Source organism: Paenibacillus sp. DCT19 (genome assembly GCF_003268635.1).
GTDB lineage: Bacteria > Bacillota > Bacilli > Paenibacillales > Paenibacillaceae > Paenibacillus.
Window position 1 is genome coordinate 6,617,399 of record NZ_CP029639.1, and the last position, 49,665, is coordinate 6,667,063.

Consider the following 49,665-nt stretch of genomic DNA (forward strand, 5'->3'; position numbering starts at 1 on the left):
CCACCGCCTGGTAGACGGTAGATTAGAAAGTAGCTCTGTACTAGGCTGGCAACAACGAGTGTGGTAAGCACCAGTGATTTAATCCGTTCCTTCACGGTGCTCACCTCCTTCATCACGCATCGGCAATGTGAATGTTACGGTCGTGCCAACGTCCAGCTCCGATTCAAGCGTAATACTGCCGTCATGGGCTTTTACAATTTCCCGGGCAATGGATAACCCGAGTCCTGTTCCACCCATACTACGCGAACGAGCCTTATCTACACGGTAAAACCGTTCAAATATACGATCCAAATCCCGCTGTGGGATGCCCATGCCTGTATCCGTTACCGAGATGGCGAGCGTCTGATCATTCGTTTTGCGTGCTGCAATCGTGATCGTACCACCCTCAAGCGTGTACTTCAGCGCATTGGAAACGACATTATCGAGCACCTGATCGATCTGATCCCGATCCAGCGGTACCGCAGGAAGGTCACGTTCCACCGATAACACAGGCTGAATATCCTTTTGATGCATCTGGAATGAGAATCGATCTGTCACTTCCTCCAGCATCTCCAAAATGTCGGTAGGTTGTTTCCGCAGAAGAGCCTCTTTGGAATCCAGTCTGGACAGGTGCAGCAGATCCGTAACAAGGCGGATCATACGCTCCGTCTCATTCTGGATAACGCCAACGAAGCGCCCCGCGAGCTGGGGATCTTCGAGTGCACCATCATCAAGCGCCTCGGCATAACTTTTAATGGTGGTCAACGGCGTACGCAGTTCATGGGATACATTCGCCACGAATTCACGCCGGGACGCTTCCAGCTCTTCTTGTTCGGTGACATCCTGGAGTACTGCAATCGTTCCCGTAATTCCTAACTCACGTCTATGAACAGGAGTAAACGTCATACGAATCACGACAGGCTCCTCCTGACCCGCAGGAGCGATCTGCAACAGGGTCGAACCTGTGAAGCCACTCGCCAGTGCTTCCGCGTCCTCAGGATCGATACCGAGCAACACTGCGAAGTGCCTGCCCTCAATATCTGCCGGACGCATTCCCAGAATGCTACTTGCACGGCGATTGACCAGAATGACTTTGCCATACTCGTCTGTCGCAACTACACCGTCACTCATGTTAGTCAGAATGGAGGTCAGCTTCTCTTTCTCCTCTTCGTTCTGAGAGAGTGCGTCACGCAGGCGGCTGGTCATATAGTTAAATGCGCGGCTGAGCTGGCCGATCTCATCTGTGCCGAATACAGGGGTCTGTTGGTCGAAGTTCCCTTCAGCCACCGCCGTTGCCCGCCTCGTCACTTCCTTAATCGGTTGTGTAATCGTATGAGATAGAATGACGCCAAGCACCGCTGTTAACACAAGGGCAATGAGAATGCCCGAAATAAAAATCTTGTTAATGCCCTCCATAGTGGCATATAACTCATTCATCGATGCGGCAATATATACCGCACCAATGATCTTGCCGCCGGACAATACCGGCTTGGCAACCACCTTTTTGCGGACATTGTCCTCATCAACGATATATTCCTCATTATCTCGAATGCCCTGCAACGCACGGCTGACAACGGTCTGTGTATTTTTGCGTCCAACATAGTCCGAATGGGAGCTTAGCGAGGTGGTGAGCACCTTACCACTGGCATCCAGCACTTGAATCTCTGCCCCGTTAATGTTGAACAGATTGTTCACCAGCACGCGCAGATTTTCCGTTTTGTCCTCGCCAGCCTCCACTTCGCCACCAGCCATCGTCTCTCCCACTAGCACCGACAGCATCTCCGCTCTCGCCTGTAGATCCTCGGTGAAGTTACTTGTAAGAGAATTCTTCATCGCACTGACAAAGTAAACGCCAATCAATTGCATCGCAATTAGAATCAGCAGCACATATATGATAATTAGCTTCGCCTGAATCGTTCGGAAGAACGAAAATCGCGAGAATCGCCCCATTATATCCCCACGCTTTTGGGATTACGCACCAGATAACCTAATCCACGGCGCGTCAGAATCGTCTCCGGTTTGCTCGGATTCTCCTCAATCTTCTCACGCAGACGACGGATCGTTACATCCACAGTACGCACATCCCCGAAATATTCATATCCCCATACGGCCTGTAACAGATGTTCCCGTGTCATCACCTTGCCCGAATGCTTCGCCATGTAATAGAGAAGTTCATATTCACGGTGGGTCAGATCCAGCGGCTCTCCGCCTTTGTACGCTGTATACATGTCCATATCAAACGCCAAGTCGAACAGCCGCATAATCTGCTTCTCATCCTCTTGCGCTTCCGTCGTAGTAGCAGGCTTCTGTCTTCTACGCATCTGTGCCTTCACCCGTGCAAGCAGCTCTCTCGTGCTGAAAGGCTTCGTTACATAATCATCCGCACCCAGCTCCAAGCCAAGTACCTTATCAATCTCGCCATCCTTCGCGGTCAGCATAATGATCGGCATTTCCAGATGTGCACGCACCTCACGGCATACATCCATTCCATCCTTGCCTGGTAACATCAGATCGAGTAGCATGAGATCCGGTTTCTCGGCTAACGCCAGTTCGACAGCGCGAATTCCATCGAAAGCGCAGATGACCTCATATCCCTCTTTTTCTAAATTAAACTTCAGAATGTCTGCAATAGGCTGTTCATCGTCCACCACCAAAATCTTCCCCTGCATCGACTGTATTCACCCCTGTATCCTGCTTGATCCGCATATGCGGTCTATCTCTGTATATAAGTTGTTCTGTCATCATTGGTAGTTATAATCTTAGTTGTCCATCTTAGCTGTCTATCTATTAGGTTGAACATATATAGTTTATCATACCTGAACCAGCGTCACATCCCGATTGGCAATCGATTGGCGGGAAAATGAAATTTTTTTACAGTTCTGAAGTGCTCCATAGAAAAAAGGCCAGCCTAAGCTGACCTTTGTGACAAGGAAAATCCACATTTTGATACAAGCGTATCGCGGAATTTTCCTTGTATAACGACTAATTCAAGTATGTCATCGGATTCTCTGCTGTACCATTCTTAATAATCTCGAAGTGCAGATGTGTCCCTGTTGAACGTCCAGTATTGCCCATTACACCGATGCTTTCGCCTTTTTCGACGATTTGTCCAACCTTAACACCAATGCTGTTCAGATGACCGTATAATGTTTCGTACCCGTTACGATGGTTAATGATAATAACATTGCCATAACCGCTCTTCTGTCCTGCAAACGTTACTACACCTTCATCCGAGGATTTTACATCCCGGTTCCCTACGAGGTCTACACCTTTGTGCTGACGGCCCCAACGTTCACCGAAGCTGCTGCTCATCGTTGCGCTGGAGACAGGCCATGCGAACTCACCTGTACCTTCACCGACTACTTTCGTACCACTAAGAACAACTTCGGTCACTGCTGACTTAACAACTTCCTGACCTAACCACTCTTCTTGAACGACTTCGCCATTTTCTTTGGTGATCCGGTATTGCATGTTTTTCAGTCCGCTTTGACCTGGACGCACCACTTTAGTTGTCCCTGCTTTTAGCTCAGCACTTTTACGTACCTCAACCTGGGGTTTAATCTCGATCTGCTCAACAACTTGCTCGACCGATTTCACAGTAACCGCCGGTTTTGGAACCGTCAGTGTAAGCTCGTCTCCGATTTGCATAGACGTTTCTTTAATGCCAGGGTTATTTTTACGGATTTCGCTTTGAGTAAGCTCGTATTTGGCAGCAATAGAAGAGATGGTGTCTCCCTCTCGTACCACATAGGTTACAGGCGCGTCTTTACCGACCGTTAATGCTTTAACCGCCTCAGAGACATCCCATATTTTGTTTGGATCTGCTTTAACTGCATCCGTCTGCACATCTTCTTTGATATCAACGGATTTCAGGGTTGTACTCGGCCCTTCGGCTTTCTTCGAAGAGTTTGCCGATACCGACTTCGTTTTGAGCGAGCTACGCACAGCCGATGCCGATATGTATTTGCTCTGCACTTGTTCAAGAATCGCATCTGCTGTTGCTTGATCCTTCACAATGCCGATGACTTCACCGTTGACCTTCAGCTCCACGCCTTTAGCGTAAGCAGTAAGCATATCATCGAGTTTATTCAGCGTTTCATCACTGTTTATGTCCGGTTTGTATGCTTTTACCGTTTCAGTGGTAATGCCGTCCGTATTAAGAACCATTTCCGCTTGTGGATATTTATTTTGGTATTCTTCTGTTTTGTCTGCAAATAGTTGTTGTAACTGCGCTTCATCTGTAATGCTGCCAATAGCCTGTCCTTTGACGATCACGTTGTAATACGGAACCGTGTTGGCTGCAACATACTGTTTCCCTGCAAATCCGATCGATGCAGCAATAAACAATCCACATGCTGTGGTAATGATCCATTTGCGCGAGGCTTGAACGCGCTTCTGTTTAACACTGAAGTTGGACATGCTCATGTTGTTTTTGTCTTCGGCCGTCCGGTGTTCCCCGGATTGTTCGTGTTCCCGGTTTTTGCCCGGTTGGCGTATGCCTCTGAAACCTTTCATGATTCTCTCCTTTTCAGCACTTCTAGGCTCGCATTTCTGTCAAGACATCACCCATCGTGTATGCCTCATGTTTGTTGAACTATCTATCTGGGTGTCCGCAAATCAGGACTTTAGCAGCGCTCGTAAAAGTGTCAAAATTTTAACCTTTTGTCGCACCCGTATACTTTAACACAGGTTTTACACACATTTCAACTGTAGCCATCACAGCGCAAAGCCGCGTCCCGTCTGGTTTTCCTGTATTATCCATATGGTGGCAGGTCTTTCTGCCTTCATCTTTTGCCTTTACATTAAGAAAACTATGTACTTCCAACCAACTTTTATGACTAGGTTCTAAGACCCACCGAAATATGACTTCTCTTTCATAAAAACACAACCTGAAAATCCCTCGCCAGATGAACTCTGATAAGGGATTTTGTATAGTAACCTGCTATAGGATGCCTTAACTTCACGGCTATTTATGCCAAGTAATTTCTTCCACTATTCCATAAAATAGCGTCTTAATATGAAACACTACATTCGATTATATGACTAGAGCACTTACCTTGTTACATTTCTTATATATGCCAGCTCATATTCGCAGAATTGCCGCGAAAATCTCAGATTAAACGAGGAACATCCCCGTTCTATCTTACTGATCACTCTGCTTGCAGCACTTCCATCAAATTATCATATTCTTCGCTGGTCAGATACTTCGAGATTACCTGCTCTATATCACGTAATTCCTGCTCGGTTAGTCCACCCTCCATAGCACCGGAGATCTGTTGCATTTCCTTCTGAGGTAACTTAGCCATCAGCAAGCTGAAAATTTTCTCCTTCTCCTCTAGCGGCAACTTATCCTTCACACCTGTAATGTCATCTGGAGATACAACAATTGAATCATTACCTGTTGGGGCAGTTCCATTAGAGCTTCCACCTGTTCCATTGCCGGAAGCGACACCATCTCCTGTACTACCTACAGAACCGCCTGTCGTCCCACCTACGCCTGCACTTTCATCTGAATTAGACTCATTTCCACTACTCTCACCAGAACCGGAACCAGTTGATGCATTGGGTTGGTCGCCACCTAGAGACACCTCAGTATCACGCTCTGTGCTCGCTGAATCGTCATCCGTGCCATTCCCCATCACCGAGGTGGCATTTTCCGGCACTTGTTCTTCTTCTGCCCCTGCTGGCTGATCTGGTGGTTCTGTCTCCGTCTTCTTGTCCTCTCCAGACTTGCCACCAAGCATACCTTGAAACATAGCTGCCATCCCTAGCGGCTGACCCTCCCACTGAATATTAAAACTTGCAAGCAGCGATTTAGCGTAAGACTGTACGATTAGTCCGGTCGTTAATAGGGTCAGTGAACTGACCAACACAACGGTAAGTACCATTTTTACAAACCATTGAAGCAGCTTCATTTCCGATCTCTCCCTCCAATTTCCCACCCGTTCATCTGGCTTCACTCCGGGTCTGTCACTCTACTGTTAATCAGTATTGACGGAAATCTGGGGAATATAATCGGATGTGACCATTATAGCTAGTTGAGTATACGAAAAAAAACCTCGGTGATCGCTAAATTAGCGACCACTGAGGCTTCAACAATGCTTATTCGTAAATTGGAAGTACTTGATTCGTTTGTTCACGGTTACGACCAACAGAGAAGATCGCAATTGGAATACCCGTGAGCTCAGATACACGTTTTACATAGTTCTGTGTGTTTACAGGCAGATCTTCAAGCTTCTTCGCTCCAGTGATATCCTCACTCCAGCCTGGCATTTCTTCATATACCGCTTCACATTCTGCCAGCATTTTGAGGCTTGCAGGGTAGTGGGTGATAACCTCACCGCGATATTTGTAACCTGTGCAAATTTTAACCGTGTCCAGACCTGTCATAACGTCCAGTGAGTTCAAGGACAACCCTGTAATACCGCTGACACGACGAGCGTGGCGAACAACAACGCTGTCGAACCAACCTACACGGCGCGGACGTCCAGTTACCGTACCGTACTCGTGTCCAGTTTCGCGAATTTGGTCACCAATCGCATCATGCAGCTCTGTTGGGAATGGGCCATCGCCTACACGCGTTGTGTATGCCTTAGCTACCCCAATAACTTGCTGAATGCGGGCTGGACCTACACCAGAACCGATACATACGCCGCCTGCAGATGGATTGGATGAAGTTACGAACGGATATGTTCCTTGATCCAGATCAAGCATCACGCCTTGTGCGCCTTCAAACAATACTTTTTTGTCCTCATCGATATATTCATTGAGCACAACAGAAGTATCACGTACGTAAGGACGCAGGATCTCTGCATATCCCAGATAATCTTTCAGAATCTCTTCCACATCAACAGGTTGACCGTTGTATACCTGCTCGATGATGCGGTTTTTCTCTTTAACCAGATGACGCAGCTTCAGTTCGAAATCTTCCGCATCAAGCAGATCGACCATCCGAATGCCGATTCGAGCTGATTTGTCCATGTAAGCTGGGCCAATACCTTTACCGGTTGTACCGATTTTGTTTGGACCTTTGCTCTCTTCCTCTAGTGCATCCAATACCATGTGGTATGGCAGGATAATATGTGCGCGTTCACTGATGGACAGGTTCTTCGTTGTGAAGTCATTATCATGAATGTAATTAATTTCTTCAATAAGTGCCTTCGGATTGATTACCATACCGTTACCGATTACACATGCCTTATCCGTGTAGAAAATACCCGATGGAATCATCGTTAGTTTATATTTTTTGTTGTCGATCAGAATCGTGTGCCCTGCATTGTTACCACCTTGGTAACGTGCAACTACGTCTGCCGTTTCTGCTAAATAGTCCGTAATCTTACCTTTTCCTTCGTCTCCCCATTGCGTTCCCACTACAACTACCGTTGACATAGTACATACCTCCGTGGGTGCCTTGCGCACCTTTGTATTGGTCTGTCCGTCCTCTATCTCGGCAGGAATTTAAGTGACAAACACCGGCGGAGAAGCGTGCTAACGGACAGTGAAAATTTCCTTCAATTTACATCCGAAGGAAGGTTTTCGCTGCTTTAACGCAGCAGTATTAGTGTACCAGTACCCTTTTTCAAAGTCAAATCAAATAGCGAACAATTAGATATAGTAAAACCATAATGTTCGGAATTTACGCTATATTTCGACGCAAAAAACCGGCGAAGCCAGTCAAATCATGTCTGACGGCTAACCCCGGTTCCTTATCGTGCGTGTTCAAGCACTACATGGCGAAGGCGTCATTGTGTGCCCTCTCGTAGTTTACGAATTTATTAAAGTTCTTCAGGAACACTAATTCCACCGTACCAACCGGACCATTACGCTGTTTAGCAATAATAATCTCGATAATATTTTTCTTCTCGGTTTCCTGATTATAGTAGTCATCCCGGTACAGGAAAGCTACGATGTCAGCATCTTGCTCGATCGATCCTGATTCCCGCAAGTCACTCATCATCGGACGTTTATCCTGACGTTGCTCTACGCCCCGGCTTAGCTGAGACAAGGCAATAACCGGAACTTCAAGTTCACGGCCAATCTGTTTCAATGTACGTGAAATCTCGGATACCTCTTGTTGACGGTTCTCCCCTGCTTTACCACGTCCACTAATGAGTTGCAAATAGTCGATCAGAATCATGCCAAGGCCTTTTTCCTTTTTGAGACGACGGCATTTGGCACGAATATCGGCCACCGTAATCCCTGGCGTATCATCGATATAGATATCTGCTTCGTTTAACGCAGCGATGCCCATCGTGAGCTTCTGCCAGTCCTCATCACCTTTGAATTCACCCGTACGCAGAACTCCCGCATCCAGGTTGGCTTCCGCACAGATCATCCGTTGTACGAGCTGTGCGGCTGACATCTCCAGACTGAAGATGGCTACCGTCTCTTGCGCCCGAATGCCTACATTCTGAGCGATATTCAAGGCAAAGGCTGTCTTACCTACCGAAGGACGCGCGGCTACAATAATCAAGTCACTACGCTGGAATCCGGCGGTCATTTTGTCGAGATCGATAAATCCGGACGGAATTCCCGTCGTGGTTCCACGGTTTTGATGCAGCGTCTCGACTTTGTCGAATACCTCCATCAGTACATCCTGAATGGCGATAAAACCGCTACTGGAACGGCGGTTAGAGATCTCCAAAATGCGTCGCTCTGCTTCACCAAGCATCGCAGCAACATCTTCACCGCCAGTATAGCCTTCGCTAACAATTTGCGTAGCTGTACGAATCAAGCGTCGCAGCATCGATTTCTCTTCGATAATCTGCGCATAATAGTCTACGTTCGCGGCTGTAGGTACACCATGAGCCAGCTTCGCTAGATAACTGACGCCGCCGATGTCCTCCAGCTCGCCTTTGTCCTTCAGAAGCGAAGTCAGTGTCACGAGGTCAATCGGTTGATTTCCCTCACCCAGCTGAATCATCGCTTCAAAAATTAGTTGATGGGGCTTGTCATAGAAATCCTCGGTTTGCACCCGTTCCATCGCTGTAATCAGAGCTTCGCCCTGCAACAGGATTGCACCCAGCACAGCCTGTTCGGCTTCCAGGTTCTGTGGGGGAATCCGGTCGAATAACATTTCGCCGCCCATCTTATTCCTCCGTTACTTGTACCTTCAAGGTTGCCTTCACTTCAGGGTGAATCTTGACAGATACTTGCGTTACACCAAGAGTACGAATAGGCTCGTCCAACTCAATTTTACGCTTATCGATTTTCAGACCTTTAGCTGCAAGAGCTTCTGCGATCTGTTTAGATGTAATTGCACCGAACAGACGGCCACCTTCGCCGGACTTCGCTTTAAGCTCCGTCACTTCTGATTCGAGTTTTTTGCCTAACGCTTCTGCTTCTGCCTTCTCTTCCTGTTTGCGTCTCTCTTCAGCCGCATTTTGGTTGTCCAGCGTCTTCATGTTTCCGTCTGTTGCTAGACGAGCAATTCCCCGTGGTAACAAGAAGTTCTGAGCATAACCTTCAGATACTTCCTTCACTTGCCCTTTCTTGCCTTGACCCTTCATATCTTTTATAAAAATGACCTTCATTCGAACAGCCCCTCTTCCTTTTCGATTTCAGCAAGTACGTTCATCAGCCGTTTTTCTGCCTCTCCCAACGTACCTTCCAGCTGTACAGCAGCATTCGTTAAATGTCCGCCACCGCCAAGTTTCTCCATTACGACCTGTACATTCATTCGTCCCAGCGATCTAGCACTGATGCCAATTAACCCATCCGGCCGCTCACTGATCACAAACGATGCAACAACGTCGGTCATATTAAGCAATGTGTCCGCCACTTGGGCGATCATCATCTGTGAGATCTTGCTGCCAGGGTCGGTGACCGCCAGCGCAATGTTCCCGTATACCATTTTAGCATGCTTTATGATTTCTGCCTTAGCAATATATTCTGACAGATCCTCTTTCATCAAACGTTGGATCATGATGGTGTCTGCACCACTTCGACGTAAAAAGCCTGCTGCCTCGAATGTACGTGAACCTGTATGCAATGCAAAATGCTTTGTGTCCACAGTAATTCCAGCTAACAGTGCTGTTGCTTCAAGTGGCGTGAATTGTACCTTGTCATGAATATATTGTAACAGCTCAGTCACTAGTTCCGCAGCCGATGAAGCATATGGCTCCAAATAGATGAGTACCGCATCATTAATAAATTCTTCTCCGCGGCGATGATGATCTACAACCACCACACGCGTAGCTGCTTGCACTAGTTTCGGCTCCATCGTCATCGAAGCTTTGTGCGTATCCACAACGACAAGCAACGTATGCTCGGTCATCATCTGTGTTGCTTGTTCAGGCGATACAAATGCTTTGGACAGCTTCTCATCCTTGTTCACTTGCTCCATCATGCGTTCAATGGATGGATTCGGTCCGTCCAGGACAATCCGTGCTTCCACATTATATAAACTAGCTGCCTTCCATACACCAATGGATGCACCGATTGCATCCATATCCGGCATTTTATGCCCCATAACAAGCACACGGTCACTCTCTTGCATCAGATCACGCAGTGCATGAGCAATGACCCTAGCCCTTACTCGTGTGCGTTTCTCAACAGCATTCGATTTACCACCATAGAAGGACAAGCGCTGTCCGGACTTCACAGCGGCCTGATCACCACCGCGACCAAGTGCCATATCAAGACTCGATTGAGCAAGCTCTCCCATTTCTCCAATGCTATCCGATCCAAACGCAAGACCGATACTAAGCGTCATGGGAACTTTGAGGTCAGCAGTCATTTCACGGACTTCATCCAAAATAACAAACCGGCTTTGCTCCAATTCTTGCAACGACTTATAGTTTAGCATCATAAGATACCGATCCGAGGACAAGCGCCGCAAATATACTTCATAACGCTTAGCCCAGGATGTGATCTCGCTTGTTACACGAGCGATTAACGCAGTGCGCTGCTGATCATCCATGCCTTGCGCTGCTTCATCAAGATTATCGAGCACCAGGATACCCAGTGCCATACGTTCATTTTCATATTTATCACGAAGAATAGCGAGCTCTGTTATTTCGTAGACATACACATACCGCTCCTGCGGATTATGAATTACGCCGTAATACCGATCATCCAACTGGAATTCGTCATGGAGTTCCCTCGTTAGTTCCTTGCTTCCATCCTTCTTCTCTTTTGGCTGAGGAAGATTGGGAAACAAGTTTGGGAGGGGATTACCTACCATCGTTTTCTCATGGAACATATCTGCAATGAAGCGATTATGCCACTCTACCGTACGATCCTCACTGTACAACACAATGCCGAATGGAAGCATACCTACGGCTTCGCCTTCCATTCGTTTGATCCGAATAGACAGTCCATTAATGTAGTCATTCAATTCTCGGCGGAACGCTAGCTCCGCCTTAATCATGACGATCCCCAGCGCCGAAGCCAGAAGTAGACTAACCAAACCAAGCGTCCAGTTATAAATGGTCACCAACATAACTAGCAGTAGCAGCATTATGAACGCCCATACGGTATAGTAGCCGTGCCAGCGTTTCTTCAGAAATTTAGGCAAGACTCATCACCCTAACGTTTTGGTTTCGTTATTGCTTCGCGAAGCGGGAACACCAGATCAATAACTCCGATAATTCGTAGCGGACCAATGAAGAAGACCGCAGCCGCAAGTAAATACGGTATAACTGGATTCCACTTTTTCGCATGTGACAGGAAGAAGAAGAAGCCGATCGCTTGAATCATGAAGCCAAGATTAATGAGTGGCGACAAGTTGGCCGCAATCATCGACCAATACGACCCATCATTCTCGCTAGACATGAGCGTGAAGATCAGTGCAAGGAAGTAATACCATATCAAGGCACGCGGCATACGCCATTCACGCGCTGGTGGGAAATTAGCTACACTTACACCCATGACATTCAGAATTGGACGTGCAATGAGATGTGTAATGAGCGACATCACAAGTGCAGTCACTACAAGAGCGAACGGAATTAAGAGCTGCGTTCGTCTAGCCACATCTTCCGTCATTTCAGGCGTCCATACGAATCCATTGACCAGTCCATCCGAAGCAGTCAGTGGCTCCGTAGCAAGTTTCACCATATTCTCAATGTACTCATACAGGTTGAACTGGAACAGAACGCTCCCGATCAGCAACATCAACAAATATTCAGCTAATATTGCACCAGTACCCACCAAGAAAGTATACAGGGCTGACTTCCCTTTCTTGATTGCATTACCCATAATGATTGCTGGCACCGTAAACACAACTAAGAATAGGAGATACAACGGTTCAATCATGAATAATATTATGGCGACTGGGATGAGATGCACAACAAACGATTTAACAGATAGGTACGCATACAGAATCACACCTGGTACGAGCATGAAAAATACTGTGAGCACCGATAAAGGCGTTATAAGCGATAGTAACAAGAGCAGAAATACAACGCTCCAAATAACTGATTTAAAGCTAAAATTCAACAAATTCACCTCTTACGCATATGATCTTCAAGCGCGGATATGTCTTGGTACCAATCTTCCAATTGGTGACCTTCCGATTTGTGCTTTTTCAACTTTTCCACAAGCAGTGCATCCAGATCCTTGAAAGGAATACCGAGCCTGCGGCCCAATATGTAACTACTCATCATCAGACTGGCTAGACTGTCTCCGATCCGGGAAGTACTGCCTTCCCATAAGGCTTTGAACAATCGAGACACTTGGTCAAGTACTTCGGTTTTTAGCCACTCAATCACTTTAGCGCGTTTGGCTACATCCAGTTCTTTAGGCATATTGGCGAAAGTCACTCTCCCCGAAAAAGCTTTATTCTCCATTATAACATAAAAAGGGGGCTACAAAATGTTCCCCATGCGAAGGGCATTCCCACCTTTTTCTGCTCTCCCACTGTTTAACATGGTACTGAGCGGCTCTGATTATCCCTGTGCGCAATAACGTTTTTGATTTCTTATTTTGCTTTCATGGATTCCTTAGCTACAATGCCTTCACAGTATTCTATGATCTGGCTACGACGGACAATGCCTATAAAGCGTTCCATATCATCGACGACAGGTACAAAGTTCTGAACCTTAGCCAAATTAATGAGATCCTCCATATTGGCATTAATGGATACGGGCTTAATATCTAGGCGGAGCGGTACTTCCTTAAGCAAGAATTTTGAAGCGTTTTCAAATGTAATCTTCCCCTCGGCATTCTTCATGTACCACAGTAGATCACCCTCAGTGACCGTACCTATATATTTGCCTTCCTTATTCAAAATGGGCACCGCTGTGAAGCGATGATACTCCATTCGTTCCAATGTTTGCCGCAGAGTAGAATCCGATGTTACACACGTAACCTCTTGCTTAGGCAGCAAAAAAAATGCGATGTTCATACCCTAACGTATCCCCCTCATGAATTTCGACTTTCAACTACTCCTCAACCCATATTATACGTTTCAAAACGTAAGATGTTCCAAAAGGTCTCTTCGCTCTTCTGAAAAAGAAAAAAACAGCAGCCCGCAAATAAACGACGTACTGCTGATTATGATCAGGCCTCTGTATGGAATTCGTTACTCGATCTGCTGCCGGTCTGGTATCATCAAGGCACCGGCTGGGGTCGATTCATCCATCCAGTTGGTAATCAGCTCTTTGGCATATTGGACGTCTTTCTCATCCGCTTTGCCATAGTAGATTCCGTCTTTGCGCATACCTTCACCAAGGATCGTGAAGCTAGAAATTTGTGGCTTCTCTTGTGTCAGCACCTGTTTTGCTAGATCAACAATAAAGGAAGGACGCATATCTGTCTGGAAGTTGTCTCCCATAATCTCCAATAACTCTGGAATCTTGCCGATTGAATTAAGATTAAGCATTTTATTCGCCATCGCGTTCAGGAATATCTGCTGCCGCTTGGTACGATTAAAGTCACTGTCCTCTCGATATCGAACATAATACAGTGCTTCTTGACCGTCATAGATCGGTTTACCGCCTTCAATAGTGAATTGCACATGATCGGGATGTTTATTAACAATATCCTCTTCAATCGGCAACTCTACCCCACCAAGCGCGTCTACAACCCTTTTGATTCCGTCAAAATTAATGGTGGCGTAGTATCCTACATCTGCATTCAAGAATTTCTCCACCGTATTGATGGACATATTCTCCCCTCCGAACGCGTAGGCATGCGCAATTTTGTCATAATCGTCTTCCCCATCCTTATTCGCATCACGACCCACAATCTGCACATACGTGTCACGTGGAATCGAAACGAGAAGCACACGGGATTCCTTTGGACGAACAACAGTGTAGATGACCGTATCGGAACGGCCCCTTGTTTTCTCATACGCGCGTTTATCCGAACCGAGCAGAAGTACGGAAAATGGCTCTTTACGGTACACGGTCGGATCTGGCGTATTATTCCCTTCCTGCGGAACATAGGAACGAGACAACTGATCTTCAACTGAATTGGCCAGGAAAAGATCAAATGCAGCTACGGCAAGCTGCTGACGAAACAAATACCCGCCAATCAACAAAACCACGAGCGAAACGAGAGTTATATATAGACCTTTTCTTCTTTTCTTCTTCTTTTCATTAGTTCTTCTTGTCATCCATCGATTCCTTCTTCACTATAAAAATGAATTGCCTACATACCATTAAACGCGCCCAACGACTTATGACTCGGCGTTCTCTAATGTTTTCTCTATATCAATTCTGAACACCGCTAACGCTCGTTCTATTGTAAACATTGCTACATAAGTAAAAGTTACAATCCGGTTAAATTGAAAAGAACAGCCCCGTATATAAATCGCATAAAGGAACTGTTCTGATCATTAGATGTTATATTGAAACTCAGAAAACTCAATCATAAACTTGCTTAAGAGAGATCCACAGTGCTCCCCTTTTCTCTATTCCGTAGAACTCCTGTAATCAATGCTGCTACCAGTGTTAACACACTGAAAATAACCGCTGACCAGAACAGGCCGTTGTATCCTTGACCTGTTGTCACGTGGAGAGCCTGCAATATCGTTTCCCGAATGCCAGGGTCAGGAATCTGTGCTAACCCCTCCGTCAGACTTGAGACATCACTACCTGACGCTCCACCTGAGGTATATTGCTCAAGCATCTCAGGAGGCACTTGTATTCCCTGATCAGCAAAACCGTTCTGAATGTTGGTTCCCAGGTTAGAGAACGAACGCGCCAGAAACCCTGCAAAGATCGTAGGGGCAATGGCCATCGCCATCTGGCGGAATAACGAGCTGGTTGCCACGGCAATCCCTTTATTGTTCTCACCTGCCTGTTCCGTCACAAGCACGTTTACTGGAGCACCCAGCATCATACCAAACCCGATACCTACAAGCGTACTCGCGATAACGAACTGCCAGATATGCTCAACCCATAACGGGAATAGCAGAAATCCAATTGCTGATAGAAGCCCTGCCACAGATAACGTCCAGATTGGCCCTTTCTTATCCACCAAATAACCGCCGCCTCCTGCCCCAATCCCTGAAGCCAGCGCAAGTGGTGTAAACCAATAACCTGAGGCGGTGTTAGACACACCCAGATACTGCTCTACGAAGCCAGGAATGAAGATGACCGAAGCTAGAATAGCGCCTGAGAAAAAGGCGATGAGCAGTGTCCAGCGGAAGGACGCAATGCCCAGCAACTGTGTGGACACAACCGGTTCACGTCCTGATCCTTCGAGCCTTCTCTCAAGAAAGTAGAATACGATCAGTACAACTACACCCAACAAGAAAAATCCATAAAACATCGGTGAACCTACGCTTTGCAGCATATTTACACCGTCCAAATTACTGAAGCTGTACATGAGACTGAGCACACCAATAGTTAGAACAGCAATCCCGCTCCAGTCCACTGCCGCACGGTTCAATTCCTGTTCATCCTGAATATAACGAATACCCGCAATGAACAGTAGGATTGCAATCGGTACATTGATGAGAAATAACCAGTGCCAGTTCCCTGTCATATCCAAAATAAAAGCACCAATGTTTGGCCCCAAGATGGCAGCAACCCCATTCATACCTCCCAACAAGCCCAATGCTGTGCCTTGGCGCTCTGCTGGAAACTTACTGAGCACATAGGAGCTTGCAATGATGAAGATCCCTCCACCGCCTAATGCCTGAATAACACGAGCAACGAGAAAGAACGTAAACGACGTACTTAATGCCACGAGTAAAGACCCAATGCCAAATAAAGCTACTTCAATAAGAAATAACTTCTTACGACCATAGCGGTCTGAAAGTTTACCTGCGATAGGCACACTTACAGCAAGACCGAGAGTGTATAACGTAATCGTCCATGCACCCCAAGTTGGTGATACCCCAAATGAGGCATTCAACGTCGTTAGAGACGATGTGATGATCCCATTATCCAGAGCCGCCATAAATACCCCGACCGCAAACAGAATTAACGGCCATTTCATTTGTTTCTGCATCTCGTGTTACCTCCCGATCACATCATAATTTTGCGATAGATAAACGGACATTATTAAACGCACACAAACTGAACTGATACATCTATATTAAACACTTAAGAACAATTATGACTCACTGGTCATTTTAAATCAAACCCATTTGTTATGTCAATTTATAAATATATAGTTGCAAGTGATATAACACCCTTAAATAAAAAATACCGCCCAACGATTCCTTAGAATCAGAGGGCGGTACTCATATTTTATAACGTGCGTCTGATTTTATCTGTATAGACGACTCTGAATGATGATGAAGATCAAGTTGATATCGTCAATGACCTCGCCTGAATTACTTCATCAGATGACGATTGAGGAATTTCTCAATCGCTCTATACAGATCCAACTGGTTTTCTACATTGGCGAAGCCATGACCTTCATTTGTTTTTAACATATAAGGCACATCTACCCCGCGCTCACGCAGCGCTTCAACAATCTGGTCTGATTCAGCCTGTTTAACACGTGGGTCATTCGCTCCTTGAACGACGAACAAAGGCGCCTTCATCTGATCAATATGGAACAATGGCGAGATCGCCGTAAGCAGCTCCTTATCCTTCTCTGGGTCACCTACACGCTCATAGAACATGTTGCGCTCTGATTCCCAATAAGGTGGCAGTGAGTCCAGCAAAGTGAAGATGTTGGAAGGTCCAACATAGCTGATTCCAGCAGCGTATACGTCTGGAGTGAACGCCAGACCAGCCAAGGCAGCATATCCACCATAAGATGCTCCGTAGATCGCTACTCGGTCCGCATCAACGGTTCCTTCTTCAATCAACCAATTTACTCCGTCTGTAATGTCGTTCTGCATGTCTTTGCCCCACTGTTTATTGCCTGCATCCAGGAATTCCTTACCGTAACCTGTAGATCCACGAAAGTTCACCTGCAGCACAGCGTAGCCTCGACTAGCGAGGAATTGGATCTCAGGGTTATACCCCATGAATCACGAGCCCAAGGTCCACCATGTGGCACCACGACCAATGGTAACTGGGAAGCCTCGACTCCCTTCGGCAATGTCAGATATCCATGGATGGTCAATCCATCACGTGATTTGTACGAGATTGGTTTCATGTCGGACATTTTGTCCTCATCAATCCATGGGGCAGCATCGGCCAGCTTATCCAGCTTGCCTGTTACCGAATCATAGAAGTAGTACGTGCCCATCGACTTGTCGCTATAGGAAATAAATAATACCTGGCCTTCTTCACTGATACTGGACAGGCTAATCTCTTTGCCTGGAACCTTAGCCTTGATGTCTTCCATCAGCTTTTTGAATTCAGCATCAAAAAATTCATAGTTTACTTTATCCGTTTCGTATACAGCTGCAAGAATTTTACCTTTGGCTTTGGATGGCACAAAACTATTAACATCTACGTCTTTGTTTTCAAAGATCGTTTTGGTTACTTGCTTAGTGCTAGGGCTATACTCAACAATTGCTGATTTGTCCCGATCCAAGTTAGAGATTGCGTAGATATTTTTGTTATCGTACGTGAACATAACTGGAGCAAAAGTCTCTCCCAGCTTTGTTGTTAACAACGGCTCAAATGGCTTATCTTCAGAATCACGATACATCAATGAAGAGACATTGCCGTCACTGGATACAGCCACACGGATTTTGCCCTCATGGTCTGTCAGCCAGCCCGTAATATTACCTGGGTTCTCTGCAGCAAGAGTGGCCTCACCAGTATTGATATTGATGCGATATACATCGAAAATCTGAGGATCACGTTTATTCATTGCCACCAGAATTTCATCCGGCACACCTTCGAGCGGATCAATTAAACTCGCTCTGGTGTTAGGGTATGGTGTGAGATCCTTATTGTTTTTGCCATCAATATCCGTTACATAGATGTGGTAGTTCTCATCTCCTGCAGCATCTTTGATGTAGAGCAGCTTATTATCGGTTGCCCATCCAAATCCCATGATGCTCCGTTCAGACTCGCTCGTCACCCGAACAGACTTGTCCTGTCCATTCTCTTTGACCACGATGTTCATACGGTTATTCCACGGCTCCAAGTAAGCCAGATGTTTACCATCTGGGGACATTTGGAATCCTGCCTGAGCAGGCTGTTTGAAGAAGTACTCTAGCGGTGTAAGACCCTCAGACTTCACATCTAGACCTAGCGCAAGATAAAGCGCATCAGCAAATTCCCCGTGAGTTACAGATTGTTTGGCATTAAATGCTGAGCCTTCAATGATAAAATGTTGCTTGATCCGTACAGCATCTTCCACATGAACCGCCGGAATCTGTTTCATATCGCTGTATACAACTTGAATTCCGTTGTCTTTTAATTCAAATGCCCGAGTAAACAACGAGGCCATCTGTGCCCGTGTCAGTGGTGCATCTGGAGCATAACCTTTCGCTTTTCCTTGAATCAGCCCGCTTTGCTTCAGCGCATAAATTGCCGGTGCTGCCTCATCGCTCGCTGATACGTCCGCAAAACCAGTAAGTGAAGCTGGAGCATCCAATTTAAGTACACGCTGTAAAATAACTGCTGCCTCTGCTCGAGTAATCGGCGTGTTTGATTCTACTGTACCGTCTATGTATCCCAGTTGTTGTAACGTTTGTGTTGCTTTTGAAGCGATTGTTTCTGCAACGGTTGCTGTAGGTTTAACAGCTTCCGCAGCTTGTACTGCAGGCTGAATCAGAGCAATAGACATAGCCATGCTCAGCGTTAATGCATATACCTTCTTGCTAATCGAGTTCAATTCATTTCCCCCTTATAAGTGAAATTCATAATATTATGGAATATTCCGTAAATCCATATTATCATGATCAAGCTTATATTGGAAAGAACGCCCATCTGACATCGCCGGTTGGTAGATAGACATCCGAGTTCCCGTTGCATGGTTATATGGTATGTTACTGTGATCCAGCAAACCCGTAGTTGAACAACTTCTTCGTTTCCACAAAGCGTCCTTCCCGGCTTTCGGAACCAAATACAACCGAAATCAATCGTTTACCATTGCGCTCCGTTGTTCCAACAAAGTGGTACCCTGAATCCTCGTCATATCCTGTCTTCAATCCATCATTGCCATCATAAGCATATGGGCCACCTAGGGAGGACAACATCCAATTCGTATTGCTCATATACATGCCTCGCTGATGGATGGACACCTGCATCTGACTGGAGGTCTCTAAAATCTGTGGGTAGTTGGTAATAAGATATTTAGCTAATTTACATGCATCTATAGCTGTCATCACGGTCTGCCCTTGAATCGCTTCAGGACGGTTGGGACCCAGCAGCTTCTCGCTCAATCCAGTTGAATTCGTAAATACGGTCGTGTCTGATAATCCAATGGCCGCAGCTCTCTTATTCATCGCAGACACAAAGTTTTGTTCTGATCCGCTGATATACTCAGCGAGTGCAACGGCCGCATCATTTGCAGAGTACACGGCTACAATCTGAAACAACTCACGCACCGTGAATTGCTCACCTTGCTTCAAAGCTAGATGACTTCCGCCAACCGAGCTTGCATACAAACTAATCGTAACAGAATCTTCCCAATGGATATCTCCGTTTGTGATCGCATCGAGAACAAGCAACTCGGTCATTAACTTACTGACCCCTGCCGGAGCTGTTCCTTCTGAACCATTAAAGTCCAGCAAAATCTGCTCTGTTCGCATATCCATCAGCACAGCAGACTCCGCTTTGATTCCCGGTTTGCCTACTAACATGTCTGGTTTAACACCCAAATATATAATAATGAGCAGAGCTAACAGCATTCCTGCACGTTTCCACCACTTTTTCATCATGAATTCACCTCTTACCTATATAGACGAAGTGAAGAGGCATTTTGTCTGCACTTTTTTGAAAAAAAGTTAAATTTTTTTTATTTTTTTGTCATCAAATAAAAACATGGATTCCTACACCCATGCCAGAGTGTAGAAATCCATGTTTAGATGGTTCATTTTATAACATCCTAGAAGAATGATTCATAGATTTAATCACCGAAAGTTACGAAGGACCCCAATCCTTAATCGATGTTAAATCATTGTAAAAGTAACCTTTACTTCTAATCGTGGCACTTTAGATCATGCACGACTTTAGATTTACTCAGCTACGACAGCTTTGTCTGCATTAACAGCCAATTCGTGCAAGTATACGCCAGTACCGTCACCAATTGCGTAGTTCATTACACGTTTGTTAACAGGTACTACAACTGCACGATACAGTGTTGGGAATACAGGAACTTCATCAACCATGTACTGCTGCCATTCGTTGTAAATCTCTTTACGCTTGTCTACATCGAATGCTTCAGCGGATACACCTGCTGCCAGCAATCTGTCGTTTTCTTCGCTAGAGAATCTAGGGAAGTTATACAGTGCGTCGCGGCCATACAATCCAGAAGGATCTACGTCGATACCAACGCCCCATGCTGCTTGATATACATCAATGTTAGGATCATCTTTACCTGTGTTACCTACGCGGTCATAGAAGCTGTTGAACTCAACCATTTCAAGGTTTACTTTCAGACCGATTGCTGCCCAAGATTGAACATAGTAACGTGCCAGTGGTTCAGCTGTGTCGCCACCTGTCATAGATACGAAGTTAATTTCGAGTGGGGAACCGTCCGGATTGGTACGGAATTCACCATCTAATTTGTATCCAGCTTCGTCTAGCAATTTTTTCGCAGCTTCAGGGTCATAAGCAACACCTGGGTTGTTAGAATCGTGGAACTCAGGGTGAGATGGTGGAATCAGAGTTGTTGCATTCCAACGCAAACCGTTATAGAAACGTTTACCAACCTGATCATTATCTACAGCCATCCACATTGCTTTACGCAAGTTTTTGTCGCCCATTTTAGCATCTGTATTACTTACAACTTTACCATTGTCAGCATCCCATGTACCCAGTTTGAAACCGATGTACGTGTAAGCACGGTCGATCGTACCAAGGAATTCTACGTTAGACATGTCCGCATTGTCTTTATATTGATCTGTCGGGAACGCATCTACGAGGTCTACGCCGCCAGATTTCAATTCTTGAACAACCGTTGTTGGGTTAATAACTTTCAAAGTTACTTTATCCAACTTCGGAGCTCCACGCCAGTAATCTTCGTTCTTCACATAAGTTACTGACTCACCTGGAGTAATGGTTTCAACTTTAAATGGACCGAAACCAATTGGCGTTTCACGTACTTCTTTGGAAGAAGACATTTTCGCTACTTCCATATCACCGAAGATATGTTTAGCGAGTGGGTAAGTCCACACACCACCTGTCAACAGGGAAGGTGTGGATTCTTTATACGTAATGCTGATTTGTTTCTCACTCAGCACTTTAATACCAGAGATTGTATCTGCAGTACCTGCATGGAACTCGTCCATACCTACTACACTTGTGAAGTTGGAATCGTAACGAGGACCATCATAGTCTTTGCTACCAATAGTTTCATAAGCAAACTGCAGATCTTCAGCTGTTACAGGCTTGCCATCATGCCAGTTTACGTTATCACGAATCGTCAATGTGAACGTCTTGCCATCTTCGGATGTTTCGTATGTTGCTGCACCATCATTAGTGTATACATAGTCTTTGTCCCAATCTAGCAAACCTTCATCAAACCATCCCAGAACTTTGGAGTCCGGGTTACCAGAATAGAAGTTAAAGTTTAATGTACCTTCAAAAGCCGTATCGGAAACGAGACCATAGGTGATTGATCCGCCTTCAATCGCTGTGCCTTCATTTGTTTTAACATTGTTGAAATCTTCAATGGAGTAAACGCCCTCTTCATTAGCAGGCTTTTCTTCCGTCTTCTCTTCCCCTTGATTAGCCGTAGGCGCTGGAGTTGCTTCTTTCTCTGAGCTACATGCTGCAAGCACCAGTACGAAGACCAACATCACTGTGAAAAATATACCCCGTGAAAAAAATCCTTTTTTCATGAACCTTTCCTCCCTTTTTTTAACCTCTTCTTTGTCTTGCATCAGTCGCACGCTTCAGAGCTTGTCCGACATTATTTATACTCAACATCAATACTAAGATTAGTAGTGACGCAGGTAGCCATATCCACCATCTAAATTCCAACGTTTGCGGATTACGAGCATAGCTTACGAGTGTTCCAAGACTAGGCGTACTTTCTGGGAAACCAAACCCCAGGAAAGACAACCCGGATTCGAGGCCAATGTTGGCAGCGAGGTTCAACGTCATCGTTACGATAATTATCGAACTTAGATTGGGAAGAACCTGTGAGAAGATAATCTTCACATGGGATGATCCCAATGTTTTTGACGCTTTTACATATTCTAGTTCACGCTCCTGCAATGCCTTAGACCGGATCAGCCTAGCAATCCCCATCCATAGGAAGGCAGTCATAATTAGCGAGAACGAAATAATATTATATTTGGGTACTGCTGTAACAAACGCGATAACGATCATCATAAACGGAAGAACCATGAAGAAATCAACAATACGCATGAATATATTATCAACTAATCCTCCGAAGTAACCGGATAGGATACCGACCACGATTCCCAATAACCCTGTCATTAGCGTAACCAGGATTGCAATCGTTAGTGAGTTACGTGTACCGATGATTAGTTGTCCGAATACATCACGACCTCCGTAGTCAGTCCCGAGCCAATATTGCGCAGAAGGCGGCTCATACAAGGCGAACAAATCTACTTTTACGATTTCATCTTGATCCAAGAGCAGTGCTGTTCCATATACCAGTAATAAGACGACCCCCAAAAATATGAGCGAGATTAATGCAATCTTATCTCGGACAATTTCCCTCCACAATATGTTCAGGCTGGAGGGGCTTTTATCAATCTTCTGTGAAGTTATAACGACATCATTGGCCTTGCTCATCTTATTCACCCCGAAATCTTCAAGTTCTTACTTAATCCGAATACGCGGATCTACCAATCCCAGAATAATGTCAGACAACAATGATCCTAGAATTGTAGCTATACCAAATAGTAGGACAAGCGCTGTTACAACACTGAAATCTCGAAGAGAGATTGAGGTCAGGAACAACTGCCCCATGCCCGGATAACTGAATATACTCTCAATGAAAATCGTTCCTCCGATAAGCCCCGTAATCTCATAACCGAAGAATGCGGCGATCGGCAGTAGAGAGTTTCTCAAAATATGTCTGTTGTACACTCGTGATTCCGAGGCACCCTTGGCTCTAGCAGTAAGAACAAATTCTTTATGCTTGATATCAATAATTTCACTACGCAAGTACTGAACAGTTGATACTGTAGTAATCAATGCCATAGATAATGCCGGTAATAACAAATGATAGAACTTGCTTGCAATGTACTCGAATGTTCCTGGTGTAAGTCCAGGTGCTACGCTACCTCCCGTCGGGAATAAGCCAAAGTGGAAACCAAAAATCCACAACATAACGAGTGCAAAAATAAATAATGGTGCTGCAAAACCTAGATAGGTATAACCCGTAATTAATCGGTCAGACCATGTATCATTATAACGACCACTGATAATACCTAGTGGAATCGCAATTAAATACGTGAATACAAGTGTTGCAAACGCAAGCCAGAACGTATTCGCTATACGTTGACCAATGAGATCCATAACTGGCATTTTAAATCGGAAGGATTGTCCAAAATCACCTTGTGCGGCATTTCTGATCCAGTCCCAATACTGCACATACCATGGATTATTAAGGCCAAGTCGTTCCCGCTGTTCATCCAGTGCTTTCGGATCAATGCTTGGATCAAGCAAACCGGTTAGTGCATCCCCTGGCATCGCCTTGGCCATCAAGAAGACCAAAAGACTAAGCAAAAAGATCTGAGGGATCATAATCATGATTCTTCGTACTATTATTTTCCACATGGTCTTCAACCTTTCTGAGGTAGAGCTACTCGGTGAGTATTAGAAATGGATTGGAGCGAGTATGCAAGCCCTTCCTCATCAAAGAAGTTTCGATATGAATTCTCGTACTCTGACTTGACCATTTTACGAAAGGCAACCATTTCCTCCCGTTTGCTTGGATCCATATCCGGAATAGCTGCAATAAGACGTTTGGTATAGATATGCTGTGGGTTCTCAAAAATATCATCTGTTGTTCCCTGCTCCACATATCGACCTTTATACATAATCCCAATCTGATTACACATATGCCTTATGATCCCGAGATCATGGCTAATGAACAGATAGGTCAAATTCAATTCCTTTTGAATATCCTGCATGAAGTTTAGCACCTGGGCTTGTACCGATACGTCCAGTGCGGATACAGGCTCATCAGCAATGATCAGTTTCGGCTTCAAGGCGATTGCTCGCGCAATTCCGATCCGCTGACGTTGACCACCGGAGAATTCATGTGGATATTTGTAGATGGATTCAGGACTAAGCCCGACCTTCTCTAGTAATTCTCTTACTTGTTTTTTCTCTTCCGTAGCCGTCAGTCGCTCGTAGTTACGGAGTGGCTCGGCAATGATATCAATAACCCGCTTCTTCGGATTAAGGGAAGAGTACGGATCCTGGAAAATCATTTGCACATCGCGCTGAAGCTGCCGATCTTTACGACGTTCTGTGGCTAGATTTTTGCCATTAAACATGACCTTGCCCTCTGTTACGTGATTCAGACCGATAATGGCTCTTCCTGTCGTCGTTTTACCAGAACCAGATTCCCCGACAAGTCCATAGGTTTGTCCTTGTTCGATGGAGAAGCTAACATCATCAACTGCTTTGATACTTCCAATCTCGCGCTTGAGCAAGCCACCACGAATCGGAAAATGTATTTTGAGTCCTTCTACTTCTAGTAGTGCCATTATGTTGTTCCTCCTCAGCTTTGATCAGGGAAATGAAAGTGCTGGTAACAGGTGCATCTTACATAGTGACCTGGCGCAATTTCATGCATCTGTGGGTTCTCTTCATGAGCCGAATCATCAATCCATGGAATTCGGGCCTTGAAGCGGCACCCTTGGCGAGGAAGATTTTTAAGTGAAGGAACGATGCCTTGAATGACATGCAGCTTCGACTTCTCGTCTGTATCTGTAATCGTAGGAATAGAATTTAATAGTGAACGTGTATAAGGATGTTGAGCATTGCTCATCAAGGTATAGATATCTGCAATTTCAACAATCTCACCTGCATACATGACTGCAACCCGGTCGGCCATTTCAGCTACTACACCGAGGTCATGCGTGATTAGGATGATGCCTGCATTGATCTCATTCTTCAGATCGCGAATAAGTTCTAGGATTTGTAGTTGAATGGTAACATCCAGTGCGGTAGTTGGCTCATCGGCAATTAACAGTTCAGGTTTATTGGCAATCGCAATGGCTATAACAACTCTCTGTCTCATACCGCCTGATAGTTCGTGAGGGTACTGCTTATAAATATGTTCAGGTCGTGGAATTCCGACTTGGTTAAGCAGATCGATAACTTTCACTTTCTTATCTTTGGAAGAAAGCTTAGGTTGATGCAGCGTCAGAATCTCTTCGATCTGTTCGCCGATAATCATTAGAGGATTTAGTGCTGATAACGGGTCCTGGAAAATCATACCCATCTCATTACCACGAAGTTTGTTTAATTTGTTAGGAGATATATTAGCTATATCCTGTCCTTTATACAAAATTTGACCTTCAATTTTTGCTTTGTTGTGCAAGCCCATCAGTGAGAAGGCAAATGCACTTTTTCCCGATCCCGATTCTCCTACGATAGCTAACACTTCATTTTTCTTAACGGTAAGGTTAACGTGGTCAACTGCTGCGTAATAGTCATCTTCAATTCTGAAAGATGTAGTTAGATTTCTGACTTCCAATAGGTCTGTATTCAAATCAATCACCCTAACCCCAAAATTTCCGCAGAATGTATTCTTCACAAGATGAATGCATCCACTGTATATTTCCATGTTTTTGAAGACAACGAACAAATTTTTATACAAAATGCGAATTCAGCAAATGAATTAAACTTTTGTATTTTAATTTAGACCATTGGTCAATTAATGTTGAGCATTCCTACCGGGATTATATAGCAAAATAATTAATGTAATCATACGTGTAAATTTAGGTGACGTCAATGCTTATTTTGAGATTTTTGGAATAAATGTTTTTTATACCACAGTTTTGGGTATTAGCTATGCTAAAAAGGTAAATATTAAGGAGTTTCGAGCATTAAAGGAGGGGGACATCTGGAAGTTTTACATTAAGTAGAGTTGTCAAAATTATAAACATAACATTAACGTTACATATAATGTATATATAAGTGTAGCATATAGCCGATATAATCTCTTATAATAAACATATATGTTAACTTTGTGATATGTGTGGTTAGTTCTAGTCGTTTAGAAGTAAACGCATACTTACAAACAAATATATACAAATATGATACTGGCTACCCTTTTATTGAATCAACGGTTTATTGCTAGTTATTATAGTATAAATTTTTTTATTTACTGCTGTAAAGGACTAATTGTCATCTTTTATCATTTTTTTTACAAAACAATGAAAAAAGCCCTGCAAAATGCAGGACTTTACTAATAAACATACGTATAAGTGAATATTAATAATATTAATTATTGCATAACCGGTGGTCGTTTGCCCCGCTTTAATTCGTTAATGCTTAAGCCAAAATCCATTTGCAAATGAGGGTAGTCGGGAAAGTTAGCCCAATCCCCTCCCCAAGTAAATCCCAGGTCTTTTGCAAGCGCAACAACCTCCATCCAATCAGGCTCACCATTACCGTTATCGTCTCGTTCCATATCCCATACAATCTCTCCTTGAGGTGTACGAAGAGCGAAATCAATGGCTAATCCATAATTGTGATAAGATTCTCCGCCTCTGGCGTTGGTGACAATGTTCCCAGTACCTGTACGTCCTTGATCAAACAGTGCATCCTGTTCCTCTATACTTCGATAACCATGAGTAATGACAACCTCTATGCCACGCCTGGCTGCTTTTCGTACCAACAGCTCCTCACTCTCAGCGACAAGGGGATGTAGGCCTGTAATTGGAATAACTTCTTGCGAGCTCCCCGGCCATATTTCATATACATCATCTTTTTGCTGAAGCCATATATATACAACGACAAGGAGCAAAGTAGCGATAAGCCAAAATCGTAAACTACTTTTCCGTTTTTGCTGTTTTTTGCGTTTCGATTTGTTCATTATAATCTCCTGATGTAGTGAACTTTAATATGACCACCTTCATTTAGCCTATACCTTATATCATAACATCGGACTTTCCTAATGCACAATTTAGCCGAATAATATCCAAACGCAAGTGCATTTTGAAATAAGTAATTAATGAATATGCAAAAAAGCAGCCGGCTATAAGCCGACTGCTTGGTATCCATGCTGAGTAAGACTACTCAGTAGTGTATGGCAATAATGCGATTTGACGGGAGCGTTTGATTGCAATCGTCAAAGCACGTTGATATTTAGCGCTAGTACCTGTTACACGGCGTGGCAAAATTTTTCCACGTTCGCTGATAAATTTACGAAGCAAGTCCGTATCTTTATAATCGATGTGAGTAATTTTGTTTGCTGTGAAGAAGCATACTTTACGACGTTTGTTACGACCGCCACGACGTGCTGGTCTTTTATCGTCTCCGCCTTCTCTTTGCTTGAAGCCCATGCTTTTCAGTCCTTTCCTATCGTGTAACTAATATCTCCTTAGAGAATCGGTTCACGTTAAAATGGCAAATCATCATCCGATATATCAATCGGTTTTCCGTCATCGGAAAAAGGATCCTGATTGTTGCTACGCGAATTATTATTGTTCGCGCGCCCGCCGCCTCCGTAAGAAGGCTCTTCACGCATTGGTTGCCCACCGCCGCCACCGTTGTTATCACGGTTAGCTGACTCCAAGAAACGGACGTTATCGGCAATGACTTCGGTCACGTATACACGTTTTCCTTCGTTATTCTCGTAGTTCCGTACTTGAATGCGTCCTTCGACTGCAGCTAGGCGTCCTTTGCGCAAATAGTTTGCACAAGTCTCAGCAAGCTGTCTCCAGGTTACGACCGGAATGAAATCCGCTTCCCGCTCTCCCCCTTGGCTTGTAAACGGTCTGTCCACTGCCAAAGTAAATTGCGTAACTGCTACTCCTGCTGGAGTATAACGCAACTCAGGATCCCGGGTTAACCGGCCGATCAGAATGACACGGTTCAACAATGTAATCCCCTCCTTCAGAGCGTATTGGTGCGTTAATCACGAGTTTTGTCTTAAGCAGACTTAACGTCGTTCGTAATGAGATAACGAATTACTTCGTCAGAAATCTTCATGAGACGCTCAAGTTCAGTAACAACTGCTGGTTCAGCAGTGAAGTGTACCAAAACATAAACACCATCACGGAATTTCTTGATCTCATACGCAAGACGGCGTTTACCCATAACGTCGTGAGCTGTAACTTCACCACCGCCGTTGGAGATGATGCCTTGGAATTTATCGACTGTAGCTTGAACAACTTCTTGCTCAACGTCAGGACGAATAATGTACATCACTTCATATTTGCGCATAATTTTCACCTCCTTATGGACTCTGGCCCTCAATCCAGGTTGAGAGCAAGGAACGAGCACAAACTCGAACTATATTAATATAACAAATACAGAACCATAATGCAAGCAAACGTTCCCTTTATATATGACACATGATCACCCGTACTATGGAGCACACTACAGAAGCTACAACGAAATACATTAGCCAAGGAGGTTTTTCATATCATGGGCGAAAGAACTGAGTTTGAACCAGGAGACAAAGCTCCAAATGATGGCGAGTACACCGAAGTCGGTGAGAATAGCTTTCACACGGAGATCAACAATCCAAAGCGAGTAACGCTGCATAAGGGTGAATCCTTCCCAGAGACAAGCAATCATAATCGTAAGTGGAAGAAGCTGACTAAGGCTCGTGTCCACTAAGTAAAACTTTTTTTCAGCTCAACGTATATAAAACGAAATAAAGCACATAATACAATCAGGCGGTGCACGAGAGAGGTGTGGTTCCGTTGGACAACGAAGCCGTTTCGGAAATGCATCACGTAATATAAGAAGCAAGTGGTTGTGTGTAAGACCCTGTGTCCTAAGCACGAGTATTGCTTCAGCAGTACGCCAAAGTTTCTAATCTTTACGCCAGATTGTTTCCTACTAACCGAATGCACCGCCGGATAGAGAGCCCTTAGGGGCTCTTTATTTTTGCGTCCATAGCTAATCGTGATTACTTCACTTCATTCCTTTGCTTTTGCTACCCTATAAAAAGAATGAGCAAACAAAAAAAGCCTTCCTTATTAGGAAGACTTCCTTCTTATATAACTCAACGCTTCGTTGAGTAATCGAATGTTTTAACATGTACAAGTGAAGTGGCGGAAAGGGTGGGATTCGAACCCACGCACGCTGTGACACGCCTAGCTGATTTCGAGTCAGCCCCCTTGGGCCTCTTGGGTACCTTTCCGCAGCAATATTGATTATAGCATGATCATTTACAGAACGCAATACCTAGCCCAGCCTGCATGTAAACGCTATTTTAGGTATGATTTATTCAAATTCATATTCTTCATTCTGCTAGTGATTTGCTCATGATTTAGCTTCAAATGTACTTATGATTCAGCTAGATCTTCTGCTGACCGTAGCACTTTTTTCATGTTTTTCTCAAACTTCGCTCTTGGAATAAGCACGCTATGTTTACACCCTACACATTTGATACGGATATCCATCCCCATACGAATGATCTCCATCTCATTGCTTCCGCATGGATGCTGCTTCTTCATCTGCACGATGTCCCCGAGCTGAAAAATTTTACGCTCCACCTGTGCCATCCCCCTCATCCTGTTCTTTGCCTGCTGCCTGCTCTAACGCTGCTTGATTGCTCATCTCTTGATACTCCAGTGATTTCTTCACATCACTTTGAATCTGACGTTCTACAGAAGATCTGGAGTTTGGCATACACTCTGCAACGATGCGAACAACGTACTCTGAGGTAGACATCGATTGTATTCCAAGTACATCTGGAACTTTTACAATGTTGAGATCACGAGTTTCAATACCAACTAACGCTCGCTTTACCAAATGAACCGACTCATCCAAACTCAAATCAGCCTTCATTGGAATGTCTACAACAGCAAGTGAATTGGACATCGAGAAATTCGTTACACTGGCAATGGTACCATTAGGTATGATGTGCACCTCACCTTGCCAACTGACCAACTTGGTTGTTCGGAGTCCGATAACCTCAACCGTTCCTTTATACGTGCCAGTCTGAATGACATCCCCTACAGCAAATTGATCCTCTAATATAATGAAGAAACCCGTAATTACATCTTTCACTAATCCTTGTGCACCAAAACCGATTGCAAGCCCGAGCACACCAGCACTGGCAAGTAACGGTCCTACTTTTACATTAATCTCTGATAATACCAGCAACACCATGATGAAGTTACACGTTATTGAGGTGGCGTTCTTCAGCAATTCACCTACCGTAACAAATCTGCGAGGATTAACGCGAAGGCGGCCTTCCTGCTTCTGCTTCATACTACGATCGATAATACGCGACACAATTTTAATCACAATTCGAGTAACAATAAAGATAAGTAAGATCCTCAGGGAACTGAATAAAATATTAAACCACATATCTGCATCAGCAACTTTGTTCCATAATTGATCTGTCCAACTGAGAGCCGCTTCTATTGGACTCGTAGGCTCAGGAACAGTCATATATTTAAACGACCACATTCATCCATCCCCCTCTACATCGGTATGTTATCATAGCTGTCTTCCGTTTTGAAATAGAGGCCTCGAATCTCCACGAACTCATTCCGAATGATCTGTTGCACCCTCAGCACATCTTCCTTGGGAAACTGAATACAGAGTGCACAGCCTGCCGTAATCTCTTTCGGTGTTGGAAATAAGTCGATCTCAATCTCAGCAAATTCTAACAACATCTCCGCTCGTAGTGCCTGCTGAGTAGAATCAAAAGCAATCAACATCCAATCATCTAACCATTCGTCCATGCCCGGCTCCCTTCGATCTTACTTAGCTCCAATTTACCCTCATTGGGTCACATCATAACCTTCTCATGAAAAAGCTTGTCCTGACCAAGTATAAAACGCTCTATCCTTCCATATACTGTTACTACCATTTCAAGGGGAAAGGATAGATCCTATGAAACCCATCTCGCATTCATTTTCATCCCAAGAGTTGACCAGCTTGAAAATTCCTCATACCGATCCTGGCGTACATTCTGCTATTATTCATCGCTTAATGTTTCATCTCTACAAAGCTCACTCGTTACAAAATGTTGTAATCGTATGCATCGGTACTGATCGATCTACTGGGGACTGCTTAGGTCCACTGGTAGGTTCAGCTCTTGCTAAATGGGACAGCCCTCTCTTCCACCTTTATGGCACACTAGATGAACCCGTACATGCTATGAATCTGCAAGAAACACTTCACAAAATCCAAGCCACACACCATAATCCATATGTCATCGGAATTGATGCCTGTCTCGGACAATCCTCCAGTGTTGGTTGCATTCAAGTAGTCAATGGGCCATTGAAGCCTGGAGCTGGTGTAAATAAAGAATTACCGCCGGTCGGCGATATCCATCTGACAGGTATCGTTAACGTCGGCGGCTTCATGGAATACTTTGTTCTGCAGAATACAAGGCTCAGCTTGGTTATGCGCATGTCTGAGATTATATCCAGCAGTCTTTACTCGGCCATTCGAGAATGGCATGCTCGCTCTACTCTGCTTGCTGTGCCAGAGTAATCGCTTCTTTCTCTTCAGGGGAAAGTGTATACGTGGACTCTCCCCCTTTAAGAGGTTTAGCATAGACATACGAACCATCACGATTATAAAGACCTGTGAGGATCATACCGTCTTGATTATCGTTAATCATTGCCATGGAAAAGCTGAGATCGCTACCTCTTTCACCATAAGCATTGTAACGCTTAACCCCTACTTTACCCTGCATATGGGTCAATTTCTGCATGACTGCTTGTAGCTGATTCGTTTGCAGCTTGTGTTCATCTTCAATGCTATCCATCTGAATCTTCAGATTAATTAACAACGTCTCCAGATCTTCTACTCCTGTGCCAGACATCATCGCTTCATATTTCCGTTTAAACTTACGCAACTTTGCACCCTGTGCAATGCTAGTCACCAGCAAGATTACCAATAGTAATGCCATTCCGCCAATAATCCATAGCAATTGTTCCAGAATCAGCTCATTTAGTTCAGCCATGTAGTGTAACTACCCCTCTGTTTGTTTGTTCAGATTAAGGTCTGTATCCTGTAGCATCATGCCTATATTACGAAATCACCTGATCGATCAGCCCTGAAATACAAAACTCCTCCTAGGATTCCCTAAGCCCCTTCGTATAACCAAGCGATACGTACCCGAGTATATCCACTCTCTTTATAATGGATTGAGATCATAACATGCCTAACAATGATGTATCCCTGAATCAATTTGAAATTGATTCCCATGCGACTTATTTAAGTCTTGTTATTTCGTGCACAGCCTCAATTAAAGTGTTCACATCACTTTTGACTGTACTGTACCCTACACTTGCCCTAACCGCTCCACTTCGTGTAGTGCCTGCGGACTCATGTGCAAGAGGTGTACAGTGAAAACCGGAACGAACTGCAATGTTGTAGTGTCGATCCAGTTTAAAAGCAAGTTGAGCTGAATCATGCCCTTCTACCGTAAAGGATAACAATCCAGTACGGGGTTGTCCAACTTCTGGGCCGAGCATTCGAATTCCTGGTACAGAGGCTAAACCTTCCATCATAACCTGTGTCAGTTCCCATTCATGCTGGTAGATTCGTTCAGGCGTTAGTTCCATCACATGCTTCACACCAGCAGCAAGACCCGCCATGCCTACTGTATTGGGTGTACCGGCTTCATAACGATCGGGACGGACAGAAGGTTGCTCTATAGCTTCCGATTGACTTCCTGTCCCGCCATGAAGTAGAGGTTGCACATCTAATTCTGGAGCTATATAGAGTCCGCCGGTTCCTTGTGGGCCTAACAAGCCCTTATGGCCAGGAAAGGCAAGCATATCAATGCCGAGTTGCTTCACATCAACAGGTATCACTCCAGCGCTTTGAGCAGCATCTACAAGTAAAGGAATCTGTCGTTTACGACACATCTGGGAGATTTCACTGACCGGTAAAATACTACCTAACAGATTAGAGCTATGTGTACAGACAACCAACCGGGTATTCGGTCGGAACATCTTCTCAAGCTGCGATAGATCAACGGCGCCCATAGCATCAACCTGTACATAATCTACGGTTACATTTCGTGATCTACGCATGTACTCCAACGGACGTCGCACAGAGTTATGCTCAGCCATGGTTGCAATAACATGGTCGCCTTCGCTTAACCATCCCTGGATGGCAAGGTTCAAAGCCTCTGTCGTATTCGAACCAAGTGAAATATCGTTTGCATTGCTCACACCAAACAGCGTAGATAATGCTTTTCTGGTGCTAAAGAGCACACGACTTGCTTGAACAGCCATCCGATGGCTCCCTCTACCGGGATTAGCCCCTGCTACATCCAAAGCCTGCATCATCGCTTCACTAACAGTAGGCGGCTTAGGCCATGATGTTGCAGCATGATCTAGATAGATAACTTTCTCCACCTCATAACCACCTCTGTTCATTCATTAAACGTAATGCCTTCATTTCACCCCAACAAAATAAATATGACATATCGTTGCTCCATCGTACAGAGGCGATATGTCATCCCATGAGAAGCCCCGCATGTTGTCATTGATCGTGAAACATCGTCTATTGCAGCAGTTCCAGTAGCCGCTCCAGATCTTGTTTACTGTAGTAGTTGAGCTCAATTTTACCTTTTTCCTTGTTGCTATGCTTAATCTTCACAGTTGTTTTGAATCGCTCACGAAGCGACTCCTCTACTGTATCAATGAACGGATCTTTCTTCTTCAGTTTAGATTTCGCCTTGCCCTCACTTGCTTTAGCGCGATCCAACTGTTGAACTGCTTCTTCCAACTCTCGCACACTCCATTGTTGATCAATGGTTTGTTTGGCGAGTTGTTTCATCATATCCAGATCCTTCACACCTACGATGGCACGAGCATGACCCATAGATAATGTTCCACGTGAAACATGATCCTTCACTTCATCCGGTAAAGATAACAATCTCAAGAAATTAGCGATATGGGAACGAGACTTGCCCACCTTCACGGAAAGCTCTTCCTGAGTCAATGCGAACTGATCCATCAACCCCTGATAGGCAACTGCAACTTCCATGGCATTTAGGTTCTCCCGCTGCAGATTCTCGATCAGCGCAATTTCCATAACTTGCTGATCGCTGAAATTGCGAACTACTGCTGGTACAGTGGCATTTCCACAATATTGAGAAGCTCTGAAACGCCGTTCTCCGGCGATAATCTCATAACCTCTCAACACGGTACGTACAATGATCGGTTGTATTACCCCATGCTGGCGAATGGACTCTGCCAACTCATGAATTGCATCCTCATCGAATACTTTACGAGGTTGATAAGGGTTTGCCCGCAATTGACTAATCGGGATTTCAACGACTTTGTCATCATCATTAATTGAAAGCGATGGAATGAGGGCATCCAGTCCTTTTCCGAGCCGCTTACTCATATGATATCACTTCCTTTGCGAGCTCTAGATATACTTCAGCTCCCCGGGAACGGGGATCGTACGTAATAATCGACTGTCCATGAGACGGTGCTTCACTAAGCCGAACATTACGCGGGATAATCGTTGAATACACTTTTTGCTGAAAATACTTTTTCACTTCTTCAATCACTTGAATCCCCAGATTGGTACGCGCATCAAACATCGTAAGCAACACGCCTTCAATCTGCAGAGAGGTGTTCAGATGTTTCTGAACCAAACGAACGGTGTTAAGCAATTGGCTCAAACCTTCAAGTGCATAATACTCACACTGAATCGGAATGATCACCGAATCGGAAGCGGTCAACGAGTTAATCGTCAACATGCCAAGGGATGGTGGGCAATCGATCAGTATGTAATCATAATTGTTTTTCACCATGGCGAGTGATTTTTTCAGGCGAACTTCGCGTGATATCGTAGATACCAATTCAATCTCGGCTCCAGCGAGCTGAATGGTTGCAGGAATGATATGAAGTCCTTCGATTTGAGTTTCTACAATAGCCTGCTGAGGATGAACTTCATTAATGATGACATCATATATGCAATTAGCCACATCTGCTTTATTGATTCCGACTCCGCTGGTTGTGTTCCCCTGAGGGTCTATATCGACAAGTAGTACTCTCTTCCCGAGTGAAGCCAGTCCTGCACCCAGGTTAACAGATGTCGTCGTTTTCCCCACACCGCCCTTTTGATTTGCTACGGCCATAATCTTAGACAATTACTTCACCTCAAATAAAATAGGAGTCTTTTCTTGTAGGTTATAAGCTACATTTAACACCAAGCAGGTGGCTATCGTCCACACAACAACAACTACCATTTCCTCTATCAATGTCATTCTCCGTGCTATAGACAGAAAAAGCGGCCTATTGCCGCCTGAAGCTTCAATTATTTGCGTTTCGGGATATGGATAACGATTTCATAATGATCCTCATGGTCTTCTTCTTTCGTTTTGATATCCAGACCGGAACCAGAAACCATATCAATCGATTGACGAATTGTATTCAATGCAAGTCTAACGTCCTTGGTGAATGAAATGCGTTTCGATTTTTTGATCTTAGAAGCTTCCTTATAGAAAGCAACACGTGCTTCCGTTTGCTTTACATTGAGTTCTTTTTCGATAATTTCAGCAAGCAGCTTCATCTGTAATTCTTCTGTATCTAGTGAAAGTAACGCTCTTGCATGTCGTTCAGAAATTTTCCGTTCCATTAGAGCTGCTTTGATACCCTCAGGAAGCTGTAACAGACGAATCTTGTTGGCAATCGTCGACTGACTCTTACCCAAACGCTGTGCAAGACTCTCTTGTGTCAACTGATGCAAATCAATTAGTTTCTGATAGGCCACCGCTTCTTCGATCGATGTTAGACCTTCACGCTGCAAGTTCTCAATCAATGCAATGGATGCAGCCTGTGAGTCGTTGAATTCACGTACAATGGCTGGAATATGATCCAGACCAAGCTTACGAACTGCACGCCAGCGACGTTCACCGGCAATAATCTCATATGTTCCGTTTCGTACGCGGACGACAATAGGTTGAATAACCCCATGTGTCTTGATCGTCTGCAACAACTCGTCAATTTTTTCATCATCAAAGATCGTACGGGGTTGATACGGGCTGCTCACAATTTCATTGACCGGAATTTGTTTTATTTCGTCTCCGTTATTGCGATCCGCCAAACCAAACAACTTCGAAAATTGTTCTTTCATTCCGTATATTACCACCTAGTTTCGTAATAGCTCCTGCTGTAATGCAGGTGCTTCTTATTCAATATGCGACCCCATATATACTGTCGTTTTTCGAATAAGTTTTGCCTGTACTAACACTTCCTAACGCAATGACTTACTGTATGAAATGTCTACTCATCTATATCAATCTATGATCTCTGAACCACAGGATCGGATACTTCTATTCTATCATCTTTTCTATCATAATCCTATGTTTACCTATTCTTTAAACGCTCTTAATTTTCCTGCTTTTTATTCGCTTGAAATTGAACGATATGCAGGAGGTCATCACTTTCAAAGGAGAATTTTATTCGTTAAAATGGTTTGTCGTTTCTCTTATATATATATTAGAAACGAAGAATGTTTCACGTGAAACATCGCCCTACTAAAGTTGCTATCTGCATGACCACATTTCACACCTAATAAATATCTTCTTATATTGACGAAGAATTCCATCTCCATTTTCATATATCAATCCATTCCACCATTCCACGAACAAACTTAGGGCTTAAAACTAACCTACTTGCAGATGAGTAACATGTTATCTCACACTATAATCTTCAATCAGAACTTATTTTGGAGCCACATTCCATTCGTGAAATGTACCTTACATCCAACAAAAAAATGCACCCTGCTAATGCGCTGCATTAACAAGATGCAATATTTTTGAATCTTAATCGTAGCTACCTATAATTACACCAAAGGTGTTTTCAATGGCGTACCTGGTTTACGTGGATACTTATGAGGCGTTTTATCAAACTTTTGAACAAGAATAATATGACGCTCAGATTCTTCCACCGGTAGTTGAAATGGATGAACTGCTTTTACTCGTCCCTTCAACTGGTTGAAGCTAAATTCCGCTTCCTTCATTTCTTCGCGTGGGTCGCCACCCTTCATCGCAGCGAAGAATCCACCTTTGCGAACAAATGGCAGGCAAAATTCATTCAATACAGCTAACTTAGCAACTGCTCGTGCCGTAACGAGATCATAACTATCCCGATACCCTTCTTTGCGTCCAAGCTCTTCCGCTCTTCCATGGATCAGCTCAACATCTGTCAGACCCAGATGATCCACTACGTGCTGCAAGAAACCGATACGCTTATTCAATGAATCAATGATCGTTAACTTTAAGTGTGGAAAACAAATCTTAAGTGGCAATCCCGGGAAGCCAGCTCCCGATCCGATATCGGCCAGCTTATCAACTTTGGAAATATCCGTGTAAAAAGCAAGCGATACCGAATCATAGAAATGCTTCGTATATACCTGTTCCCGCTCTGTGATGCCCGTTAGGTTCATCTTTTCATTCCAGGCTACAAGATCCTGAAAGTATAATTCAAACTGTTCCAGCTGAAGTTCATTCAGCTCTAATCCATGTTCTTTTAAGCGCAACTGTAGCTGCTGTTGGATAGCGTCCATTATTGTCCCCTTGCTGCGGTTACACGGTTATAATGCTCCAAGTAGACCAGCAAAATGGAGATATCTGCTGGTGTAACCCCAGCAATACGGGAAGCTTGCCCAATCGAGATTGGACGAATCGTAGAGAGCTTTTGCTTCGCTTCCATCGCAAGTCCGTGAACTTCATTATATTCAATCGTATCCGGAATCTTCTTCTTCTCCATCTTTTGCAAACGTTCCACGTGGATCAATTGTTTCTCAATATAACCCGCATATTTGATTTGAATTTCGACTTGTTCCTTCATATCAGCAGTCAGTTCAACTTCAGATGGAGAGATCTGCTCGATCCAGTCATACCCCAGTTCAGGACGACGCATCAAGGTTAGCAATGTGCTTCCATCCTGAATTGGTGTTGAACCCGCTTCTTCAAGTTTCGCATTAACTTCCACAGGACGTACTTTTGCTACTTTCAGACGCTCAACTTCAGCATCTACTTTAGCTTTTTTATCGAGGAATTTTGCGTAACGTTCTTCGGTGATCAATCCGATATCATGACCAATTTCAGTCAAACGAAGATCTGCGTTATCATGACGAAGCAACAAGCGGTATTCGGCACGTGATGTCAGCAAACGATATGGCTCATTGGTCCCTTTTGTCACAAGATCATCGATTAGAACTCCAATGTACCCTTGGGAACGATCAAGTACAACCGGCTCTTTCCCCTGCACTTTACGTGCTGCATTAATACCCGCCATTACACCTTGACCTGCTGCTTCTTCGTACCCCGATGTACCATTAATCTGCCCAGCAGTGAACAGGCCTGGTAGACGTTTCGTTTCGAGCGAAGGCCAGAGCTGTGTAGGTACCATTGCATCGTATTCAATTGCATATCCATTACGCATCATTTCTACTTTTTCCATACCTGGGATGGAACGTAGAACAGCCAATTGAACGTCTTCTGGCAGACTTGTAGATAGACCCTGTACATAGTATTCCGATGTGTTTTTACCTTCTGGTTCAAGGAAAATCTGATGTTTCGGTTTATCGCTGAATCGCACAATTTTATCTTCAATGGATGGGCAATAACGAGGACCCGTACCTTCAATTACACCCGAGAACATTGGCGCACGGTGTAGATTATCATTAATAATCTGGTGCGTTTCAACAGATGTATAGGTCAGCCAACAAGGCAATTGCTCATTGTCAGAAGATTCTGTTTCATAAGAAAAGAATTTTGGCTCGTCATCGCCTGGTTGGATTTCAGTTTTGCTAAAATCAATTGTGTCCTTGTGCACACGAGGTGGTGTACCTGTTTTGAAACGAACCAGATCGAAACCAAGCTCACGCAAATGCTCGGACAATTTGAGTGAGGGCTGTTGATTGTTTGGTCCACTCTCATACATCAATTCACCCATAATCACTTTACCGCGCAGATAGGTTCCGGTAGTCAGGACGACTGCCTTAGCGCGATACTCTGTGCCGGTCTGTGTTACTACGCCTACACATTTATCATCTTCAACGATAAGACGATCCACCATACCTTGGCGCATGGTCAGATTACGTTCATTCTCCATCGTTTCTTTCATTTTGTGCTGGTAAGAGAACTTATCTGCTTGAGCGCGCAACGCATGTACTGCCGGCCCTTTACCTGTGTTTAGCATCCGCATCTGAATAAATGTTTTGTCGATGTTCCGCCCCATCTCACCACCGAGTGCATCAATCTCACGCACAACATGTCCTTTTGCCGGTCCACCAATGGATGGATTACAAGGCATGAAGGCTACCATATCCAGATTGATCGTAATCATCAGCGTTTTGGAACCCATACGTGCTGCCGCTAGTGCAGATTCTACACCTGCATGTCCTGCGCCAACGACGATAACATCATAACTACCGCCATCAAAAGCCATTTTTGTTTACCCCCTTATACCGTCGCACACTTATACTGATGTACGATCGGTTCTAACAACTAGGCGTCTGCCTGCCTAATCGTGAATTGAATTTGAAAATCCGTAATATCTATATCAAAACAATAGGTCATTGTTCATCTAAAACTAAAATACGTCACCTAAAATAGGGATTGAACTCATCTATCATACACCTTTTTGATACACGTGCAAGCCTGCAAATTTTACTTTCCTAGACAGAACTGGGAGAAGATTTGATCAATCAGTGCATCATGCGCTGTATCTCCTACAATTTCACCTAGATGCTCCCAAGCAAGTCGTACATCAATCTGAATCATATCAATAGGAATGAACTGCTCTGCTGCCTCATATGCGTCTACAAGAGACTGCTTGGCTTTCTTGAGCAATGCAATATGACGCACATTACTAACATACGTGAGATCCGCCGACTCCAGCTTACCACTGAAGAACAGTGTTGAGATTGCTTCCTCCAAACGATCTACACCGAGATCATCTTTTACCGACATCGGTACAATGCGGTCTTCTGGAATATAGCGGAGCAATACATCGCGATCTGCCTGTGGAGTTAAGTCCATTTTATTCATAATGATAATTGATTGTCTACCGCGGATTTGTTCGAGCAATTCAATCTCATCCACATGTAGAGGCTCAGCCGCATTAATGACCATCAATAGAAGGTCAGCATCATTGACTGCGGAGCGGGAACGCTCGACACCAATCTTCTCAACGACGTCCATCGTCTCTCGAATGCCGGCTGTATCGAGCAGCTTGAGCGGAATATTATTAATTGTAACGAACTCTTCAATAACATCTCGCGTTGTGCCTGGAATATCGGTTACAATTGCTCGATTGTCTTGAGCAAGTGCGTTGAGCAATGACGATTTCCCTACATTAGGTCGTCCAACAATGGCTGTTGTAATACCTTCACGCAGTATTTTGCCCTGCTCAGCGGTGACTAGCAATTTATCAATTTCAGTCATGACTAGACTGGATTTTTCCTTAATAAAGTCAGCCGTGAGTGATTCCACATCATGCTCCGGGTAATCAATGTTCACTTCGATATGTGCTAGCGTTTCGACCAGCGTATGTCTTAGATCACGAAGCTTACTGGATAGCTTGCCCTCCACTTGCTTCAGAGCAACAGAGAAAGCACGGTCTGATTTTGAACGGATGAGATCCATAACCCCTTCTGCCTGTGACAGATCGATTCGCCCATTAAGAAACGCCCGCTTCGTGAATTCACCCGGCTCCGCCAGACGAATATCAAGCTGTAACAACAGATCCATAACACGTTTTACAGATACCACACCACCATGGGCACTGATCTCCACCACATCTTCTGTCGTAAATGATCTTGGCGCTCGCATTACAGTAACGAGGACCTCTTCAACCTTTTCTCCCTTACTTGGTTCAATGATATGACCATAGTGTACCGTATGAGATTCAGCCTGTGTTAATGGCGTTTTACTGCGAAAAATTTTCTCTGTCTCTGCTACTGCATCCGGGCCGCTGATCCGGATCACGGCAATTCCCGCTTCTCCGACAGCCGTTGATATTGCTGTGATCGTATCACTGATCATGGTTATCTCTCCTTGCTCTATTTTCAAATTGCCGCCCAGGATGGACGCCATATCATTTCTAATAAAAGACTTACAATTACCTCAGGGATAGCCATAATTATAAAAGGCTTTTGTACGAAAAAAGCAATGGCTTCTGCACCGGGCAGGCAGCCATTGCGTCTTCAATTTCGTGTTATTTCGTCATAATGACCACACGCCGATTGGGCTCCTCGCCCTTACTATATGTCTTAATCTGCGGGTTATTTTGCAGTTTCGCATGAATCACTTTGCGCTCAAGTGGCGGCATTGGTTCCAGTACAACTTCCTTACCCGAACGAATGGCTTGTCCAGCTAATCGTTCAGCCAGATCCTCCAGCGTCTTCCGTCTACGTTGACGGAAGTTCTCCGCATCAAGCACAATGCGTACGAAACTCTCCGAATAACGATTGGCTACAATGTTTGTTAGATATTGAAGAGCATCCAGCGTTTGTCCACGTCTGCCAATGATCATGCCAAGATCTTCCCCAGCAATATTGAAGACATGTCCATCACGCTGTTTCTTGATATGCACCTCAACATCCAGCCCCATACCTGCTGCCACTTCTTTTAAGAAAGCAGCCGCTTCCTCATAGGGATTTTTAGCTGCGACATCTTCAGGTGCTTCATGCATCTGAGAGAGAGGCGCGGCTGGTTTGATCGGCTCTGATACAACTTCGGGTACAGGGAGAAGCTTAACTTCTACTTTCGCCGCCTTTACTCCGATCAAACCCAGGAATCCTTTTGACGGCTGCTCTAACACTTGTATCTCGACCTTGTCCCGGCTCACGCCAAGCTCAGCCAATCCTTGGTTTACAGCATCTTCAATGGTTTTTCCTGACGCAATGACTTTGGTCATTTCGATTTTTTGGCCCCTTTCGACCCTTTTCCAGAGACGGTCGCTTTGCCACCGTTTTTGCGTTTAGCTCCTTTTTTGGAAGAGCTGTTCTGCTTCACGTTGACCTCAGCCACGACTTTATCATTATTCCGGTAAAGGAAATAGTTTTGTACAATCGTGTAGATATTACTGTAGAACCAGTAGAGCGGCAAGGCGGACGGGAACTGATACGACATAACGAAGATCAGAATCGGGTACACCCATAGCATGAACTGCATTGGACCAATCTGCTGTGCTGGGTTCATACGCATCATCATCCATGTTTGAATGAATGTAGTGATGGCAGCGAGAACTGGCAAGATAAACAGGTGATCCGGTTCTCCGAGTTGAAGCCACAAGAAATCGTGAGTTCTTAGACTGGAGTTTCCGTAAATGGAGTTATAAAGTGCGATGTAAATCGGCATCTGAATGATAAGAGGCAGACACCCAGCCATCGGATTAACTTTGTTCTCCTGAAACAACTTCATCGTTTCTTGCTGAACTTTCTCAGGTGTATCTTTATACTTGGCTTGAATCTCCTTAAGTTGCGGCTGAATAGCCTGCATTGCTTTGGAGCTGCGAACTTGCTTCATCGTCAATGGTAAAATCAATGTCCGCACAATAAGCACCATGACTAGGACAGCTAGTCCATATTCGCCGCTGAACCATTCTGCGAACGTATCGAGCGCATAAGAGAACCAGTAAACTACATTACTTTGCCAGAAGGAATCACTAGTTCTTAAATCTTCCGTAGTAACCCCGGATCCTTGCGGAGTACATCCAGCTAATACAGCGACCATTGCAATAACTGCAATGAGGAGAATCCACTTACCCTTTGATGTCTTCAATCGCGACACTTCATAACCCCTCTCTTAACCATTCCATTCCACCGTAAATCATACCATAATTAGGAGGACAAATAAACCAAGGCTTACCTTTTATTAGGCTTCAAAAGAACCGCCTTACGCATCACATGCATCAGGCTTTTCTCCATCTCCTGATAGGTCATGTCGAGCGCACCTTTTCTGACAATAAAGATCAGATCCATTTGCGTAACAATCTCTTTCTCGTGATGCCGTATAATTTCCTTAATCATGCGTCTCATCCGGTTGCGTACGACAGCGTTTCCGATTTTCTTGCTGCATGATACACCAACTCGGAATTGCTCAGTATCTTTACGGCGGCAGCCATACACCACAAATTGATGATTGGCAAACGATTTCCCATACCGGTATACGCGGCTAAAGTCCGCCCGGTTTCGTAAACGCAGTCTTTTGTACACGGCGCTTCTCCTTGCTGTTTTCCACCATCATATATTGACGGAGGCCTCATTACTGATTTAGTATAGGCTTTCTTGAATGACAGTAAACTATCTTGATCACAACTTCATCACGAATGAATGATGACTGGTACTCCAATCAGGAACTCAATCTACTGTAATAAATATGAATCACTTGCTCTAAGCGCGAGCATAGACCCTGAATCATTATAAATTGGTCATTTTCAACCTAAGCATAATTATCCCATATATATTAAGGTATGTTTTCGAAAAGGAAGTACGCTTTCGAGAACATTCAACATACATTAAGGTTGTGCATTTGAACTCGTCGAAGTCAATTCAGACCTGATCTGTAGAAGCATCCAGCCCGAATTGATCTGATATTAAGAAAAAAAAGACCACCTCGGTGGTCTTCACATGCATTAAGCACTCAGGACTTTACGGCCTTTCAGGCGACGTGCAGCCAAAACTTTACGGCCGTTGCTCGTGCTCATTCTTTTCCGGAAACCATGAACTTTTTTACGTTTGCTAACGTTCGGTTTGAATGTAGGTCTCAATGTATTGCACCTCCTTACAAGGAAATACTTATGTGATGAATCATTTTCATCTTCACAGAAAACACCTTTATATATTTAACCACGAACAACTGGAAAAGTCAACTGAAATCCACACGACTCCTCCCTCTTTCTAAACGCCGTTGTCATCTACAATTTGGCACTCTTCCTGAACAGCTGGAATTTCCAATTGGGGCATACGGTTAACTCCCCAAAAAGTTATCCCCACCCACCTTCATAAAAATCACTGTTTTCGTGATATCAGGTTATCCACACCTCAAAATATTAATCATTACCTCATTATTATAATCTTTTAAGTTATTCACATGTGGATAATGATATTAAATTATCTGACTTGTTTGTGTCCATTCCACACAGGGTAATCTTACTGCGATTCATCGACAAAGATTTCATGCCAGATTTTCTCGAAAAATGCTCCCTTCTACTACGTATATTTAAAATTGAATGTATCCGCTTTAACGGTGAGGTTTACAAGTTTTCAAGAAAGGTGTAGGATACAAATTACATCTTGTATACAAGTATACTTATTGGTATTTCCCTGGCCTTAATGATGAATTATCGCTTTACGATTCTTGTCGATTATGATCACATATGCTCATTCAATAAACGGTTATGCTATGATCAATAGGAACTGATTATTTGAATAGGAGCGTTAGCCACTATGCTGTTTCCATCTTCTTGGTTGCAAGGTGCTTCCCGTGGGGAAGCCATTGCCTGCGAACTAAGGCTGCGTATTATTAGCGGAACCCTTCGTACTGGAGAGGTTTTATCCGAGAATCGCATTGCCGCTGATTTTGACAGTAGCCGTTCACCTGTGCGTGAGGCTTTGAGAACATTGTCTAATGAAGGACTAATTCGTCTGGAACGAATGGGCGTGGTTGTCCTCGGATTGAAAATGAAAGACGTCGAAGAGTTATATGATGTCCGTTTTCTAATTGAAAGCTTTGTCCAGCAACGGCTTGCAAGTGCCGTTCCAGAACAATTAATTACACAGCTCCATAATATCATCGACAAAATGGAGCTGGCTGGACGCCATCAAGATGCGGTTGAGTTTGCTTACCAGGATCTAACTTTTCACGAGACGATTATTGAAGCCGCTGAGCATTCCCGCATTTCGCATCTCTGGCGAAGCATCCGATATGTTGTGATGACGGTCATGTTACTTACAACGAAGCAAGTATTTAATCAAGGCGAGCAGAAAGTAAGCGCTGTAATTGAGAAGCATCGTCTGCTTATTCAAGCCCTTGAGTCAGGAGATAAAAGCTTAATTCAGGCGGGTGTACGCCAATACTTCAAGGATTCCGGCAAAACTTTACACGATAGCTTTGATGTTTGATGATCGCATGGCTGACCATTGTGATCGTCAAGCTCATCCAAACGAACAATCCCGTACAACCTGATTAATAGTGAGGTTTGCTACTTGGATTGCAATCATTTTCGAGATGAATGATTGCGCTTTAAGTTGTCGACAAGTATACCAAATGCGATTTATTTTCATTTTTGAGGCATATTAAAGGAAAATGACCACTGCTTTTTTATTTAAGGGCATGCGTAAGTTCATTCTTTACTGCATACGTGCCCGTCATTTATTTGTAAGCGTTATATACAACATGAGAAGAAGGAGCATACAACATGAGCACTCTATTTGGACTATCCCACAATGCAACTTTACTGGTATGGACATTGATCGCCATTGTTTTTCTAATCGTATTGATCTCCAAATATAAATGGAATCCATTTATCACCCTCTTATTATCTGCATTAATGCTCGGTTTACTTACAGGCATGAAACCCGCCGACGTAATCTCGTCAATTACGGGTGGTCTTGGCGGCACGCTTGGTACCATTGCAATTGTTATTGGTCTCGGTACTATGCTGGGCAAAATGATGGCTGAATCTGGCGGAGCTGAACGCATCGCTACTACCCTGGTGGATCGATTTGGTATGAAACGTGTGCACTGGGCGATGATGATCGTTGGTTTTATCGTTGGTATCCCCGTTTTCTTCGAAGTCGGTGTCATTTTGATGATTCCAATCATCTTCACCGTTGCCCGTAAAACAAATATGTCCCTGCTGCAGATTGGTATTCCTATTTTGGCTGGTTTATCCACAGTACATGGTCTCGTTCCCCCTCATCCGGCGCCTATGATTGCCATTGAAGCGTTCAGCGCAGATCTGGGAAAAACGATTTTGTACTCCCTCATAGTAGGTATTCCGACAGCGATTATTGCAGGCCCCTTGTTTGGTAAGTTTATCGGCAAAAGGGTACACACGGAACCACCCGCAGAGCTGGCTGAGCAGTTTGCGACCAAAACGAGCAGTAATCTGCCCGGATTTGGCATTACGCTCTTTACCATTTTGCTGCCGGTTATTCTAATGCTCATTGGTTCTATTGCAAGTATCATTGACCCAAATGTTACGAGTGGCTTCACAGTGTTCTGTGAGTTTATCGGCAATGAGATCATTGCCCTGCTCATTTCAGTTGTCTTCGCCCTCTTTTCGCTCGGATTTGCACGTGGTTTCACCAAGCACGATCTTTCCCGCTTCACCAGCGAATGTCTGGCGCCTACGGCGACCATTATTCTCATTATTGGTGGCGGTGGTGCCTTCAAACAGGTACTAATCAACAGTGGCGTAGGTAATGCCATTGCCGAGTTTGCCACCCATGCCAACATTAACGTGATCCTATTCGCTTGGCTTGTTGCAGCCCTGATTCGTGTAGCTACGGGTTCAGCGACCGTTGCGATGACAACCGCTGCTGGTATTGTGGCTCCGGTTCTTGCACTTACGCCAGGTGCCAACATCGAACTGGTTGTACTCGCTACTGGTGCTGGTTCACTTGTATTGTCCCACGTGAATGATGCAGGCTTCTGGATGATCAAGGAATTCTTCAATATGAGTGTCGCGCAGACGCTCAAGACGTGGACTGTTATGGAAACACTATTATCCGTCGTGGGACTGATCTTTATTTTGCTGCTAAGTACAGTAGTATAAATGAAATTTCATTAGCTTAGATAAGATCCGTAACTGGAGAAAGAAGGTTAGATTAACGTGACCAACTATATGATTGGTATAGATATCGGTACAACCAGTACCAAGTCCGTTTTATTCACGGAACAGGGTGAGGTCGTTAGTACCTCAACGCAAGAATACCCACTCTACACGCCTGCACCTGATGTTGCTGAGCAAGACCCTGAGGAGATCGTACAGGCTGCCATTCGCTCTGTACGTGGGGTCATGGATCAAAGTGGTGTTCCGGCAGAACAAGTCTTATTTGTGTCGTGCAGCTCAGCTATGCATAGTGTCATTGCAATGGGGCAAGACGACAAACCGCTAACCCGCTGCATCACCTGGGCTGATAATCGAAGTGCAGCTTGGTCGGCCAAGCTGCAAGAGAACGGAGTAGGACATCGCATCTACCTTCGGACAGGTACACCCATTCATCCGATGTCTCCGCTCACCAAATTAATGTGGCTGCGCCATGACGAACCCGATCTTTTTCAGCGCACAGCCAAATTTATCTCCATTAAAGAGTATTTGTTTTTCCGTTTATTTGGACAATATATCGTCGATCATTCCATCGCTTCCTGCACCGGACTGCTTAATTTAGAGCAGCTGGACTGGGATGCTGAGGCTCTTGCGGTAGCAGGCATTACACCCGGTCATTTATCCACACTTGTACCTACCACACATACAATAGAGGGAATGCATCACGAATGGGCTGAAAAAATGGCTCTCTCCCCTCTACAACCTTTGTTATTGGGGCAAGTGATGGGGTATTGTCCAACCTCGGCGTAAATGCTATTGAACCTGGGGTTGTCGCTGCAACCATCGGCACCAGTGGCGCTATTCGAACGGTCGTTGACCGCCCAGTTACCGACCCCAAAGGTCGGACGTTCTGTTACGCACTCACAGAGAATCTGTGGGTTATCGGTGGTCCCGTCAATAACGGTGGCATGCTGTTCCGCTGGGTGCGCGATGAATTCGCAGCGTCCGAAGTAGAAACCGCGAAGCGGCTCGGCATTAACTCCTATGACGTGCTCACCAAAATCGCCGAACGTGTTACTCCTGGATCTGAAGGACTCCTCTTTCATCCGTACCTTTCGGGCGAACGCGCCCCATTATGGAATCCAGATGCCCGTGGATCATTTTTTGGTTTAACCCTCCACCATAAGAAAGAGCATATGATCCGCGCGGTGCTTGAAGGGGTTATTTTCAATCTCTACACCGTTCTGCTCGCGATGGAAGAACAGATTGGGCAGCCTACCTCTATTCAGGCTACGGGTGGCTTTGCACGCTCTCCGTTATGGCGCCAGATGATGTCTGACATCTTCAATCAAGAAGTGGTCGTGCCTGAGAGCTTCGAGAGCTCCTGTCTTGGGGCAGTTGTCCTCGGACTTTACGCAACAGGGCGAATTAAGTCGCTTCATGCCGTTTCTTCAATGGTGGGTACAACCCATCGTCATACACCTATTAAAGAACATGCCACCCTCTATCAAGAGCTGCTGCCCATCTATATTCGCATCTCTCGTAAGCTACAAGAGGAATATGCCGATATTGCCGAATTCCAGCGTAAGATGTCTGCTGCTCATCTATAGATAGTTTGATGATCTGACTTATTTCGCATTCTAAAAGCAAGAGCCAACAACCGATCGGTTGTTGGCTCTTCTTCTTTATCTATGTAACTGAATATCTCATCTTCCTCTATTACCATCTCTATGTCTTATTATCGCAATTTCAATCAACCTCTATCCTCTCGGATACCTTCTTTTCAATCACCAATAAGCCTCATAGAGATGAAGAACACCTGCAAGGAACACCCCTAAGTAATTTCCGCGTCCAAAATAACTCATATTCACTTTTCAGTTATCCACAATCATGTTATTCACAAACGAAGAATACTTTTACACACATTTTGGCATCATTTGACGGATAACCTGTGTATAAAATAATTTCGACTTTAGGGTTGCCATGTCGAAACTTAAACAAATTATAAACAATATATTGTGTTGTGGTTAAAAATTATACACAAGTTATTGAATTTGTGGATAAAATCACGTGATACGTTGAAATGCGGGGCTTCTTTTGCTATGATTGTATTACTTTTGGATGTGAATATGTGATCTGACCCATAATATTATCAACAGCCTGTGGATAAAGTTGTGAACAATTTTCCGTTGTTCCTTCTTTTTTTGTTTTCGACCTGCGGGGGTTTGGGGATAAATTCAGGCAATATATCTCGTATTTCGACACTGCAACATGGCTTAAGCCACACTTGGAACATGTAAAAGGAGTGACAGTCT

Annotated in this window: 45 protein-coding genes, 1 tRNA gene and 1 pseudogene (1 of these 47 running past the window's edge); 5 read left to right on the plus strand and 42 right to left on the minus strand. The window is 44.4% G+C overall.

Translation table 11 applies throughout. The annotated features are described in order from the left end of the window. From yycH to rpsF, 26 genes are all read right to left on the minus strand, one after another. Window positions 1-95 carry the beginning of a YycH family regulatory protein gene (gene yycH / locus DMB88_RS29845; RefSeq protein WP_056697497.1) on the minus strand. It extends 1,186 nt beyond the left edge of the window, so the window shows 95 of its 1,281 coding nt (coding positions 1-95); the start codon lies at window positions 93-95; the stop codon falls past the left edge of the window. Then, the gene (walK, locus tag DMB88_RS29850; protein ID WP_128104209.1) at window positions 79-1,929 is read right to left on the minus strand and encodes a cell wall metabolism sensor histidine kinase WalK; all 1,851 of its coding nucleotides are present in this window, start codon (window positions 1,927-1,929) and stop codon (window positions 79-81) included. The genes yycH and walK overlap by 17 nt, the downstream gene beginning before the upstream one ends. Then, window positions 1,929-2,648: a response regulator YycF gene (gene yycF, locus DMB88_RS29855; RefSeq protein WP_128104210.1), complete on the minus strand. Its 720-nt coding sequence runs from the start codon at window positions 2,646-2,648 to the stop codon at window positions 1,929-1,931. Before yycF ends, walK begins: the two co-directional genes overlap by 1 nt. A 313-nt stretch (window positions 2,649-2,961) precedes the next feature. Next, window positions 2,962-4,494, minus strand: a complete 1,533-nt coding sequence (locus DMB88_RS29860; RefSeq protein ID WP_128104211.1) for a M23 family metallopeptidase — start codon at window positions 4,492-4,494, stop codon at window positions 2,962-2,964. A gap of 635 nt (window positions 4,495-5,129) precedes the next feature. After that, window positions 5,130-5,894: a hypothetical protein gene (locus DMB88_RS29865; protein ID WP_128104212.1), complete on the minus strand. Its 765-nt coding sequence runs from the start codon at window positions 5,892-5,894 to the stop codon at window positions 5,130-5,132. A 187-nt stretch (window positions 5,895-6,081) separates the two neighbouring features. Next, on the minus strand, window positions 6,082-7,368 hold the full coding sequence (locus tag DMB88_RS29870; protein WP_128104213.1) for an adenylosuccinate synthase: 1,287 nt from the start codon (window positions 7,366-7,368) through the stop codon (window positions 6,082-6,084). Between the two features lie 337 nt (window positions 7,369-7,705). Continuing rightward, window positions 7,706-9,067 carry a replicative DNA helicase gene (gene dnaB / locus DMB88_RS29875; RefSeq protein ID WP_128104214.1) on the minus strand — a complete coding sequence of 454 codons (1,362 nt, stop codon included), beginning with the start codon at window positions 9,065-9,067 and terminating at the stop codon, window positions 7,706-7,708. A gap of 1 nt (window position 9,068) precedes the next feature. Further along, a complete protein-coding gene (gene rplI / locus DMB88_RS29880) occupies window positions 9,069-9,512 on the minus strand; it encodes a 50S ribosomal protein L9 (protein ID WP_128104215.1) in 444 nt (147 codons plus the stop codon). Further along, entirely contained in the window at window positions 9,509-11,497 is a 1,989-nt protein-coding gene (locus tag DMB88_RS29885; RefSeq protein WP_128104216.1) for a DHH family phosphoesterase, read from the minus strand. Before DMB88_RS29885 ends, rplI begins: the two co-directional genes overlap by 4 nt. Before the next feature lie 11 nt (window positions 11,498-11,508). Continuing rightward, window positions 11,509-12,417, minus strand: coding sequence for a DUF2232 domain-containing protein (locus DMB88_RS29890; RefSeq protein WP_128104217.1), 909 nt, complete (start codon window positions 12,415-12,417; stop codon window positions 11,509-11,511). 5 nt (window positions 12,418-12,422) lie between these two features. Continuing rightward, window positions 12,423-12,725, minus strand: coding sequence for a MazG-like family protein (locus DMB88_RS29895; RefSeq protein WP_056697513.1), 303 nt, complete (start codon window positions 12,723-12,725; stop codon window positions 12,423-12,425). Between the two features lie 173 nt (window positions 12,726-12,898). Continuing rightward, entirely contained in the window at window positions 12,899-13,324 is a 426-nt protein-coding gene (locus DMB88_RS29900) for a CBS domain-containing protein (RefSeq protein ID WP_056697515.1), read from the minus strand. A 177-nt stretch (window positions 13,325-13,501) separates the two neighbouring features. Continuing rightward, entirely contained in the window at window positions 13,502-14,536 is a 1,035-nt protein-coding gene (locus DMB88_RS29905; protein ID WP_128104218.1) for an LCP family protein, read from the minus strand. Between the two features lie 266 nt (window positions 14,537-14,802). Then, complete coding sequence (locus tag DMB88_RS29910) at window positions 14,803-16,380, minus strand: MFS transporter (RefSeq protein WP_128104219.1); 1,578 nt, start codon at window positions 16,378-16,380, stop codon at window positions 14,803-14,805. A gap of 328 nt (window positions 16,381-16,708) precedes the next feature. After that, on the minus strand, window positions 16,709-17,305 hold the full coding sequence (locus tag DMB88_RS31675) for an alpha/beta hydrolase family protein (RefSeq protein WP_254438400.1): 597 nt from the start codon (window positions 17,303-17,305) through the stop codon (window positions 16,709-16,711). Next, window positions 17,293-19,122 (minus strand): S9 family peptidase, encoded by a 1,830-nt coding sequence (locus DMB88_RS29915; RefSeq protein ID WP_254438401.1) that lies wholly within the window; start codon window positions 19,120-19,122, stop codon window positions 17,293-17,295. The genes DMB88_RS31675 and DMB88_RS29915 overlap by 13 nt, the downstream gene beginning before the upstream one ends. A 154-nt stretch (window positions 19,123-19,276) precedes the next feature. After that, the gene (locus DMB88_RS29920) at window positions 19,277-20,170 is read right to left on the minus strand and encodes a D-alanyl-D-alanine carboxypeptidase family protein (protein ID WP_128104220.1); all 894 of its coding nucleotides are present in this window, start codon (window positions 20,168-20,170) and stop codon (window positions 19,277-19,279) included. Window positions 20,171-20,467: 297 nt separating this feature from the next. Beyond that, window positions 20,468-22,294, minus strand: a complete 1,827-nt coding sequence (locus DMB88_RS29925) for an oligopeptide ABC transporter substrate-binding protein (RefSeq protein ID WP_128104221.1) — start codon at window positions 22,292-22,294, stop codon at window positions 20,468-20,470. A gap of 19 nt (window positions 22,295-22,313) precedes the next feature. Continuing rightward, the gene (locus tag DMB88_RS29930; RefSeq protein WP_128104222.1) at window positions 22,314-23,219 is read right to left on the minus strand and encodes an ABC transporter permease; all 906 of its coding nucleotides are present in this window, start codon (window positions 23,217-23,219) and stop codon (window positions 22,314-22,316) included. A gap of 27 nt (window positions 23,220-23,246) precedes the next feature. Next, the gene (opp4B, locus tag DMB88_RS29935; protein WP_056697529.1) at window positions 23,247-24,209 is read right to left on the minus strand and encodes an oligopeptide ABC transporter permease; all 963 of its coding nucleotides are present in this window, start codon (window positions 24,207-24,209) and stop codon (window positions 23,247-23,249) included. A 5-nt stretch (window positions 24,210-24,214) separates the two neighbouring features. Then, window positions 24,215-25,147 carry an ABC transporter ATP-binding protein gene (locus DMB88_RS29940; RefSeq protein WP_128104223.1) on the minus strand — a complete coding sequence of 311 codons (933 nt, stop codon included), beginning with the start codon at window positions 25,145-25,147 and terminating at the stop codon, window positions 24,215-24,217. A 14-nt stretch (window positions 25,148-25,161) separates the two neighbouring features. Then, window positions 25,162-26,157 carry an ABC transporter ATP-binding protein gene (locus tag DMB88_RS29945; RefSeq protein ID WP_128104224.1) on the minus strand — a complete coding sequence of 332 codons (996 nt, stop codon included), beginning with the start codon at window positions 26,155-26,157 and terminating at the stop codon, window positions 25,162-25,164. Between the two features lie 738 nt (window positions 26,158-26,895). Continuing rightward, window positions 26,896-27,486, minus strand: coding sequence for a M15 family metallopeptidase (locus tag DMB88_RS29950; protein ID WP_128104225.1), 591 nt, complete (start codon window positions 27,484-27,486; stop codon window positions 26,896-26,898). 199 nt (window positions 27,487-27,685) lie between these two features. Continuing rightward, complete coding sequence (gene rpsR / locus DMB88_RS29955) at window positions 27,686-27,955, minus strand: 30S ribosomal protein S18 (RefSeq protein ID WP_128104226.1); 270 nt, start codon at window positions 27,953-27,955, stop codon at window positions 27,686-27,688. Between the two features lie 56 nt (window positions 27,956-28,011). After that, window positions 28,012-28,494, minus strand: a complete 483-nt coding sequence (gene ssb / locus DMB88_RS29960) for a single-stranded DNA-binding protein (protein WP_128104227.1) — start codon at window positions 28,492-28,494, stop codon at window positions 28,012-28,014. Between the two features lie 50 nt (window positions 28,495-28,544). Next, window positions 28,545-28,838 carry a 30S ribosomal protein S6 gene (gene rpsF, locus DMB88_RS29965; RefSeq protein WP_024629534.1) on the minus strand — a complete coding sequence of 98 codons (294 nt, stop codon included), beginning with the start codon at window positions 28,836-28,838 and terminating at the stop codon, window positions 28,545-28,547. 204 nt (window positions 28,839-29,042) lie between these two features. On the opposite strand from rpsF, the gene DMB88_RS29970 reads away from it, so the two are divergent. Then, the gene (locus DMB88_RS29970) at window positions 29,043-29,237 is read left to right on the plus strand and encodes a YjzC family protein (RefSeq protein ID WP_128104228.1); all 195 of its coding nucleotides are present in this window, start codon (window positions 29,043-29,045) and stop codon (window positions 29,235-29,237) included. A 438-nt stretch (window positions 29,238-29,675) separates the two neighbouring features. On the opposite strand, the gene DMB88_RS29975 is transcribed toward DMB88_RS29970, so the two are convergent. The 4 genes from DMB88_RS29975 to DMB88_RS29990 form a co-directional block, all read right to left on the minus strand. Then, window positions 29,676-29,766 (minus strand) — tRNA-Ser (locus tag DMB88_RS29975). A gap of 145 nt (window positions 29,767-29,911) precedes the next feature. Then, a complete protein-coding gene (locus DMB88_RS29980) occupies window positions 29,912-30,121 on the minus strand; it encodes a DUF951 domain-containing protein (RefSeq protein WP_056697538.1) in 210 nt (69 codons plus the stop codon). Further along, window positions 30,111-31,043 carry a mechanosensitive ion channel family protein gene (locus DMB88_RS29985; protein WP_128104229.1) on the minus strand — a complete coding sequence of 311 codons (933 nt, stop codon included), beginning with the start codon at window positions 31,041-31,043 and terminating at the stop codon, window positions 30,111-30,113. The genes DMB88_RS29980 and DMB88_RS29985 overlap by 11 nt, the downstream gene beginning before the upstream one ends. A gap of 14 nt (window positions 31,044-31,057) precedes the next feature. Then, on the minus strand, window positions 31,058-31,321 hold the full coding sequence (locus DMB88_RS29990) for a putative Se/S carrier protein (RefSeq protein ID WP_128104230.1): 264 nt from the start codon (window positions 31,319-31,321) through the stop codon (window positions 31,058-31,060). Window positions 31,322-31,472: 151 nt separating this feature from the next. Between DMB88_RS29990 and yyaC the strand changes: the two genes are divergently transcribed. Then, a complete protein-coding gene (gene yyaC, locus DMB88_RS29995) occupies window positions 31,473-32,078 on the plus strand; it encodes a spore protease YyaC (protein WP_128104231.1) in 606 nt (201 codons plus the stop codon). Here the strand turns inward: yyaC and DMB88_RS30000 are convergent. The 12 genes from DMB88_RS30000 to rpmH form a co-directional block, all read right to left on the minus strand. Beyond that, window positions 32,053-32,553, minus strand: coding sequence for a DUF4446 family protein (locus DMB88_RS30000; protein WP_128104232.1), 501 nt, complete (start codon window positions 32,551-32,553; stop codon window positions 32,053-32,055). The two genes, yyaC and DMB88_RS30000, sit on opposite strands and share 26 nt — an antisense overlap. Before the next feature lie 250 nt (window positions 32,554-32,803). Continuing rightward, on the minus strand, window positions 32,804-33,958 hold the full coding sequence (locus tag DMB88_RS30005) for an aminotransferase class V-fold PLP-dependent enzyme (protein ID WP_128104233.1): 1,155 nt from the start codon (window positions 33,956-33,958) through the stop codon (window positions 32,804-32,806). Between the two features lie 148 nt (window positions 33,959-34,106). Beyond that, entirely contained in the window at window positions 34,107-34,955 is an 849-nt protein-coding gene (locus DMB88_RS30010) for a ParB/RepB/Spo0J family partition protein (protein WP_128104234.1), read from the minus strand. After that, complete coding sequence (locus DMB88_RS30015) at window positions 34,948-35,709, minus strand: ParA family protein (RefSeq protein WP_056697605.1); 762 nt, start codon at window positions 35,707-35,709, stop codon at window positions 34,948-34,950. The genes DMB88_RS30010 and DMB88_RS30015 overlap by 8 nt, the downstream gene beginning before the upstream one ends. 167 nt (window positions 35,710-35,876) lie before the next feature. After that, window positions 35,877-36,695, minus strand: a complete 819-nt coding sequence (noc, locus tag DMB88_RS30020; protein WP_128104235.1) for a nucleoid occlusion protein — start codon at window positions 36,693-36,695, stop codon at window positions 35,877-35,879. Window positions 36,696-37,406: 711 nt separating this feature from the next. Beyond that, window positions 37,407-38,129 (minus strand): 16S rRNA (guanine(527)-N(7))-methyltransferase RsmG, encoded by a 723-nt coding sequence (rsmG, locus tag DMB88_RS30025; protein WP_128104236.1) that lies wholly within the window; start codon window positions 38,127-38,129, stop codon window positions 37,407-37,409. Next, on the minus strand, window positions 38,129-40,018 hold the full coding sequence (gene mnmG, locus DMB88_RS30030) for a tRNA uridine-5-carboxymethylaminomethyl(34) synthesis enzyme MnmG (RefSeq protein WP_128104237.1): 1,890 nt from the start codon (window positions 40,016-40,018) through the stop codon (window positions 38,129-38,131). The genes rsmG and mnmG overlap by 1 nt, the downstream gene beginning before the upstream one ends. Before the next feature lie 221 nt (window positions 40,019-40,239). Next, window positions 40,240-41,616, minus strand: a complete 1,377-nt coding sequence (gene mnmE, locus DMB88_RS30035) for a tRNA uridine-5-carboxymethylaminomethyl(34) synthesis GTPase MnmE (protein WP_128104238.1) — start codon at window positions 41,614-41,616, stop codon at window positions 40,240-40,242. Window positions 41,617-41,788: 172 nt separating this feature from the next. Continuing rightward, complete coding sequence (gene jag / locus DMB88_RS30040) at window positions 41,789-42,490, minus strand: RNA-binding cell elongation regulator Jag/EloR (protein WP_128104239.1); 702 nt, start codon at window positions 42,488-42,490, stop codon at window positions 41,789-41,791. After that, on the minus strand, window positions 42,487-43,365 hold the full coding sequence (locus tag DMB88_RS30045) for a YidC/Oxa1 family membrane protein insertase (protein ID WP_128104240.1): 879 nt from the start codon (window positions 43,363-43,365) through the stop codon (window positions 42,487-42,489). Before DMB88_RS30045 ends, jag begins: the two co-directional genes overlap by 4 nt. A 74-nt stretch (window positions 43,366-43,439) precedes the next feature. Then, complete coding sequence (rnpA, locus tag DMB88_RS30050; protein WP_128104241.1) at window positions 43,440-43,790, minus strand: ribonuclease P protein component; 351 nt, start codon at window positions 43,788-43,790, stop codon at window positions 43,440-43,442. Window positions 43,791-44,209: 419 nt separating this feature from the next. Further along, the gene (gene rpmH / locus DMB88_RS30055) at window positions 44,210-44,344 is read right to left on the minus strand and encodes a 50S ribosomal protein L34 (RefSeq protein WP_024629517.1); all 135 of its coding nucleotides are present in this window, start codon (window positions 44,342-44,344) and stop codon (window positions 44,210-44,212) included. Window positions 44,345-45,023: 679 nt separating this feature from the next. Here rpmH and DMB88_RS30060 point away from each other — a divergent pair. From DMB88_RS30060 to gntK, 3 genes and pseudogenes are all read left to right on the plus strand, one after another. Next, window positions 45,024-45,698, plus strand: a complete 675-nt coding sequence (locus tag DMB88_RS30060) for a GntR family transcriptional regulator (protein ID WP_128104242.1) — start codon at window positions 45,024-45,026, stop codon at window positions 45,696-45,698. 296 nt (window positions 45,699-45,994) lie between these two features. Beyond that, window positions 45,995-47,356 carry a GntT/GntP/DsdX family permease gene (locus DMB88_RS30065; RefSeq protein ID WP_128104243.1) on the plus strand — a complete coding sequence of 454 codons (1,362 nt, stop codon included), beginning with the start codon at window positions 45,995-45,997 and terminating at the stop codon, window positions 47,354-47,356. 51 nt (window positions 47,357-47,407) lie between these two features. Then, window positions 47,408-48,960, plus strand: a pseudogene (gntK, locus tag DMB88_RS30070) (gluconokinase). Window positions 48,961-49,665 lie beyond the last annotated feature (705 nt).

Bases quoted from the DNA above. Each gene is read 5' to 3' on its own strand.
- noc (WP_128104235.1), bottom strand. From the start codon at position 36,695: ATGAAAGAACAATTTTCGAAGTTGTTTGGTTTGGCGGATCGCAATAAC.
- mnmE (WP_128104238.1), bottom strand. From the start codon at position 41,616: ATGATCAGTGATACGATCACAGCAATATCAACGGCTGTCGGAGAAGCG.
- rsmG (WP_128104236.1), bottom strand. From the start codon at position 38,129: ATGGACGCTATCCAACAGCAGCTACAGTTGCGCTTAAAAGAACATGGA.
- rpsR (WP_128104226.1), bottom strand. From the start codon at position 27,955: ATGGGCTTCAAGCAAAGAGAAGGCGGAGACGATAAAAGACCAGCACGT.
- DMB88_RS29910 (WP_128104219.1), bottom strand. From the start codon at position 16,380: ATGCAGAAACAAATGAAATGGCCGTTAATTCTGTTTGCGGTCGGGGTA.
- DMB88_RS30010 (WP_128104234.1), bottom strand. From the start codon at position 34,955: ATGAGTAAGCGGCTCGGAAAAGGACTGGATGCCCTCATTCCATCGCTT.
- DMB88_RS30060 (WP_128104242.1), top strand. From the start codon at position 45,024: ATGCTGTTTCCATCTTCTTGGTTGCAAGGTGCTTCCCGTGGGGAAGCC.
- DMB88_RS29925 (WP_128104221.1), bottom strand. From the start codon at position 22,294: ATGAAAAAAGGATTTTTTTCACGGGGTATATTTTTCACAGTGATGTTG.
- DMB88_RS29950 (WP_128104225.1), bottom strand. From the start codon at position 27,486: ATGAACAAATCGAAACGCAAAAAACAGCAAAAACGGAAAAGTAGTTTA.
- DMB88_RS29990 (WP_128104230.1), bottom strand. From the start codon at position 31,321: ATGGACGAATGGTTAGATGATTGGATGTTGATTGCTTTTGATTCTACT.
- rplI (WP_128104215.1), bottom strand. From the start codon at position 9,512: ATGAAGGTCATTTTTATAAAAGATATGAAGGGTCAAGGCAAGAAAGGG.
- DMB88_RS29930 (WP_128104222.1), bottom strand. From the start codon at position 23,219: ATGAGCAAGGCCAATGATGTCGTTATAACTTCACAGAAGATTGATAAA.
- yycF (WP_128104210.1), bottom strand. From the start codon at position 2,648: ATGCAGGGGAAGATTTTGGTGGTGGACGATGAACAGCCTATTGCAGAC.
- walK (WP_128104209.1), bottom strand. From the start codon at position 1,929: ATGGGGCGATTCTCGCGATTTTCGTTCTTCCGAACGATTCAGGCGAAG.
- opp4B (WP_056697529.1), bottom strand. From the start codon at position 24,209: ATGTGGAAAATAATAGTACGAAGAATCATGATTATGATCCCTCAGATC.
- yyaC (WP_128104231.1), top strand. From the start codon at position 31,473: ATGAAACCCATCTCGCATTCATTTTCATCCCAAGAGTTGACCAGCTTG.
- DMB88_RS29905 (WP_128104218.1), bottom strand. From the start codon at position 14,536: ATGACAAGAAGAACTAATGAAAAGAAGAAGAAAAGAAGAAAAGGTCTA.
- rpsF (WP_024629534.1), bottom strand. From the start codon at position 28,838: ATGCGCAAATATGAAGTGATGTACATTATTCGTCCTGACGTTGAGCAA.
- DMB88_RS29900 (WP_056697515.1), bottom strand. From the start codon at position 13,324: ATGAACATCGCATTTTTTTTGCTGCCTAAGCAAGAGGTTACGTGTGTA.
- DMB88_RS29865 (WP_128104212.1), bottom strand. From the start codon at position 5,894: ATGAAGCTGCTTCAATGGTTTGTAAAAATGGTACTTACCGTTGTGTTG.
- DMB88_RS29860 (WP_128104211.1), bottom strand. From the start codon at position 4,494: ATGAAAGGTTTCAGAGGCATACGCCAACCGGGCAAAAACCGGGAACAC.
- DMB88_RS29940 (WP_128104223.1), bottom strand. From the start codon at position 25,147: ATGGCACTACTAGAAGTAGAAGGACTCAAAATACATTTTCCGATTCGT.
- DMB88_RS29970 (WP_128104228.1), top strand. From the start codon at position 29,043: ATGGGCGAAAGAACTGAGTTTGAACCAGGAGACAAAGCTCCAAATGAT.
- DMB88_RS30065 (WP_128104243.1), top strand. From the start codon at position 45,995: ATGAGCACTCTATTTGGACTATCCCACAATGCAACTTTACTGGTATGG.
- DMB88_RS29985 (WP_128104229.1), bottom strand. From the start codon at position 31,043: ATGTGGTCGTTTAAATATATGACTGTTCCTGAGCCTACGAGTCCAATA.
- DMB88_RS30000 (WP_128104232.1), bottom strand. From the start codon at position 32,553: ATGGCTGAACTAAATGAGCTGATTCTGGAACAATTGCTATGGATTATT.
- DMB88_RS29920 (WP_128104220.1), bottom strand. From the start codon at position 20,170: ATGATGAAAAAGTGGTGGAAACGTGCAGGAATGCTGTTAGCTCTGCTC.
- mnmG (WP_128104237.1), bottom strand. From the start codon at position 40,018: ATGGCTTTTGATGGCGGTAGTTATGATGTTATCGTCGTTGGCGCAGGA.
- jag (WP_128104239.1), bottom strand. From the start codon at position 42,490: ATGACCAAAGTCATTGCGTCAGGAAAAACCATTGAAGATGCTGTAAAC.
- DMB88_RS29895 (WP_056697513.1), bottom strand. From the start codon at position 12,725: ATGCCTAAAGAACTGGATGTAGCCAAACGCGCTAAAGTGATTGAGTGG.
- DMB88_RS29870 (WP_128104213.1), bottom strand. From the start codon at position 7,368: ATGTCAACGGTAGTTGTAGTGGGAACGCAATGGGGAGACGAAGGAAAA.
- dnaB (WP_128104214.1), bottom strand. From the start codon at position 9,067: ATGGGCGGCGAAATGTTATTCGACCGGATTCCCCCACAGAACCTGGAA.